Annotated in this window: 68 protein-coding genes and 1 pseudogene (1 of these 69 only partly in view); 59 read left to right on the top strand and 10 right to left on the bottom strand. The window is 70.1% G+C overall.

The genetic code is table 11. The annotated features are described in order from the left end of the window. The 3 genes and pseudogenes from tuf to MTQ10_RS01370 form a co-directional block, all read left to right on the top strand. On the top strand, positions 1-1040 hold the 3' portion of the coding sequence (tuf, locus tag MTQ10_RS01380) for an elongation factor Tu (protein ID WP_247461318.1). 154 nt of this gene lie to the left of the window's left edge; only the last 1040 of its 1194 coding nucleotides appear in the window; the start codon falls outside the window, past its left edge; it ends in the stop codon at positions 1038-1040. A gap of 475 nt (positions 1041-1515) precedes the next feature. After that, positions 1516-1937 (top strand): annotated as a pseudogene (locus MTQ10_RS01375) (glycosyl hydrolase 115 family protein); the annotation flags it as partial. 105 nt (positions 1938-2042) lie between these two features. After that, a complete protein-coding gene (locus MTQ10_RS01370) occupies positions 2043-3140 on the top strand; it encodes an endo-1,4-beta-xylanase (RefSeq protein ID WP_247461316.1) in 1098 nt (365 codons plus the stop codon). A 2-nt stretch (positions 3141-3142) separates the two neighbouring features. On the opposite strand, the gene MTQ10_RS01365 is transcribed toward MTQ10_RS01370, so the two are convergent. The 5 genes from MTQ10_RS01365 to MTQ10_RS01345 form a co-directional block, all read right to left on the bottom strand. After that, the gene (locus tag MTQ10_RS01365; RefSeq protein ID WP_247461315.1) at positions 3143-3823 is read right to left on the bottom strand and encodes a hypothetical protein; all 681 of its coding nucleotides are present in this window, start codon (positions 3821-3823) and stop codon (positions 3143-3145) included. Continuing rightward, positions 3820-5337: a putative T7SS-secreted protein gene (locus MTQ10_RS01360; RefSeq protein ID WP_247461313.1), complete on the bottom strand. Its 1518-nt coding sequence runs from the start codon at positions 5335-5337 to the stop codon at positions 3820-3822. The genes MTQ10_RS01365 and MTQ10_RS01360 overlap by 4 nt, the downstream gene beginning before the upstream one ends. 23 nt (positions 5338-5360) lie before the next feature. Beyond that, positions 5361-6059 (bottom strand): hypothetical protein, encoded by a 699-nt coding sequence (locus MTQ10_RS01355; RefSeq protein ID WP_247461311.1) that lies wholly within the window; start codon positions 6057-6059, stop codon positions 5361-5363. Next, positions 6052-6369: a hypothetical protein gene (locus MTQ10_RS01350; RefSeq protein WP_247461310.1), complete on the bottom strand. Its 318-nt coding sequence runs from the start codon at positions 6367-6369 to the stop codon at positions 6052-6054. Before MTQ10_RS01350 ends, MTQ10_RS01355 begins: the two co-directional genes overlap by 8 nt. Before the next feature lie 116 nt (positions 6370-6485). After that, a complete protein-coding gene (locus tag MTQ10_RS01345; protein WP_247461308.1) occupies positions 6486-6914 on the bottom strand; it encodes an ATP-binding protein in 429 nt (142 codons plus the stop codon). A gap of 154 nt (positions 6915-7068) precedes the next feature. On the opposite strand from MTQ10_RS01345, the gene MTQ10_RS01340 reads away from it, so the two are divergent. The 38 genes from MTQ10_RS01340 (at position 7069) to truA (ending at position 29377) form a co-directional block, all read left to right on the top strand. Then, positions 7069-7944, top strand: coding sequence for a helix-turn-helix domain-containing protein (locus tag MTQ10_RS01340; protein ID WP_247461306.1), 876 nt, complete (start codon positions 7069-7071; stop codon positions 7942-7944). Next, positions 7941-8123 carry a DUF397 domain-containing protein gene (locus MTQ10_RS01335; protein WP_247461304.1) on the top strand — a complete coding sequence of 61 codons (183 nt, stop codon included), beginning with the start codon at positions 7941-7943 and terminating at the stop codon, positions 8121-8123. The genes MTQ10_RS01340 and MTQ10_RS01335 overlap by 4 nt, the downstream gene beginning before the upstream one ends. A 5-nt stretch (positions 8124-8128) precedes the next feature. Continuing rightward, positions 8129-8764, top strand: coding sequence for a serine/arginine repetitive matrix protein 2 (locus tag MTQ10_RS01330; RefSeq protein ID WP_247461302.1), 636 nt, complete (start codon positions 8129-8131; stop codon positions 8762-8764). Between the two features lie 110 nt (positions 8765-8874). Next, a complete protein-coding gene (locus MTQ10_RS01325) occupies positions 8875-9339 on the top strand; it encodes a hypothetical protein (RefSeq protein WP_308404526.1) in 465 nt (154 codons plus the stop codon). A 42-nt stretch (positions 9340-9381) separates the two neighbouring features. After that, positions 9382-10716, top strand: a complete 1335-nt coding sequence (locus MTQ10_RS01320) for a hypothetical protein (protein WP_247461300.1) — start codon at positions 9382-9384, stop codon at positions 10714-10716. A gap of 28 nt (positions 10717-10744) precedes the next feature. Then, the gene (locus MTQ10_RS01315) at positions 10745-11239 is read left to right on the top strand and encodes a hypothetical protein (protein ID WP_247461298.1); all 495 of its coding nucleotides are present in this window, start codon (positions 10745-10747) and stop codon (positions 11237-11239) included. After that, a complete protein-coding gene (locus tag MTQ10_RS01310; protein ID WP_247461296.1) occupies positions 11236-11706 on the top strand; it encodes a hypothetical protein in 471 nt (156 codons plus the stop codon). Before MTQ10_RS01315 ends, MTQ10_RS01310 begins: the two co-directional genes overlap by 4 nt. Before the next feature lie 442 nt (positions 11707-12148). Beyond that, complete coding sequence (gene rpsJ, locus MTQ10_RS01305) at positions 12149-12457, top strand: 30S ribosomal protein S10 (RefSeq protein WP_003948644.1); 309 nt, start codon at positions 12149-12151, stop codon at positions 12455-12457. 16 nt (positions 12458-12473) lie between these two features. Next, positions 12474-13118: a 50S ribosomal protein L3 gene (gene rplC, locus MTQ10_RS01300; RefSeq protein ID WP_247461294.1), complete on the top strand. Its 645-nt coding sequence runs from the start codon at positions 12474-12476 to the stop codon at positions 13116-13118. A gap of 8 nt (positions 13119-13126) precedes the next feature. After that, positions 13127-13783, top strand: coding sequence for a 50S ribosomal protein L4 (rplD, locus tag MTQ10_RS01295; protein WP_247461292.1), 657 nt, complete (start codon positions 13127-13129; stop codon positions 13781-13783). After that, complete coding sequence (gene rplW / locus MTQ10_RS01290) at positions 13783-14202, top strand: 50S ribosomal protein L23 (protein WP_247461290.1); 420 nt, start codon at positions 13783-13785, stop codon at positions 14200-14202. Before rplD ends, rplW begins: the two co-directional genes overlap by 1 nt. Positions 14203-14251: 49 nt before the next feature. Further along, the gene (rplB, locus tag MTQ10_RS01285) at positions 14252-15088 is read left to right on the top strand and encodes a 50S ribosomal protein L2 (RefSeq protein ID WP_110629821.1); all 837 of its coding nucleotides are present in this window, start codon (positions 14252-14254) and stop codon (positions 15086-15088) included. A gap of 12 nt (positions 15089-15100) precedes the next feature. Next, positions 15101-15382: a 30S ribosomal protein S19 gene (gene rpsS / locus MTQ10_RS01280; RefSeq protein ID WP_247461288.1), complete on the top strand. Its 282-nt coding sequence runs from the start codon at positions 15101-15103 to the stop codon at positions 15380-15382. A 43-nt stretch (positions 15383-15425) separates the two neighbouring features. Beyond that, complete coding sequence (rplV, locus tag MTQ10_RS01275) at positions 15426-15773, top strand: 50S ribosomal protein L22 (protein WP_247461286.1); 348 nt, start codon at positions 15426-15428, stop codon at positions 15771-15773. After that, complete coding sequence (rpsC, locus tag MTQ10_RS01270) at positions 15773-16594, top strand: 30S ribosomal protein S3 (RefSeq protein WP_247461284.1); 822 nt, start codon at positions 15773-15775, stop codon at positions 16592-16594. Before rplV ends, rpsC begins: the two co-directional genes overlap by 1 nt. Positions 16595-16599: 5 nt before the next feature. Further along, entirely contained in the window at positions 16600-17019 is a 420-nt protein-coding gene (rplP, locus tag MTQ10_RS01265; RefSeq protein WP_029380975.1) for a 50S ribosomal protein L16, read from the top strand. Next, positions 17019-17243 (top strand): 50S ribosomal protein L29, encoded by a 225-nt coding sequence (gene rpmC / locus MTQ10_RS01260; RefSeq protein WP_007494763.1) that lies wholly within the window; start codon positions 17019-17021, stop codon positions 17241-17243. The genes rplP and rpmC overlap by 1 nt, the downstream gene beginning before the upstream one ends. Next, positions 17243-17527, top strand: coding sequence for a 30S ribosomal protein S17 (rpsQ, locus tag MTQ10_RS01255; protein ID WP_039656223.1), 285 nt, complete (start codon positions 17243-17245; stop codon positions 17525-17527). Before rpmC ends, rpsQ begins: the two co-directional genes overlap by 1 nt. Before the next feature lie 104 nt (positions 17528-17631). After that, positions 17632-18000, top strand: coding sequence for a 50S ribosomal protein L14 (rplN, locus tag MTQ10_RS01250; RefSeq protein WP_003998823.1), 369 nt, complete (start codon positions 17632-17634; stop codon positions 17998-18000). A 2-nt stretch (positions 18001-18002) separates the two neighbouring features. Next, complete coding sequence (rplX, locus tag MTQ10_RS01245; protein WP_247461282.1) at positions 18003-18326, top strand: 50S ribosomal protein L24; 324 nt, start codon at positions 18003-18005, stop codon at positions 18324-18326. Beyond that, on the top strand, positions 18326-18883 hold the full coding sequence (rplE, locus tag MTQ10_RS01240) for a 50S ribosomal protein L5 (protein WP_247461280.1): 558 nt from the start codon (positions 18326-18328) through the stop codon (positions 18881-18883). The genes rplX and rplE overlap by 1 nt, the downstream gene beginning before the upstream one ends. A 5-nt stretch (positions 18884-18888) precedes the next feature. Then, entirely contained in the window at positions 18889-19074 is a 186-nt protein-coding gene (locus MTQ10_RS01235) for a type Z 30S ribosomal protein S14 (protein WP_059127180.1), read from the top strand. A 214-nt stretch (positions 19075-19288) separates the two neighbouring features. Further along, positions 19289-19687: a 30S ribosomal protein S8 gene (rpsH, locus tag MTQ10_RS01230; protein WP_043503329.1), complete on the top strand. Its 399-nt coding sequence runs from the start codon at positions 19289-19291 to the stop codon at positions 19685-19687. A gap of 24 nt (positions 19688-19711) precedes the next feature. Continuing rightward, positions 19712-20251, top strand: a complete 540-nt coding sequence (gene rplF / locus MTQ10_RS01225; RefSeq protein ID WP_247461278.1) for a 50S ribosomal protein L6 — start codon at positions 19712-19714, stop codon at positions 20249-20251. 3 nt (positions 20252-20254) lie between these two features. Beyond that, complete coding sequence (gene rplR / locus MTQ10_RS01220) at positions 20255-20638, top strand: 50S ribosomal protein L18 (RefSeq protein WP_247461276.1); 384 nt, start codon at positions 20255-20257, stop codon at positions 20636-20638. Between the two features lie 41 nt (positions 20639-20679). Continuing rightward, positions 20680-21285 carry a 30S ribosomal protein S5 gene (gene rpsE, locus MTQ10_RS01215; protein ID WP_003992370.1) on the top strand — a complete coding sequence of 202 codons (606 nt, stop codon included), beginning with the start codon at positions 20680-20682 and terminating at the stop codon, positions 21283-21285. 2 nt (positions 21286-21287) lie between these two features. Beyond that, positions 21288-21470, top strand: coding sequence for a 50S ribosomal protein L30 (gene rpmD / locus MTQ10_RS01210; protein ID WP_030174559.1), 183 nt, complete (start codon positions 21288-21290; stop codon positions 21468-21470). Between the two features lie 2 nt (positions 21471-21472). Beyond that, entirely contained in the window at positions 21473-21928 is a 456-nt protein-coding gene (rplO, locus tag MTQ10_RS01205; protein ID WP_110629829.1) for a 50S ribosomal protein L15, read from the top strand. A gap of 173 nt (positions 21929-22101) precedes the next feature. Continuing rightward, positions 22102-23415 carry a preprotein translocase subunit SecY gene (secY, locus tag MTQ10_RS01200; RefSeq protein WP_247461274.1) on the top strand — a complete coding sequence of 438 codons (1314 nt, stop codon included), beginning with the start codon at positions 22102-22104 and terminating at the stop codon, positions 23413-23415. Beyond that, entirely contained in the window at positions 23415-24077 is a 663-nt protein-coding gene (locus MTQ10_RS01195; RefSeq protein WP_247461272.1) for an adenylate kinase, read from the top strand. The genes secY and MTQ10_RS01195 overlap by 1 nt, the downstream gene beginning before the upstream one ends. A gap of 128 nt (positions 24078-24205) precedes the next feature. After that, positions 24206-25042 (top strand): type I methionyl aminopeptidase, encoded by an 837-nt coding sequence (map, locus tag MTQ10_RS01190; protein WP_247461270.1) that lies wholly within the window; start codon positions 24206-24208, stop codon positions 25040-25042. A 151-nt stretch (positions 25043-25193) separates the two neighbouring features. Then, entirely contained in the window at positions 25194-25415 is a 222-nt protein-coding gene (gene infA / locus MTQ10_RS01185) for a translation initiation factor IF-1 (protein WP_003948620.1), read from the top strand. A 29-nt stretch (positions 25416-25444) separates the two neighbouring features. Next, positions 25445-25558: a 50S ribosomal protein L36 gene (gene rpmJ / locus MTQ10_RS01180; protein ID WP_003974245.1), complete on the top strand. Its 114-nt coding sequence runs from the start codon at positions 25445-25447 to the stop codon at positions 25556-25558. Between the two features lie 193 nt (positions 25559-25751). Next, entirely contained in the window at positions 25752-26132 is a 381-nt protein-coding gene (rpsM, locus tag MTQ10_RS01175) for a 30S ribosomal protein S13 (protein ID WP_247461269.1), read from the top strand. Between the two features lie 66 nt (positions 26133-26198). Further along, positions 26199-26603 (top strand): 30S ribosomal protein S11, encoded by a 405-nt coding sequence (gene rpsK / locus MTQ10_RS01170; protein WP_003956432.1) that lies wholly within the window; start codon positions 26199-26201, stop codon positions 26601-26603. A 183-nt stretch (positions 26604-26786) separates the two neighbouring features. Further along, complete coding sequence (locus tag MTQ10_RS01165) at positions 26787-27809, top strand: DNA-directed RNA polymerase subunit alpha (protein WP_031080491.1); 1023 nt, start codon at positions 26787-26789, stop codon at positions 27807-27809. A gap of 134 nt (positions 27810-27943) precedes the next feature. Continuing rightward, positions 27944-28450, top strand: a complete 507-nt coding sequence (gene rplQ, locus MTQ10_RS01160; RefSeq protein WP_247461266.1) for a 50S ribosomal protein L17 — start codon at positions 27944-27946, stop codon at positions 28448-28450. Positions 28451-28522: 72 nt separating this feature from the next. Next, positions 28523-29377, top strand: coding sequence for a tRNA pseudouridine(38-40) synthase TruA (truA, locus tag MTQ10_RS01155; RefSeq protein WP_247461264.1), 855 nt, complete (start codon positions 28523-28525; stop codon positions 29375-29377). Between the two features lie 10 nt (positions 29378-29387). On the opposite strand, the gene MTQ10_RS01150 is transcribed toward truA, so the two are convergent. Continuing rightward, a complete protein-coding gene (locus MTQ10_RS01150; protein ID WP_247461262.1) occupies positions 29388-30257 on the bottom strand; it encodes a hypothetical protein in 870 nt (289 codons plus the stop codon). Positions 30258-30646: 389 nt separating this feature from the next. Here MTQ10_RS01150 and rplM point away from each other — a divergent pair, with 389 nt between their 5' ends. The 3 genes from rplM to glmM all read left to right on the top strand — a co-directional run bounded on the left by rplM (position 30647) and on the right by glmM (position 33168). Continuing rightward, a complete protein-coding gene (rplM, locus tag MTQ10_RS01145; protein WP_240118089.1) occupies positions 30647-31090 on the top strand; it encodes a 50S ribosomal protein L13 in 444 nt (147 codons plus the stop codon). Positions 31091-31132: 42 nt separating this feature from the next. After that, a complete protein-coding gene (rpsI, locus tag MTQ10_RS01140; RefSeq protein WP_166001551.1) occupies positions 31133-31645 on the top strand; it encodes a 30S ribosomal protein S9 in 513 nt (170 codons plus the stop codon). A gap of 164 nt (positions 31646-31809) precedes the next feature. Next, a complete protein-coding gene (gene glmM, locus MTQ10_RS01135) occupies positions 31810-33168 on the top strand; it encodes a phosphoglucosamine mutase (protein WP_247461260.1) in 1359 nt (452 codons plus the stop codon). Positions 33169-33480: 312 nt separating this feature from the next. Here glmM and coaA read toward each other — a convergent pair whose 3' ends face one another. Both coaA and MTQ10_RS01125 read right to left on the bottom strand, forming a co-directional pair. Further along, positions 33481-34470 (bottom strand): type I pantothenate kinase, encoded by a 990-nt coding sequence (coaA, locus tag MTQ10_RS01130; protein WP_247461258.1) that lies wholly within the window; start codon positions 34468-34470, stop codon positions 33481-33483. 89 nt (positions 34471-34559) lie between these two features. Continuing rightward, positions 34560-35360 (bottom strand): hypothetical protein, encoded by an 801-nt coding sequence (locus tag MTQ10_RS01125; protein WP_247461256.1) that lies wholly within the window; start codon positions 35358-35360, stop codon positions 34560-34562. 713 nt (positions 35361-36073) lie between these two features. Between MTQ10_RS01125 and MTQ10_RS01115 the strand changes: the two genes are divergently transcribed. The 8 genes from MTQ10_RS01115 (at position 36074) to MTQ10_RS01080 (ending at position 45351) form a co-directional block, all read left to right on the top strand. Beyond that, positions 36074-37276, top strand: coding sequence for an acyltransferase family protein (locus tag MTQ10_RS01115; protein ID WP_247461254.1), 1203 nt, complete (start codon positions 36074-36076; stop codon positions 37274-37276). 216 nt (positions 37277-37492) lie between these two features. Next, positions 37493-39340: a glutamine--fructose-6-phosphate transaminase (isomerizing) gene (glmS, locus tag MTQ10_RS01110; protein WP_247461252.1), complete on the top strand. Its 1848-nt coding sequence runs from the start codon at positions 37493-37495 to the stop codon at positions 39338-39340. A 569-nt stretch (positions 39341-39909) separates the two neighbouring features. Further along, complete coding sequence (locus tag MTQ10_RS01105) at positions 39910-40281, top strand: holo-ACP synthase (protein ID WP_247461249.1); 372 nt, start codon at positions 39910-39912, stop codon at positions 40279-40281. 16 nt (positions 40282-40297) lie between these two features. Beyond that, a complete protein-coding gene (locus tag MTQ10_RS01100) occupies positions 40298-41740 on the top strand; it encodes an NAD(P)H-hydrate dehydratase (protein ID WP_247461247.1) in 1443 nt (480 codons plus the stop codon). 61 nt (positions 41741-41801) lie between these two features. After that, entirely contained in the window at positions 41802-42989 is a 1188-nt protein-coding gene (alr, locus tag MTQ10_RS01095) for an alanine racemase (protein WP_247461245.1), read from the top strand. A gap of 119 nt (positions 42990-43108) precedes the next feature. After that, positions 43109-44350 carry an alpha/beta fold hydrolase gene (locus MTQ10_RS01090; RefSeq protein ID WP_247461243.1) on the top strand — a complete coding sequence of 414 codons (1242 nt, stop codon included), beginning with the start codon at positions 43109-43111 and terminating at the stop codon, positions 44348-44350. Continuing rightward, positions 44316-44828 (top strand): tRNA (adenosine(37)-N6)-threonylcarbamoyltransferase complex ATPase subunit type 1 TsaE, encoded by a 513-nt coding sequence (tsaE, locus tag MTQ10_RS01085; RefSeq protein WP_247461241.1) that lies wholly within the window; start codon positions 44316-44318, stop codon positions 44826-44828. The genes MTQ10_RS01090 and tsaE overlap by 35 nt, the downstream gene beginning before the upstream one ends. Positions 44829-45129: 301 nt before the next feature. Continuing rightward, positions 45130-45351 (top strand): hypothetical protein, encoded by a 222-nt coding sequence (locus MTQ10_RS01080; RefSeq protein ID WP_247461239.1) that lies wholly within the window; start codon positions 45130-45132, stop codon positions 45349-45351. Positions 45352-45476: 125 nt separating this feature from the next. On the opposite strand, the gene MTQ10_RS01075 is transcribed toward MTQ10_RS01080, so the two are convergent. Next, positions 45477-46025 carry a hypothetical protein gene (locus tag MTQ10_RS01075; protein ID WP_247461237.1) on the bottom strand — a complete coding sequence of 183 codons (549 nt, stop codon included), beginning with the start codon at positions 46023-46025 and terminating at the stop codon, positions 45477-45479. A 155-nt stretch (positions 46026-46180) separates the two neighbouring features. On the opposite strand from MTQ10_RS01075, the gene tsaB reads away from it, so the two are divergent. The 5 genes from tsaB to MTQ10_RS01050 all read left to right on the top strand — a co-directional run bounded on the left by tsaB (position 46181) and on the right by MTQ10_RS01050 (position 50080). Continuing rightward, complete coding sequence (gene tsaB, locus MTQ10_RS01070) at positions 46181-46837, top strand: tRNA (adenosine(37)-N6)-threonylcarbamoyltransferase complex dimerization subunit type 1 TsaB (protein WP_247461235.1); 657 nt, start codon at positions 46181-46183, stop codon at positions 46835-46837. Between the two features lie 20 nt (positions 46838-46857). Continuing rightward, positions 46858-47331, top strand: a complete 474-nt coding sequence (rimI, locus tag MTQ10_RS01065; RefSeq protein ID WP_247461324.1) for a ribosomal protein S18-alanine N-acetyltransferase — start codon at positions 46858-46860, stop codon at positions 47329-47331. Beyond that, positions 47324-48415, top strand: a complete 1092-nt coding sequence (tsaD, locus tag MTQ10_RS01060; RefSeq protein WP_247461234.1) for a tRNA (adenosine(37)-N6)-threonylcarbamoyltransferase complex transferase subunit TsaD — start codon at positions 47324-47326, stop codon at positions 48413-48415. The genes rimI and tsaD overlap by 8 nt, the downstream gene beginning before the upstream one ends. Continuing rightward, positions 48412-48678, top strand: coding sequence for a hypothetical protein (locus tag MTQ10_RS01055; RefSeq protein ID WP_247461232.1), 267 nt, complete (start codon positions 48412-48414; stop codon positions 48676-48678). The genes tsaD and MTQ10_RS01055 overlap by 4 nt, the downstream gene beginning before the upstream one ends. A gap of 346 nt (positions 48679-49024) precedes the next feature. Next, entirely contained in the window at positions 49025-50080 is a 1056-nt protein-coding gene (locus MTQ10_RS01050; protein ID WP_247461230.1) for a LacI family DNA-binding transcriptional regulator, read from the top strand. 155 nt (positions 50081-50235) lie between these two features. Here MTQ10_RS01050 and MTQ10_RS01045 read toward each other — a convergent pair whose 3' ends face one another. Next, positions 50236-51423: a THUMP-like domain-containing protein gene (locus tag MTQ10_RS01045; RefSeq protein WP_247461228.1), complete on the bottom strand. Its 1188-nt coding sequence runs from the start codon at positions 51421-51423 to the stop codon at positions 50236-50238. A 91-nt stretch (positions 51424-51514) separates the two neighbouring features. Between MTQ10_RS01045 and MTQ10_RS01040 the strand changes: the two genes are divergently transcribed. Then, complete coding sequence (locus MTQ10_RS01040; RefSeq protein WP_247461226.1) at positions 51515-52477, top strand: polysaccharide deacetylase family protein; 963 nt, start codon at positions 51515-51517, stop codon at positions 52475-52477. Next, positions 52474-53241 (top strand): polysaccharide deacetylase family protein, encoded by a 768-nt coding sequence (locus MTQ10_RS01035; RefSeq protein ID WP_247461223.1) that lies wholly within the window; start codon positions 52474-52476, stop codon positions 53239-53241. The genes MTQ10_RS01040 and MTQ10_RS01035 overlap by 4 nt, the downstream gene beginning before the upstream one ends. Positions 53242-53871 lie beyond the last annotated feature (630 nt).

Here is a 53871-nt window from a genome sequence, read left to right as displayed (position 1 = left end):
TCGACAAGGCGCCCGAGGAGCGTCAGCGCGGTATCACCATCTCCATCGCGCACGTCGAGTACCAGACCGAGGCGCGTCACTACGCCCACGTCGACTGCCCGGGTCACGCGGACTACATCAAGAACATGATCACGGGTGCGGCGCAGATGGACGGCGCCATCCTCGTGGTCGCCGCCACCGACGGCCCGATGCCGCAGACCAAGGAGCACGTGCTCCTGGCCCGCCAGGTCGGCGTTCCGTACATCGTCGTCGCCCTGAACAAGGCCGACATGGTGGACGACGAGGAGATCCTGGAGCTCGTCGAGCTCGAGGTCCGTGAGCTCCTCTCCGAGTACGAGTTCCCGGGCGACGACGTCCCGGTCGTCAAGGTCTCCGCGCTGAAGGCGCTCGAGGGCGACGCCCAGTGGACCCAGTCCGTCCTCGACCTGATGAAGGCCGTCGACGAGTCCATCCCGGAGCCCGAGCGGGACATCGACAAGCCGTTCCTGATGCCGATCGAGGACGTCTTCACCATCACCGGTCGCGGTACGGTCGTCACCGGCCGTATCGAGCGTGGTGTCCTCAAGGTCAACGAGACCGTCGACATCATCGGCATCAAGCCGGAGAAGACCTCCACCACGGTCACCGGCATCGAGATGTTCCGCAAGCTGCTCGACGAGGGCCAGGCCGGTGAGAACGTCGGTCTGCTGCTCCGCGGCATCAAGCGCGAGGACGTCGAGCGCGGCCAGGTCATCATCAAGCCGGGCTCGGTCACCCCGCACACCGAGTTCGAGGCCCAGGCCTACATCCTGTCGAAGGACGAGGGTGGCCGCCACACCCCGTTCTTCAACAACTACCGCCCGCAGTTCTACTTCCGTACCACGGACGTGACCGGCGTTGTGCACCTCCCCGAGGGCACCGAGATGGTCATGCCGGGCGACAACACCGAGATGCGCGTCGAGCTGATCCAGCCCGTCGCCATGGAGGAGGGCCTGAAGTTCGCCATCCGTGAGGGTGGTCGGACCGTCGGCGCCGGCCAGGTCACCAAGATCGTCAAGTAAGTTCCGCTTGCTTGAGGGTCCTGTGACCCGGTAGCTCCCTCGTGAGCTCCTGAGAGGGGCCCGTACGACTTCGGTCGTACGGGCCCTTTTCGTGTGTACGGGACATCGGTGCCGGTCGCGGACCATGTGTCCATGACATTACTGTGCGTGTCGTCGTCGCAACGTTTCGTTGCCTCTTCGTTGCCGACCGCCCCATTGTTCACTCCGGCCGCCCGCCCCACCATTTGTCATGCCGCTTTCCAAATTAGTGCGTGGCGAGCAGGGAGGGTTCCGTATGGCGCCGGGCCTCAGCAGAAGGACCGCCCTCGGCACGGGCGTGGCCGCGGGGCTCGGGGCGGCGCTGCCGCCGGCTGCGGCCCAGGCCGCACCGGCCGACGGCAAGGGCACGTCCGTGGGTGCGCGGCCGAAGGCCACCGACCCGGGGGCGTACATCACCTTCCGCGCCTTCACGCTGGTCCGTGCCGGCCGTGCGGTCCCCGTCCTCGTCACCGCCCCCGCCCAGACCCCCGGCGGCAACACGCCCCGCCTGGAGTACGACGTCACCCTGCTCACCCCCGGCGAGGTCACCGTCTGGGCGCACCTCTCGCCCCGCAACCCCGCCCTCGGCCGGCCAGGCCTGCGCTACGCCGTCTCCTTCGACGACCAGCCCCCGCAGACCGTCGACGTCATCGCCGCGACCGGCCCGGACGACGGCGCCATGAACCACCGCTGGGAACGCCACACCTCCGACCACGTCAACCGGACCTCCACCCGGCACCCCATCGACAGGCCCGGCGTGCACCGCCTGCGCTTCTGGATGGTAGACCCCACCGTCGTCCTCCAGCGCCTGATCGTCGACACCGGCGGCCTGTGCCCGAGACCTGCCTCGGCCCGCCGGAGAGCCACCGCGTCCGCTGACGCCCGGAACCCCGGGCCGCCGGCCAACACCCCGGCGGCCCGCCAGGAGCCACCCCCGCTGAACGCACCCGCAGCGGCCATCACGAAGGGAAACCGAGAACGACCATGCTCAAGCACCTCCGCACCACCGCCACCGCAGCCGCGCTGGTGGTCAGCGGCACCCTGCTGATCGGCGCCGGCACCGCCGCGGCGCACCCCGGCAAGCCCGGACACGGCAAGCCCGACCCCGGCACGCCGCTGCGCGTGGCCGCCGACCGCGCCCATGTGAAGTTCGGAACCGCCGTCAACACCACCGCCCTCGCCGACGACGCCACCTACCGCCGTATCACCGCACAGCAGTTCAGCTCGGTCACCGCCGAGAACGTCATGAAGTGGGAGACGCTCCAGCCGCAGCGCGGCGTCTACGACTTCACGGAGGCCGACCGGCTCGTCGCCTTCGCCCGCGCCCACGGCCAGTCGGTCCGCGGCCACACCCTGCTGTGGCACAACCAGCTGCCCGCCTGGCTCACCGAGGGCCTCGCCGACGGCTCCATCGACGCCGCCGAACTGCGCGGCATCCTCCGCGACCACATCACCACCGTCGTCCGCCACTTCAAGGGCAAGCTCTACCAGTGGGACGTCGTCAACGAGGTCTTCGAGGAGGACGGCAGCTACCGGAACTCCATCTGGCTGGAGAAGCTCGGCCCCGGCTACATCGCCGACGCCTTCCGCTGGGCCCGCGAGGCCGACCCGAACGTGAAGCTGTTCTTCAACGACTACAACGTGGAGGGCGTGAACGCGAAGTCCACGGCCTACTACGGGCTGGCGAAGCAGCTGAAGGCCCGGGGCGTCCGCGTCGACGGCTTCGGTATCCAGGGCCACCTCAGCACCCAGTACGGCTTCCCGGGCGATGTCGGCGCCAACCTGAAGCGGTTCGCGGACCTCGGCCTGCAGACCGCGTTCACCGAGGTCGACGTCCGTGTCCCGCTCCCCGCGGACCCCGCGAAGCTGGCGACGCAGGCCGACTACTACCGGGGCCTCCTCTCCGCCTGCCTCGGCTCCCGCAGCTGCACGTCCTTCACCGTGTGGGGCTTCGCCGACCAGTACTCGTGGGTGCCCGGCGTCTTCGACGGCGAGGGCGCGGCCTGCCTGTACGACGAGTCGTACCGCACCAAGCCCGCGTTCGACGCGCTGCGCGCGGAGCTGCGGCAGGGCCGGCACTGACCTCAGCGCGACGCGGACCAGGTCCGCAGCACCGCCAGGGCATAGGCCGTGCGGGAGTCCAGGTGACCGGGGTCGTGCCGGCAGGTCTTCCGCCGGCCCCGGTAGTCCAGGACCGTACCCGTGCCGGGGGCCTGCCAGCGGGTGCGGGACGGGCGGCCGAAGGTGAAGTCGTCGGGGCTGCCGTCGAAGGATGAGAAGAGGGTCATGCCCAGGACCCAGAGGAACCAGGCGGGGGAGGTGACCACATAGGCCAGCCACCCCCACCAGGTGCCCTCGCGGCCCGTGACCTGCCCGGACGACCCCGCGGGGTCCGCCGTCCAGCGGACCCTGCGGGGCCACGGCAGGAGGCTGCCGGGGTGGCGCGTGACGCGGGCCAGCGGGGTGCCGTCGGCGGCGTGGACGTCGTAGGTGTCCTGGCCGGCCGGGCGGACGGAGCAGAGCAGGGTGTCGTCCGGGCCGGAGTGGATCCAGAACGGCACGGGTGCCTTTCGGCTCCAGCGCCGGTCCAGGCGTGGGGTGACGACTCGCGCGAGGGGCGGGTCCTCGGGGCGCTGTCCGGTACGGCGGACCGTGGCGGCCGTCTCCGCGTCGGGCGGCAGGTGCGGCGGCACCGGCCCGGACAGCGGGACGGGGTTGTTCGCCGAGATCAGGAACGTGTACGGGGTGTGGTCCACGGTGTTCATCCAAACGGGTTGGCCGTCAGGCGGTCGAAGACGTGGCTCGCCGTCTCCCGCGCCTGGTCGAGCTTCTCGTGGATCTTCTCCGACCCGTACTTCACGTCCTCCGTCACGACGCGCACCCCCTCCTTGTAGAGGTTCTTCGCCCCGGAGACCGCCTCGTAGCCGCGGGCCGTCCAGGACCGCGGGTCGATGTACTTGTCGACGACACGGCCGTTGTCGATGATCGGCCTGACCGAATCCGCGAGCGCGGGGATGCGCTTCAGCGGCGTGTTCTCGATCAGCGCCGGCATCACCTTCTGGAAGCCGATGTCCGACAGCTTCGTGCCCGCCCCGTACAGGTTGCGGTCACCGAACTCCTTCGCGACGGCCACCTTGAACCGGTCCGCCAGCGTGTCTGCCGTGACGTGGATGGCGTGGGCCTTGCTGCCCATCGCGTTCACGTTCCGCATCACCCACTGCTCGGCGTCGTCACCGAGCTTCGCGGTGCCGCCGACGTGGTCGATGATGTTCCGGGCGCGCTTCCAGGAGTCCGCCGCCTTCGCACCGAAGTCCAGCACGTTCATCGGTATCTTCACGCCCTTCAGGGCGCCCTTGCCGACCTTCCCCAGCCGCGCGAGGTCACCGAACGGCACGAAGCCGACCAGGTCCAGGCCGATATCCGTCCAGCTGCCCTTCTTCGCGCCGGCCGCCCAGCCCACACCGTGGAAGACCAGCGCACCGCCGTTGAGCACCATGCCGATGCCCTCGAAGATCACCGCGCCGACGATGGTCTCGGAGAAGACGACGGCGAGGATGTCGCAGGCGGCACTGGCGTACCCGAGCCAGTCACCGATCTTGTAGATCGTGTCGGCGTGCTTCTTGATCCAGTCCCACAGGTCGCCGGCCAGCTCGGCCACCTTGTCGGTGACGGTGGAGAGCAGGTCCTTCAGCTTGTCCAGCAGCGACTCGTCCGGCGCCACGTCGGCGGCCTTGCGGATCGCCTCGGCGGCGGCACGGGCGGCGGCCTCGTGGTCGCCCAGCAGCTCCTTGGCCTTCTTGATGATCGCGTTCAGCTCGTCGGAGGCGTCGTTGACCCGCTTCACCGCGTGGTCCAGCCGCCGCTGCGCGTCCTTCAGCTCCGCGTCCGTGTCGAAGGTGCGCCCCGCGAGCTTCAGGTCCGGGTCGCCCTCCGCGTCCTTCAGCGCCTTGCGGGCGACGGCGGCCTCGTGCTCGTAGCGGCGGGCCAGTGCCTGGAAGCCGGTGAGCCGGGTCTCCCAGGTGCGCAGCGCGTGCGCGGCGTCGAGCAGCGAAGTGTGCCCGTCGGAGAGGTACTTCGGCAGCGAGCCGGTCTTCTTCGCGAAGGCGGACGCCGCCTCGCCCACCCACTGCGCGTCGGGCCTGCCGAGCTTGCTCAGCGTGGCGTGGGCGTCGTGCAGCTGCTTGCTGACACCGGTGAGCGAGCTGACCAGCTCGCGCACGGTGGCCGGCACACCGGGCGCGGGGTCGAAGCCGAGAGCGTCGTACGTCTGTGTGGTCATCGTGCGCGGTCTCCTCGGCGCGGTCAGTAGGAGGCGAGCGGGGAGGGGACTCCGGGGGCCGGAGCCGGGACCGCGTCGCTCTCGGCGTCGCCCTCCCCGAAGGCGACGGTGTCGGCGATGTCGGCGAGGATCGCCTGGTAGCGGTAGAGGTCCTGGACGTCGGGGGTGCTCAGGCAGAGCAGCAGGACGCGGTCCTCGCCGGGGAACGGCAGCCAGACCTCGATCCGCACGAAGTACTGCTCGTGCTCGCCGCCGCCCTCCAGCTCCCACACGGCCCGCGACCCGGCCAGATGTACGACGGCGGGCCCGGCGGGCAGGCTGATCAGCTGGACCTCCCCGCCCGCGGGCCCCTTGTCCAGGGACTCGGCGATCCCGGCCGCCGTGAGCCGCGGATCGGGGTTGTCGATGTCCCGCACGCTGACGGTGAGGCCGGCGCGGCTGACCCGCTCGGGCGGCTCGGAGCCGTCCGCGGTGCCGCCGATGGGGAAGATGCCGACGGCGTTGTAGACGGCACCCCCGGCGACCAGCGTCTCGGCCTGCGCGGAGTACATGGCCCGGGTCAGCCCGCGCAGGTCCTCCAGCTCCTCGCGCCCGCCCCAGTAGCCGAGCGCGAACTGCCGCATCTGCTCGGCGAAGGCGTCCTCGTCGACGCCGAGCCCGAGGGGTACGGCGTGGAACTCCGGCTGGACCCGGAACCGCACCCCGGCGTCGCTGTCAGTCACGCGCGCCACCCGCCGGCACCTTCACCCCGGCCGCCTGCGCCCGCACCTTGTCCTCCAGGTGCCGGAAGAGCCGCCCGGACTCGGCGACCTTCTCGGTGAGCCCGCCCGTGGCCTCGGCGATCAGCTTGATGCCGTAGCCCCACTTGTCCTGGAAGTCGTCACAGGCGTTCTCCAGCTCGTCGGAGCCGGAGCCCTTGGGCCCGATGTCCTTCAGCTTGCGCATCGCGGACTTCATGCCGTCCGCGCACTCGCTGAGATCGGTGACGAGGCGGGCGAGCGCCTCGAATTCGACGTTGTAGTAGCCGGGCATTGGTTGTCGTGCTCCCCGTTGCGTTTCTGGCGGCCGATCTTCGCACGGGGCTCCCGGCGGCCGTCCGGGGGGCCCGGCGCCCTGCCCACGGGCGCCACACAAGCACCACGCGCCCGTCACACACCGCGCCGGTCGGCGGCGGGCCCGGTCGCCGTCTCCGCCCACACGGTCTTGCACGGAGACCGCTCCTCCTGCACGCCCCACCGGTCCGCGAGCGCGTCGACGAGGACCAGCCCCCGTCCGGACTCGGCGGCCCACGTCGGGTGCCGGAGCCGGCGGAGCCGCTCACCACGCGTGTCGGTCACCTCGATACGGAGGGTGCCGGCGACGACGTACAGCCGCAGCCGGAAGTTCCGCCCGGGCACCAGGCCGTGTGTGACGGCGTTGGCCGCCAGCTCGCCGACGAGCTGGCTCGCGGTGTCGGTCGGCAGTCCCCAGCGCCGCAGCTGGGCCTCGCTGAGCAGCCGGGCGAGGCGGGCACCGCGGGGCGTGGCCGACAGCAGCACGCTGAAGTGGGGGAAGTGGTCGGCGATTTCCTCGTTCACGTCACTCACAGTGGCCGCTGCCGCCTACCGTGACGAGTGACGGAGCGGTTGCGTACGGTCACTGTCCGGTGCTTGTCCGGTGCTGTCTTGGCTGTCCGCGCCGTTCCCAGGGGTAGGGCGCCGGGGTACGGCGCGGGACGACGGAGGGGCGCGGATGTCGGTGGACAGCGAGGCGGTACGGCTCCGGAGCGAGGCGGACGAGCCGGGCTGGGAGGTGGACCCGGACGACGAGTGGGGCGTCGCCGTGATCACGACGGTGGGCCGCCAGCTCAAACTCCGCCGTGAGGCGGCGGGCCTGCGCGCCGGGGACTTCGGCAGGGCGGTGGGCTACGGCGAGGACATGGTCTACAAGATCGAGGCGGGGAAGCGGATCCCGAGGCAGGAGTTCCTGACGGCGGCCGATGAAGTCCTGGGCGCGGGTGGGCTGTTGGCGGCGGCCTGGGAGGACGTGAAGAAGGTCCGCTACCCGAAGAAGGTGCGGGAACTGGCCAAGCTGGAGGGGCAGGCGGTGGAGATCGGGGTGTACGAGTGCAACAGCGTCCACGGGTTGTTGCAGACGCCTGATCACGCGAGGGCCCTGTTCGAGGCGGCTCAGCCTCCCTACCCCCAGGACGACGTGGAGCGCATGGTGGCCGCCCGCATGGCCCGGCAGTCGATCTTCGAGGCGGACTCGCCTCCATCCGTCCACTTCGTCCTGGAAGAGGCGCCGCTGCGCCGACCCGTCGGGGGCACAATGGTGTGGCGGCAGCAGCTCGAACATCTGCTGGAGGTGGGGAGGTTGCGCAACGTCACGCTCCAGGTGATGCCCACGCACTCCGATGCCCACCCGGGTGTGGACGGCAAGATCGAGCTGCTGAAGTTCCCGGACGGTACCGCCGTGGGCCGCTCCGACGGCGCGTTCAACGGTCGGCCGATCACCGATCCCAAGCGGCTGCGCATCCTCGAACTGCGGTATGGCACCATCCGGGCTCAGGCGCTCTCGCCGAGGGAGTCGCTGGCCTTCGTCGAACAACTGCTGGGGGAGACATGACCGAGCTGGCGTGGTTCAAGAGCAGCTACAGCAGCGGCACCGACGGGGAGTCCTGCATAGAGATCGCCCACACCCCCGGCACCGTCCACGTCCGCGACTCGAAGAACACCGAGGGCCCCCGCCTCACGCTCACGCCGGAGGCCTGGGCCGAGTTCCTGAGGTACGCGTCGGTACGGTAGCCGACGTGGCCATACAGAACAGGGTCCCGGCGAAGGACCTGAGACCTCGGCGCGTCTGGTACCTGGTGGCCGCTGTGGTGGGGCTCTTGCTGGCCGGTGCCGGGATTGCCCTCGTCGTGGCGGCGGTGAAGGACACGGTCCGGTCGATCGACACGGACCGGAGCTTCTCCGGCGGGGAATCGCGGACGTTCGAGTTCGTCACGGGGGAGACCAAGGCGATCTACGTCTCCCAGTCCGGACAGGGGCACGTCGAGTGCCGGATTCCGGAGATGCGTACCGGCTCCATGACCGAGCCGGACAGCACGTTCACCGTCACCGTGGGGTCCCGCACCTGGGAGCGCGTCTTCGAGGTGAAGCCCGGCAGCAGCGGTGACTACGCGCTCACGTGTACCTCGGAGCTGCCCGCCGAGTTCGCGCTGGGTGACAAGCCCCAGGTGGGCGCCACGATCGGCGGCATCGCCGCGGGGATCGGCTGCTTCGTCGCCGCCGTCCTCGTAGCGGCGGCCATCACCGTCGTCACCGCGGTCCGGCGCGGCCGCCACCGCCGGCGACTGGCAGCGGCGTGGGCTCCTCCCGTGCCGTGGGGCCCGCCGCCGACCGGTCCTGCTCCTGGGCCCGCGTCCGGACCGCCGTCCTGGTAAAGCCGACGCCTTCGGTCGGCCAAAAAGCGTCCTATTCGGTCCCCGAGGCGATCATGAGGGCCTAATCTGGCAGGTGCACGCTCAGTACCAGCTACGGGGGCAGGACGTTCGTGAGTGGCGCAGCAGACGAGCAGTACGTGACCGGAAACCCCACCGCTCAGCCCATCGGCATGCGGCTGAACCACGTGGCCGATCCCGGGGGAGGGGGCGGCCCGGCCGGTGGCGGGCCGAAGCTCGCCTCGTCGCCGGCGGAGAAGAAGGCCGCGGCGAACACCATCGAGCGGGACATCGAGCCCGGCACCCATACGGCAGGTGCCTGGGCGGATCACGAGACGGACGCCGCGGTGAAGGCGTTCGCCGCGAAGGACGGGGACGGCTGGCTGACATCCGGAGCCCTGAAGGCGGCCCACCACACGTGGGGCGAGCAGGTCAAGGGCCTCATGACCATGCTGAGTCAGGACAAGAGCGCGTTGCGGTCCGCCAATGCCACCCTGACCGGAACCGACGTGGGCATCGGCGCGGCAGCGCGCAGGACCTCTGTGCTCGATCAGTACTCCCAGCCGCCGACGAAGTGACCTCTGCCTGATCCCACTCGCGATCGCATTCAACGGGGACCCATGCCGACGTACCACGAGATCATGACGACCGACCTCGCCACGCTCACCACGGCGGCCGACCGCTGGGACGGGCTGGCGAAGAAGTTCCACGACCTGGAGACGGCCTACGGCAAGGACGTGCACGGCATCACCCTGGGCCCGTCATGGCAGGGATTCAGTGGGGACGTCGCCCAGGAACGCCTCGGCTGGACCCTCAAGGAATTCCAGAAGGCACAGATCGAGGCCAAGGCGATCGCGTCGCTCCTCCGGGACGCGCACACCCAGTTCGTGCACGTGCGCAACAAGCTGAGGTCCGCTCGGGCCGACGCCGTGGCGGCGGGCATGAAGGTGTCGGACCAGGGCGTGGTCTCGTACGACACGGAGAAGCTCAGCCAGGGGGACCGGCAGGCGCTCGCACACGACCGCGACTACCAGGAGAGCGTCCGTAAGGCCGTGGCCTCCTGGCAGGCCCTCATCGACCAGTGCGTGAAGAACGCCGGCGAGGCGGACAAGGACGTCGAGTACGCGCTCCGCACGGTGGTGCTCGACACCGACGCCGGTGACGGGACACTCAACGGCTTCAACGGCAACGCAGCGGGCGATCTCGACGCGTACAAGAACGCGCCGGCAGCGGCCGAGACGGACGGGTGGGACTCCGAGGGCAAGGTCAGGCTGACCGGCCTCGACGCCGGCTTCACGGTGACTCCCGACCCGAAGTACGGCAAACAAGGATCGGTCAAGGCATACGCCGATGTCTTCCACGCGACCGCGGAAGGTTCGCTGACCAGGGACGACTGGAAGCTCGCCGGAGTAGCGGACGGCTATGGCGGAGCCAGAGCCACCGCGAACTACGGGTTCAACAACAAGGGCGTCGTGGGCAAGGCCGAGGCGTCCGTCGGGCTGCGGGCTACGGCCGAAGGAAGGGCCGAGTACGGGCCCTACGCCGGCGCCTACGGGCGGCTCGAAGGAGCCGCCGTCGCGGAGGCGGGCGTCAATCTCAAGGTCACCAAGGAAGAGGCCACTGTCGGTGCGAAGGCGTTCGCCGGGGCCAAGGGCACGGTAGCCGGAGGCGGCGAGGTGGCAGGCATCGGGTTCGGAGCGACGGCTGAGGGGTGGTACGGACCGGGCGCCGAGGCCTGGTGGGGCTACAAGAAGGACGAGCAGGGCAAGTACCACCTAGGCGGCAAGGTCGGACTGTCTCCCCTCGTGGGGGGCGCGACCGGATTCGAGATCACCGTTGACCCCGACAAGCTGTCCCACACGGTCAGTGACGCGGCTGACGCACTGGATGATGTGACGGACGTCGTGGGCGACGGATTCGGCTCCGTCAAGGACAACGTCGCCAGCTGGTTCTGAGGCATTTGCGTTGGACGGAGACTTGTACATGCCCGCGACTCTGCCGACACCCATCGAGTTCCGCATGCCGCAGGGCTGGCTCCCGGCTCGTCCCGGAGAGGTCGAGAACGCGCCCGTGGCCTTCGCCGCGGTGCACCCGCATCCGGACAATGGGTTCGCCGCTAACATCACGATCGACGGAGACATGCAGATGGTGACGGTGGCCCTGTCCGATCTCGCGGACGCGGCGGTGGAGCGGTTGCGTGAAGTCGCCGAGTCGGTGACCGTGGTGGGCCGCCGGGACGTCGCGACAGCCGGAGCGCCCTCCCTGATCCAGCGATTGGCCTTCACCGCAGCCGTCCACGGCGTGCGACGCGATCTCGCTCAGACGCAGGTGTACCTCTCGGTGCCGGATGCCCGGGACGCGCGCAGGCGCGCAGTCATCCGGTTGGTACTGACCGCGTCCGCAGCCCAGCACGACGAGGTTCTCGGGGAGTTTCAGGACATCATTCGTTCGATTCGCCTGGATGACGAGGTCGCATGATGGGGGACCTCTGGCGCAAGCTGACCGGGACCGAGCGTCCGGCGGGCGACGCCGTTCCGTTGACGGCGGGGGAGGTCAGGGCCGCGCTGCTGGCGCTCAATGGGCCGGGTGTGCCCTACAGCGTGCGCAACGCTTCCCCGGGTGAGAAGGCCGACCTGGTGGCGGAGTGCAGCATCAGCCGGGTGGGTGTCAGGCTGAGGACGCGTATGCGCCTGATCCCTGACCGGCATGAGGTTCGCGTCCTGCACGAGCGGTGGGAGAACCGGTCGTCCGGCCAGGCCGACCGGCAGTACGGTCGTGGGCACGCGCCGACGGTCTACCGGCAGTGGGGGACACAGCAGGACCCCGAGGGCCGCACGCAGAGGGTCGAGGTCTTCCGCTTCGACACCCGTGAGATGACGGACCCGCTGCGGGACGCCGTCGTCGGCGCCGGATGGACCTGGCGCGGGGTTCTCTTCAAGCTGTGAGCGCGGCCGGCCGGAGCCCCGCGTTTGACCTTCGTCACCCCCGGGGTATTCTCCTCGGCTCGATTGGCCAGGCCCCCGCCCCATATGGCAGACTGTCCGAGTTGCTCGGTCGAGTGTTGATGCTGCGCGCCTCCCGCCGGGAGGACCGGAAGCGAGTCCCACAGTACTCGTCGCCCTAACTGCCACACGGCAGCGCTGGGGCGGACGTACGGGAATCTTCCGGGAAGCGTCGGTGCGGCACCGGCCAGGCGCCCGGTGGGTTCTTCGCCCCCGGCTTGCGGTTCCGGTAGGGCCGTGTTCATTCCGCAGGGATGTTCGAACAAGGGACATCTGTGTCAGCGGGAGCGCGACACGCCCGACCGCGTGGGTCGGAGAAACGAAGAGCCGCACACCAGAAACACCGGGTTCCAGAGCGTTAGAGAGACAGGACTACTGAGTAGCCATGGCGGGACAGAAGATCCGCATCCGGCTCAAGGCCTACGACCACGAGGTCATCGACTCCTCGGCGAAGAAGATCGTCGAGACGGTGACCCGTACCGGTGCGTCGGTCGCGGGCCCGGTGCCGCTGCCCACTGAGAAGAACGTGTACTGCGTCATCAAGTCGCCGCACAAGTACAAGGACTCGCGCGAGCACTTCGAGATGCGCACGCACAAGCGCCTGATCGACATCCTCGACCCGACCCCCAAGACCGTTGACTCTCTGATGCGACTCGACCTGCCGGCCGGTGTCGACATCGAGATCAAGCTCTGAGGCTGGTGGGCTGAGAATGGCTAAGCAGATCAAGGGCATCCTGGGCGAGAAGCTCGGCATGACGCAGGTGTGGGACGAGAACAACCGCGTTGTTCCCGTCACCGTCGTCAAGGCCGGCCCCAACGTCGTCACCCAGGTCCGTACCAACGACGTCGACGGCTACGAGTCGGTCCAGATCGCCTTCGGCGAGATCGACCCGCGCAAGGTGAACAAGCCCCTCAAGGGTCACTTCGCCAAGGCCGACGTCACCCCGCGTCGTCACCTCGTGGAGATCCGCACCGCGGACGCCTCCGAGTACACGCTCGGCCAGGAGATCACCGCCGAGGTGTTCGAGGCCGGCCAGAAGGTCGACGTCACCGGCAAGAGCAAGGGCAAGGGCTTCGCCGGTGTCATGAAGCGTCACAACTTCGGTGGCCTCGGCGCCGGTCACGGCACCCAGCGCAAGCACCGCTCGCCCGGTTCCATCGGTGGCTGCGCCACCCCGGGCCGTGTGTTCAAGGGCCTCCGCATGGCGGGTCGCATGGGCAACGAGCGGGTCACCACCCAGAACCTGACCGTCCACGCCGTTGACGCGGAGAAGGGCCTGCTGCTCATCAAGGGCGCGGTTCCCGGTCCGAACGGCGGCCTCGTCCTGGTCCGCACCGCGGCCAAGGGGGCCTGAGGTAACCGATGAGCACTGTTGACATCCTTTCGCCGGCGGGCGAGAAGGCCGGTTCCGTCGAGCTCCCCGCGGAGATCTTCGGCGTTGAGAAGGTCAGCATCCCGCTGATCCACCAGGTCGTCGTCGCGCAGCTGGCCGCTGCCCGCCAGGGCACGCACAAGACCAAGACCCGCGGCGAAGTCCGCGGCGGTGGCAAGAAGCCGTACCGCCAGAAGGGCACCGGTCGCGCCCGCCAGGGTTCGACCCGCGCGCCGCAGTTCGCCGGTGGTGGCGTCGTGCACGGTCCCGTGCCGCGCGACTACTCGCAGCGCACCCCGAAGAAGATGAAGGCCGCCGCTCTGCGGCACGCCCTCACCGACCGGGCGCGCCACAACCGCATCCACGTCGTCTCCGGCGTCGTCGAGGGCGAGACCCCGTCGACGAAGGCCGCCAAGACGCTGTTCGGCAAGATCTCGGAGCGCAAGAACCTGCTCCTGGTCGCCGACCGCGCCGACGAGGCCACGTGGCTGTCCGCCCGCAACCTGCCCCAGGTGCACATCCTGGAGCCGGGCCAGCTGAACACGTACGACGTTCTCGTCTCGGACGACGTGGTCTTCACCCAGGCCGCGTTCGAGTCCTTCGTGTCTGGCCCCAAGGCCGCCGACACCGAAGGGAGCGAGGCCTGATGGCTGTCCGTCACCCCGCTATCGCCTCGAAGGCGGCCAAGGCCGCCAAGGCCGCGCGCGTCGCCAAGGCGCGCCGCCACGCCACCGAGGGCAAGAACACCGTCGTCACCCCGGCGAGCAAGGCGTACACGGACCCCCGTGACGTCCTGATCAAGCCGGTCGTGTCGGAGAAGAGCTACGCGCTCCTCGACGAGAACAAGTACACGTTCATCGTCGACCCGCGGGCCAACAAGACCCAGATCAAGGAGGCCGTCCAGGCGGTCTTCGACGTCAAGGTCACCGGGGTCAACACGATCAACCGCATCGGCAAGCGCAAGCGGACCCGCACCGGGTTCGGCCAGCGCGCCGCCACCAAGCGCGCCATCGTGACCCTCGCCGAGGGCGACCGTATCGACATCTTCGGCGGTCCGACCGCGTAAGCGGGCGGAACGTCCAGATTTCGGAATATCTTCCGAGGACTGAGAGACAATGGGTATCCGCAAGTACAAGCCGACGACTCCTGGCCGTCGTGGCGCCAGCGTCGCCGACTTCGTCGAGGTCACGCGGTCCACGCCGGAGAAGTCGCTGGTCCGCCCGCTGCACAGCAAGGGCGGCCGTAACAACGCCGGTCGTGTGACCGTCCGCCACCAGGGCGGTGGCCACAAGCGCGCCTACCGCGTGATCGACTTCCGTCGTCACGACAAGGACGGCGTGCCGGCGAAGGTCGCGCACATCGAGTACGACCCGAACCGCACCGCGCGCATCGCTCTCCTGCACTACGCGGACGGCGAGAAGCGCTACATCCTGGCCCCCAAGGGCCTCAACCAGGGCGACCGGATCGAGAACGGCCCCACGGCCGACATCAAGCCCGGCAACAACCTGGCGCTGCGCAACATCCCGGTCGGTACGACGATCCACTCCGTGGAGCTTCGTCCCGGCGGCGGCGCCAAGTTCGCCCGCTCCGCCGGTGCCTCCGTGCAGCTGCTCGCGAAGGAGGGCACCATGGCCCACCTCCGCATGCCGTCCGGTGAGATCCGCCTGGTCGACCAGCGCTGCCGCGCCACGGTCGGCGAGGTCGGCAACGCCGAGCAGAGCAACATCAACTGGGGCAAGGCCGGCCGCAAGCGCTGGCTGGGCGTCCGCCCGACCGTTCGCGGTGTGGCGATGAACCCGGTTGACCACCCCCACGGTGGTGGTGAGGGCAAGACCTCGGGTGGTCGCCACCCGGTCAGCCCCTGGGGTCAGAAGGAAGGTCGTACTCGTTCTCCCAAGAAGGCGAGCAACAAGTACATCGTCCGCCGCCGCAAGACGAACAAGAAGCGCTAAGGACGGGTTGAGATGCCTCGTAGCTTGAAGAAGGGGCCTTTCGTCGACGACCACCTCATGAAGAAGGTGGACGCCCAGAACGAAGCCGGCACCAAGAACGTCATCAAGACCTGGTCCCGCCGCTCCATGATCGTCCCGGCGATGCTGGGCCACACGATCGCGGTGCACAACGGCAAGACCCACGTCCCGGTGTTCGTCACCGAGTCGATGGTCGGTCACAAGCTCGGCGAGTTCTCGCCGACGCGCACCTTCCGGGGTCACGTCAAGGAAGACCGGAAGTCGAAGCGCCGCTGAGGCGCGGATCGCAACAGACACGTAAGTAACTGAAGGGACAACCATGGAAGCCAGGGCCCAGGCGCGGTACATCCGCGTCACGCCCATGAAGGCCCGCCGTGTGGTGGACCTCATCCGTGGCATGGACGCCACGGAGGCCCAGGCCGTCCTGCGATTCGCTCCGCAGGCTGCCTCCGTGCCCGTCGGCAAGGTGCTCGACAGCGCCATCGCCAACGCCGCGCACAACTACGACCACACCGATGTCGACTCTCTGTACGTCTCCGAGGCGTACGTCGACGAGGGCCCGACCCTGAAGCGGTTCCGTCCGCGTGCCCAGGGCCGTGCCTACCGGATCCGCAAGCGGACCAGCCACATCACCGTGGTCGTCGCCAGCAAGGAAGGAACCCGGTAATGGGCCAGAAGGTAAACCCGCACGGGTTCCGGCTCGGTGTCACCACCGACTTCAAGTCGCGCTGGTACGCCGACAAGCTGTACAAGGACTACGTCAAGGAAGACGTCGCCATCCGTCGGATGATGACGTCCGGCATGGAGCGCGCCGGCATCTCCAAGGTCGAGATCGAGCGCACCCGTGACCGCGTCCGCGTGGACATCCACACCGCTCGCCCGGGCATCGTCATCGGCCGCCGCGGCGCCGAGGCCGACCGCATCCGCGGCGACCTGGAGAAGCTGACCGGCAAGCAGGTCCAGCTGAACATCCTCGAGGTCAAGAACCCCGAGACCGACGCTCAGCTGGTGGCCCAGGCCGTCGCCGAGCAGCTGTCCTCCCGCGTCTCCTTCCGCCGCGCCATGCGCAAGAGCATGCAGTCGGCGATGAAGGCGGGCGCCAAGGGCATCAAGATCCAGTGCGGCGGCCGTCTCGGCGGTGCCGAGATGTCCCGCTCGGAGTTCTACCGCGAGGGCCGTGTGCCTCTGCACACGCTCCGCGCGAACGTCGACTACGGCTTCTTCGAGGCCCGCACGACCTTCGGCCGCATCGGTGTGAAGGTCTGGATCTACAAGGGCGACGTGAAGAACATCGCCGAGGTCCGCGCCGAGAACGCCGCCGCCCGTGCGGGCAACCGCCCGGCCCGCGGTGGCTCCGACCGCCCGGCCCGTGGTGGCCGTGGTGGCGAGCGGCGCGGTCGCAAGCCGCAGCAGGCTGCCGGCGCCGAGGCCCCCAAGGCCGAGGCTCCCGCGTCCGCTCCGGCTGAGAGCACCGGAACGGAGGCCTGACCGACATGCTGATCCCCCGTAGGGTCAAGCACCGCAAGCAGCACCACCCCAAGCGCAACGGCATGTCCAAGGGTGGCACGCAGGTTGCGTTCGGCGAGTACGGCATCCAGGCGCTGACCCCGGCGTACGTCACGAACCGCCAGATCGAGGCGGCTCGTATCGCCATGACCCGCCACATCAAGCGTGGCGGCAAGGTCTGGATCAACATCTACCCGGACCGTCCGCTGACGAAGAAGCCCGCCGAGACCCGCATGGGTTCCGGTAAGGGTTCTCCCGAGTGGTGGGTGGCCAACGTCAAGCCCGGACGTGTGATGTTCGAGCTGTCGTACCCCAACGAGAAGATCGCCCGTGAGGCGCTGACGCGTGCGGCCCACAAGCTGCCGATGAAGTGCCGGATCGTCAAGCGCGAGGCAGGTGAAGCGTGATGTCGGCCGGTACCAAGGCGTCCGAGCTGCGCGAGCTGGGCAACGAGGAGCTTCTGGCGAAGCTCCGCGAGGCCAAGGAAGAGCTGTTCAACCTCCGCTTCCAGGCGGCCACGGGTCAGCTCGAGAACCACGGCCGTCTCAAGGCGGTCCGCAAGGACATCGCCCGGATCTACACCCTCATGCGTGAGCGTGAGCTCGGCATCGAGACGGTGGAGAACGCCTGATGAGCGAGAGCAACGTGACTGAGAACAAGGAAGCTCGCGGTTTCCGCAAGACCCGTGAGGGTCTGGTCGTCAGCGACAAGATGGACAAGACCGTCGTCGTCGCCGTCGAGGACCGCGTCAAGCACGCGCTGTACGGCAAGGTCATCCGCCGTACCAACAAGCTCAAGGCACACGACGAGCAGAACGCCGCGGGTGTCGGCGACCGCGTCCTCCTCATGGAGACCCGGCCGCTGTCCGCGACCAAGCGCTGGCGCGTCGTCGAGATCCTCGAGAAGGCCAAGTAATCCCTCCTAGGGGGACCCCCTAGGCATCGTTCCGCCAGGCTCGGGGCGGGTGCCGTGCCCTCACGGCCCCGCCCCGGGAACCGGCAGACAACCAGGAGATAGACGTGATCCAGCAGGAGTCGCGACTGCGTGTCGCCGACAACACTGGTGCGAAGGAGATCCTTTGCATCCGTGTGCTCGGTGGCTCCGGTCGCCGCTACGCGGGCATCGGTGACGTCATTGTCGCCACCGTCAAGGACGCGATCCCCGGTGGCAACGTGAAGAAGGGTGACGTCGTCAAGGCGGTCATCGTTCGCACCGTCAAGGAGCGCCGCCGTCCGGACGGCTCGTACATCCGCTTCGACGAGAACGCCGCCGTCATTCTGAAGAACGACGGCGACCCTCGTGGCACCCGTATCTTCGGCCCCGTGGGCCGTGAGCTGCGCGAGAAGAAGTTCATGAAGATCATCTCCCTCGCGCCGGAGGTGCTGTGAGCATGAAGATCAAGAAGGGCGACCTGGTCCAGGTCATCACCGGCAAGGACAAGGGCAAGCAGGGCAAGGTCATTGCCGCTTTCCCGCGCGAGGAGCGTGTCCTGGTCGAGGGTGTCAACCGGGTCAAGAAGCACACGAAGGCCGGGCCGACCGCCCGCGGCTCGCAGGCCGGCGGCATCGTGACCACCGAGGCCCCCATCCACGTCAGCAACGTCATGCTGGTCGTGGAGAAGGACGGCAAGAAGGTCCCGACCCGCGTCGGTTACCGCTTCGACGACGAGGGCAACAAGATCCGCGTTGCCAAGCGGACGGGTGAGGACATCTGATGACGACCACCGTGACTCCGCGTCTCAAGACGAAGTACCGCGAGGAGATCGTCGGCAAGCTGCGTGACGAGTTCAAGTACGAGAACGTCATGCAGGTTCCCGGCCTCGTCAAGATCGTCGTGAACATGGGTGTCGGCGACGCCGCCCGTGACTCGAAGCTGATCGAGGGCGCGATCCGCGACCTGACCACCATCACCGGTCAGAAGCCGGCCGTGACCAAGGCCCGCAAGTCCATCGCGCAGTTCAAGCTGCGCGAGGGCCAGCCGATCGGCGCCCACGTCACGCTCCGTGGCGACCGCATGTGGGAGTTCCTGGACCGCACCCTGTCGCTCGCGCTGCCGCGCATCCGCGACTTCCGCGGCCTGTCCCCCAAGCAGTTCGACGGCCGTGGCAACTACACCTTCGGTCTCACGGAGCAGGTCATGTTCCACGAGATCGACCAGGACAAGATCGACCGTGTCCGGGGTATGGACATCACCGTGGTCACCACGGCGACCAATGACGAAGAGGGCCGCGCGCTCCTCCGTCACCTCGGCTTCCCGTTCAAGGAGGCGTGAGCGAGATGGCGAAGAAGGCTCTCATCGCGAAGGCTGCTCGCAAGCCCAAGTTCGGTGTGCGTAGCTACACCCGCTGCCAGCGCTGCGGTCGTCCGCACTCCGTGTACCGCAAGTTCGGCCTCTGCCGCGTGTGCCTCCGTGAGATGGCTCACCGTGGCGAGCTGCCGGGCGTGACCAAGAGCTCCTGGTAATCCCCTAGTTAGGGATACCTGGACCTCTCGGTAAGCAACCGGGACGGCAGAGGTGCCGACTCTCATGGCTTAGGCTGGGAGGGTTGGGCCTCTGCCGCCCTGAACGACTTACTACGCCGTAGGTCCCCGCACCGCACCCGTCCCGTCTTCAGAAGTACGGGGAGAGGGATGGCGCATATAGGAAACCCCGGCGAGAAAGGCCACAGGCCAATTCATGACCATGACTGATCCGATCGCAGACATGCTCACGCGTCTGCGGAACGCGAACTCGGCATACCACGACTCCGTGTCGATGCCGCACTCCAAGATCAAGTCGCACATCGCGGAGATCCTCCAGCAGGAGGGCTTCATCACGGGCTGGAAGGTCGAGGACGCCGAGGTCGGCAAGAACCTCGTCCTGGAGCTCAAGTTCGGCCCGAACCGCGAGCGCTCCATCGCGGGCATCAAGCGGATCTCGAAGCCGGGTCTCCGGGTTTACGCGAAGTCCACCAACCTGCCGAAGGTGCTCGGCGGCCTCGGCGTGGCGATCATCTCCACGTCCCACGGTCTGCTCACCGACAAGCAGGCGCAGAAGAAGGGCGTGGGTGGGGAAGTCCTCGCCTACGTCTGGTAACGGAAGGGAACGGAGGAAACAGCTATGTCGCGCATCGGCAAGCTCCCCATCCCGGTTCCCGCCGGCGTGGACGTCACCATCGACGGCCGTACGGTCAAGGTCAAGGGCCCCAAGGGCGAACTGACCCACACCATCGTTGCGCCGATCGACATCGCTAAGGGCGAGGACGGCACCCTCCAGGTGCTCCGCCCCAACGACGAGCGGCAGAGCAAGGCCCTGCACGGCCTGTCCCGCACGCTGGTGGCGAACATGATCACCGGTGTGACCCAGGGATACGTCAAGAAGCTCGAGATCAGCGGTGTGGGTTACCGCGTGACCGCCAAGGGCTCGAACCTGGAGTTCGCCCTCGGTTACAGCCACCCGATCCTGGTCGAGGCCCCTGAGGGCATCACCTTCAAGGTGGAGTCCCCGACCCGTTTCTCGGTCGAGGGCATCGACAAGCAGAAGGTCGGCGAGGTCGCGGCCAACATCCGCAAGCTGCGCAAGCCCGACCCGTACAAGGCCAAGGGCGTCAAGTACGAGGGCGAAGTCATCCGCCGCAAGGTCGGAAAGGCGGGTAAGTAAGCCATGGCATACGGGCAGAAGATCCTCAAGGGCGACGCCTACAAGCGCGCCGCGATCAAGCGCCGCCACATCCGGATCCGCAAGAAGGTCTCCGGTACGGCGGAGCGTCCCCGTCTGGTCGTGACCCGCTCCAACCGCCACATCGTGGCGCAGGTGATCGACGACCTGAAGGGCCACACCCTGGCGTCGGCGTCCAGCCTGGACGCGTCGATCCGCGGTGGCGAGGGCGACAAGTCCGCGCAGGCCAAGCAGGTCGGCGCCCTGGTCGCCGAGCGTGCCAAGGCCGCCGGTGTCGAGGCCGTCGTGTTCGACCGTGGTGGCAACCAGTACGCCGGGCGCATCGCCGCCCTGGCCGACGCCGCCCGCGAGGCCGGGCTCAAGTTCTGAGCCGGTTCCGTAGCTAGCGGAAACAGAGAGAGGTAATTCCAATGGCTGGACCCCAGCGCCGCGGTGGCGGTGCCGGTGGCGGCGAGCGGCGGGACCGGAAGGGCCGTGACGGCGGCGCTGCTGCCGCCGAGAAGACCGCGTACGTCGAGCGCGTCGTCGCGATCAACCGCGTCGCCAAGGTTGTGAAGGGTGGTCGTCGCTTCAGCTTCACCGCGCTGGTCGTGGTGGGCGACGGTGACGGCACCGTGGGTGTCGGTTACGGCAAGGCCAAGGAGGTGCCGGCCGCCATCGCCAAGGGCGTTGAGGAGGCCAAGAAGCACTTCTTCAAGGTCCCCCGGATCCAGGGCACCATCCCGCACCCCATCCAGGGTGAGAAGGCTGCCGGCGTCGTGCTGCTCAAGCCCGCGTCGCCCGGTACCGGTGTTATCGCCGGTGGTCCGGTGCGTGCCGTGCTCGAGTGCGCCGGTATCCACGACGTCCTGTCGAAGTCGCTCGGCTCCGACAACGCCATCAACATCGTGCACGCGACCGTGGCGGCCCTGAAGGGCCTGCAGCGTCCCGAGGAGATCGCGGCCCGCCGCGGTCTGCCGCTGGAGGACGTCGCCCCCGCGGCTCTGCTGCGTGCGCGTGCCGGGGCAGGTGCGTAATCATGGCGCAGCTCAAGATCACGCAGGTCAAGTCCTACATCGGCAGCAAGCAGAACCACCGCGACACCCTGCGTTCCCTGGGCCTCAAGCGCCTGGGTGACGTGGTCGTCAAGGAGGACCGTCCCGAGTTCCGCGGCATGGTGCACACCGTCCGCCACCTCGTGACGGTCGAGGAGGTCGACTGATCATGGCGGAGAACAACCCGCTGAAGATCCACAACCTCCGTCCCGCCCCGGGCGCCAAGACCGCCAAGACCCGTGTCGGTCGTGGTGAGGCGTCGAAGGGTAAGACGGCCGGTCGTGGTACGAAGGGCACGAAGGCCCGCTACCAGGTTCCGGAGCGCTTCGAGGGTGGCCAGATGCCGCTCCACATGCGTCTCCCGAAGCTGAAGGGCTTCAAGAACCCGTTCAAGACCGAGTACCAGGTCGTGAACCTCGACAAGCTGGCCGCGCTCTACCCCGAGGGTGGCGAGGTCACCGTCGAGGGTCTGGTGGCCAAGGGCGCCGTTCGCAAGAACGCGCTCGTCAAGGTCCTCGGCCAGGGCGAGATCTCCGTGGCGCTTCAGGTGACGGTCGACGCCGTCTCCGGCTCCGCCAAGGAGAAGATCACCGCCGCCGGCGGTACGGTCACCGAGCTCGTCTGAGCTTCGATGACGTAGTACGTCAACCGGGGATACCCCACATTTGGGGTATCCCCGGTTGGTCGTTCCAAGGGAGGCAGTGTCGCCGGTAAGGTAGCCTGCACTGCTCTTTTCTGTATTCGTCGAACCTCAAAGACCGCCCTTGACGCAGTTGCGCGGGGGTCGCAGGAGGCACCGTGCTCACCGCGTTCGCCCGGGCGTTCAAGACGCCCGACCTGCGCAAGAAGCTGCTCTTCACGCTCGGCATCATCGTGGTCTACCGGGTCGGTACCCACATCCCGATCCCGGGTGTGAACTACAAGTCCGTCCAGCAGTGCGTGGACGAGGCGTCCGGCAACCAGGGCCTGTTCGGCCTGGTCAACATGTTCAGCGGCGGTGCGCTGCTGCAGATCACCGTCTTCGCGCTGGGCATCATGCCGTACATCACGGCGAGCATCATCCTGCAGCTGCTGACCGTGGTGATCCCGCGCCTGGAGGCCCTGAAGAAGGAGGGCCAGGCCGGCACTGCCAAGATCACGCAGTACACCCGTTATCTGACGGTGGCGCTCGCCATCCTCCAGGGCACCGGCCTGGTGGCCACCGCCCGCAGCGGCAGCCTGTTCTCCGGCTGCACCGTGGCGTCGAGCATCGTGCCGGACCGCGCGATCTTCACCACCATCACGATGGTCATCTGCATGACCGCCGGTACGGCCGTCGTCATGTGGCTGGGTGAGCTGATCACCGACCGCGGCATCGGCAACGGCATGTCGATCCTGATGTTCATCTCGATCGCCGCGACCTTCCCCTCCGGCCTGTGGGCGATCAAGAAGCAGGGCACCCTGGCGGACGGCTGGATCGAGTTCGGCACCGTCGTCCTGGTCGGCCTGGTCATGGTGGGCCTCGTGGTCTTCGTCGAGCAGGCCCAGCGCCGGATCCCGGTGCAGTACGCGAAGCGCATGATCGGCCGCCGCGCCTACGGCGGCACCTCGACCTACATCCCGCTGAAGGTCAACCAGGCGGGTGTGATTCCCGTCATCTTCGCGTCGTCGCTGCTCTACATCCCCGCCCTGATCGTGCAGTTCTCCAACTCGACGGCGGGCTGGGCGAACTGGGTCAGGGCGAACCTGGCGAACACGGCGGCCACGCCGCACATCGTGCTGTACTTCCTGCTGATCGTGTTCTTCGCCTTCTTCTATGTGGCCATCTCCTTCAACCCCGAAGAAGTCGCCGACAACATGAAGAAGTATGGTGGCTTCATCCCGGGCATCCGGGCTGGCCGACCGACCGCTGAGTACCTTTCGTACGTGCTCAACCGGATCACCTGGCCGGGCTCGCTGTACTTGGGCCTGATTGCTCTCGTGCCGACGATGGCGTTGGTTGGTTTCGGGGCGAACCAGAACTTCCCGTTCGGCGGGACCAGCATCCTGATCATCGTGGGTGTCGGTCTCGAGACGGTGAAGCAGATCGAGAGCCAGCTCCAGCAGCGCAATTACGAAGGGTTCCTCCGCTGATGCGAATCGTCCTCGTCGGGCCGCCGGGTGCCGGAAAGGGCACGCAGGCCACGCGTCTTGCCGAGCAGCTGCGCGTACCGCACATCTCCACGGGCGACCTGTTCCGCGCCAACATCAGCCGGCAGACGGAGCTGGGGAAGCTCGCGAAGTCCTACATGGACGCCGGCAACCTCGTCCCCGACGAGGTGACCATCGCGATGGCCAAGGACCGCATGGAGCAGCCCGACGCCGAGGGCGGTTTCCTGCTGGACGGCTTCCCGCGCAATGTTTCGCAGGCGGAGGCGCTGGACGAGCTGCTGACCACCGAGGGCATGAAGCTCGACGCGGTCCTCGACCTGGAGGCCCCCGAGGAAGAGGTCGTCAAGCGGATCGCCGGTCGGCGGATCTGCCGCAACGACTCGGCGCACGTCTTCCACGAGACGTACAAGCAGCCGGCGAAGGCCGGTGTGTGCGATGTGTGCGGCGGCGAGCTGTACCAGCGCGACGACGACTCCGAGGACACCGTCCGCAAGCGGCTGGAGGTCTACCACACGCAGACCGAGCCGATCATCGACTACTACAAGGCCCAGGGCCTTGTCGTGACGATCTCGGCGCTGGGCCCGGTGGACGAGGTCACGAAGCGTGCGCTGGAGGCGCTGAAGCGCGAGGACGACGGCCGATAGGCGCCGTCCCCTCCCGGCCGTGGCGTCCCCCGGGGGCGTCACGGCCGTACTGTTGTGTGTGGCACGTCGCGGCGTGAGCGCGTGCCGGTGACCGGTAGACGCGAGTGACGAAAGAGCGCAGGCTTCCCATGGTGCAGATCAAGACGCCCGAGCAGATCGCCAAGATGCGGGCGGCCGGCCTGGTCGTCGCCGCGATCCACAAGGCCACCCGCGAGGCCGCGGTGCCCGGCGCCACCACGAAGGACCTCGACGAGGTCGCCCGCAAGGTTCTCGCCGAGCACGGCGCGAAGTCGAACTTCCTCGGCTACGGCGGCTTCCCCGCGACGATCTGCACCTCCGTGAACGACGTCGTCGTGCACGGCATCCCGTCCGAGGACGTCGTCCTGAAGGACGGCGACATCATCTCCATCGACTGCGGCGCGGTCGTCGACGGCTGGCACGGCGACGCCGCGTACACGGCGTTCGTCGGCTCCGGTCACGCTCCGGAGCTGATCGAGCTGTCGCGGGTGACCGAGGAGTCGATGTGGGCCGGTATCGCGGCCATGAAGCAGGGCAACCGGCTCGTCGACATCTCCAAGGCCATCGAGCAGTACATCCGCCGCCAGCCCAAGCCGGGCGGCGGCCGGTACGGCATCGTCGAGGACTACGGCGGCCACGGCATCGGCACCGAGATGCACATGGACCCGCATCTGCTGAACTACGTCGACCGGCGCCGCGGCAAGGGCCCCCGCCTGGTCCCCGGCCTCTGCCTGGCGATCGAGCCGATGGTGTCGCTGGGCACGCCGAAGACGCGGGTGCTGGAGGACGAGTGGACGGTCATCACGACCGACGGCACCTGGTCCTCGCACTGGGAGCACTCCGTCGCCCTCACCGAGCAGGGCCCGCTGGTGCTGACCGCGCCCGACGGGGGCAAGGCGAAGCTCGCCGAGTACGGCATCACGGCCGCCCCCGATCCGCTGGCATGACGATCACCACCGTGGGGCAGACTTCCTCGTTTCGCCTTTCCGGGTGTGCTGACGTAGACTGACTCGTCGGCTCTTGTGCACCCGCATGCCTGCATGCTCACCAACGGTGCACGACAGAGTCGATCAAGGTAGTCGATTCGAAGGGCGAAGCGTGGCCAAGAAGCAAGGTGCCATCGAGATCGAGGGCACTGTCGTCGAGTCTCTGCCGAACGCCATGTTCAAGGTCGAGCTCCAGAACGGCCACCAGGTCCTGGCACACATCAGCGGCAAGATGCGTATGCACTACATCCGCATCCTCCCTGACGACCGGGTCGTGGTGGAGCTGTCTCCGTACGACCTGACGCGTGGCCGGATCGTCTACCGCTACAAGTAGATCCCTCTGACTCGGAGAACCTCAATCCCATGAAGGTCAAGCCGAGCGTCAAGAAGATCTGCGACAAGTGCAGGGTGATCCGCCGTCACGGCCGGGTCATGGTCATCTGCGACAACCCGCGCCACAAGCAGCGCCAGGGCTGACGCACGACCGTAACCCTCTGCACCTCCACCGCAGAGATTCGCGCGACGCGAGCTGAATTTGTTCATACGCAGAGCCCGGACGAGCAGTCGTCCGACACCCCCGGTTCGGAGGCCGGGGACCTTGTCCGTACCTGATACGGCGGCTGGGAACCGGTTCTGCGGAAGACCTCCGAAGATCACCAGGAGCCATTGAATGGCACGCGTTTCCGGTGTCGACATCCCGCGCGACAAGCGCGTGGAGGTCGCTCTCACCTATGTGTTCGGCATCGGCCGGACCCTCTCGAAGCAGACGCTGGCCGCCACCGGCGTCGACCCGAACACTCGCGTCCGCGACCTCTCCGAGGAGCAGCTCGTCGCGATCCGTGAGTACGTCGACAACAACATCAAGACCGAGGGTGACCTCCGTCGCGAGATCCAGGCCGACATCCGCCGCAAGGTCGAGATCGGCTGCTACCAGGGTCTGCGGCACCGCCGCGGTCTGCCCGTCCGCGGTCAGCGCACCAGCACCAACGCCCGCACCCGCAAGGGCCCGCGTCGCGCCATCGCCGGCAAGAAGAAGCCCGGCAAGAAGTAGTCCGCAGCGGACACCCTGTCCACGGTCTTCGCTGTAGGACCGACCACCTCCCGTAGGAGTTAGTAGATGCCCCCCAAGGGACGTCAGGGCGCTGCCAAGAAGGTGCGCCGCAAGGAAAAGAAGAACGTCGCTCACGGCCACGCGCACATCAAGAGCACGTTCAACAACACGATCGTCTCCATCACGGACCCGTCCGGCAACGTGATCTCCTGGGCCTCCGCCGGCCACGTCGGCTTCAAGGGCTCCCGGAAGTCCACGCCGTTCGCCGCGCAGATGGCCGCCGAGTCGGCCGCCCGCCGCGCCCAGGAGCACGGCATGCGCAAGGTCGACGTGTTCGTGAAGGGTCCGGGTTCCGGTCGTGAGACCGCGATCCGTTCCCTCCAGGCCACGGGCCTCGAGGTCGGCTCCATCCAGGACGTCACCCCGACCCCGCACAACGGCTGCCGCCCGCCGAAGCGCCGCCGCGTCTGACGCACGGCGTCTCGGCATCCCCGCACCGCCGGTTCCGGCGCGCGGGGCGCCCAGGGCATTCGGGCGGTACGGCTCCTTCGGGTCGTGCCGCCCGTACCCTTGCAGTACCCGCACTTCTCACGGGTGCGGTTTCCGTCGGACGTCATATAGCGGGCGTCCACGAATGAAGGATCTGATCCACACATGCTGATCGCTCAGCGTCCCTCGTTGACCGAAGAGGTCGTCGACGAGTTCCGCTCCCGGTTCGTGATCGAGCCGCTGGAGCCGGGCTTCGGCTACACCCTCGGCAACTCCCTCCGCCGTACCCTCCTCTCCTCGATCCCGGGTGCCGCCGTCACCTCCATCCGGATCGACGGCGTGCTGCACGAGTTCACCACCGTGCCGGGCGTCAAGGAGGACGTGACCGACCTGATCCTCAACATCAAGCAGCTGGTCGTCTCCTCGGAGCACGACGAGCCGGTCGTGATGTACCTGCGCAAGCAGGGCCCGGGTCTGGTCACCGCCGCCGACATCGCGCCCCCGGCCGGTGTCGAGGTGCACAACCCCGACCTCGTCCTCGCCACGCTGAACAGCAAGGGCAAGCTGGAGATGGAGCTGACCGTCGAGCGCGGTCGCGGCTACGTCTCCGCCGTGCAGAACAAGCAGGTGGGCCAGGAGATCGGCCGTATCCCGGTCGACTCCATCTACTCGCCGGTTCTCAAGGTCACCTACAAGGTCGAGGCGACCCGAGTCGAGCAGCGCACCGACTTCGACAAGCTGATCGTCGACGTCGAGACCAAGCAGGCGATGCGTCCCCGTGACGCCATGGCCTCCGCCGGCAAGACCCTGGTCGAGCTGTTCGGCCTCGCCCGTGAGCTGAACATCGACGCCGAGGGCATCGACATGGGTCCGTCCCCGACGGACGCCGCTCTCGCCGCCGACCTGGCGCTGCCGATCGAGGAGCTGGAGCTCACGGTCCGCTCCTACAACTGCCTCAAGCGTGAGGGCATCCACTCCGTGGGTGAGCTGGTCGCGCGCTCCGAGGCCGACCTGCTGGACATCCGCAACTTCGGTGCGAAGTCCATCGACGAGGTCAAGGCGAAGCTGGCCGGCATGGGCCTGGCCCTGAAGGACAGCCCGCCCGGATTCGACCCGACCGCCGCCGCCGACGCCTTCGGCGCCGACGACGACGCGGACGCCGGGTTCGTCGAGACCGAGCAGTACTGACCGCTCGGGACCGACGGTCCCCTTTCCGGAGGCGGCCCCGCGGGGACGCCTCCGGATCTCCGACAGACAACCGTCTGCTCGGATACTGACTCCGGTACCTGACACGGCCGGGGCAGAGACACAGGAGAATCACCATGCCGAAGCCCACCAAGGGTGCCCGTCTGGGCGGCAGCGCCGCGCACGAGAAGCTCCTCCTCGCCAACCTGGCGAAGAGCCTGTTCGAGCACGGCAAGATCACGACCACCGAGGCGAAGGCCCGTCGCCTGCGCCCGTACGCGGAGCGTCTGATCACCAAGGCGAAGAAGGGCGACCTTCACAACCGCCGTCAGGTGCTCCAGGTCATCACGGACAAGAGCGTCGTCCACACGCTCTTCACCGAGATCGGCCCGCGCTACGAGAACCGTCCCGGTGGCTACACCCGCATCACCAAGATCGGCAACCGTCGTGGCGACAACGCGCCCATGGCGGTCATCGAGCTGGTCGAGGCGCTGACGGTGCAGCAGAAGGCCGTGGGCGAGGCCGAGGCCGCCACCAAGCGTGCGGTGAAGGAGGCCGAGGAGGCCAAGGCCGAGGAGACCAAGGCCGAGGACACCCAGGCCGAGGAGACCGAGGCTCCGGCCGAGGAGTCCAAGGACGCCTGAGGCTCCGCCTGACGTGAAGCGGGTCCGCCCTTCGGGGCGGGCCCGCTTTCGCGTACCTGAGAGGATTTCCGTGTGAGTGACGAAGTACAGCCCGGGTACGTCCGTGTCCGCCTCGACCTGTCCTACGACGGCACCGACTTCTCCGGCTGGGCCAAGCAGGCCGGCGGGCGGCGGACCGTGCAGGGGGAGATCGAGGACGCGCTGCGTACGGTGACCCGGTCCCGTGAGACGTACGAGCTGACCGTCGCCGGACGCACCGACGCCGGTGTGCACGCGCGCGGCCAGGTGGCCCATGTGGACCTGCCCGCGGAGGTCTGGCGCGAGCACCACGAGAAGCTGCTGAAGCGGCTCGCGGGCAGGCTGCCGAGGGATGTGCGCGTCTGGGCGCTGAGGGAGGCCCCGGCGGGGTTCGACGCCCGGTTCTCGGCGATCTGGCGCCGCTATGCCTACCGCGTCACCGACAACCCCGGCGGTGTCGATCCGCTGCTGCGGGGCCATGTGCTGTGGCACGACTGGCCGCTGGACGTGGACGCCATGAACGAGGCCGCGCGGGGGCTGCTCGGGGAGCACGACTTCGCCGCGTACTGCAAGAAGCGGGAGGGCGCCACCACCATCCGCACCCTCCAGGAGCTGAGCCTGGAGCGCGGCGCGGACGGGATCATCACCGCGACGGTGCGGGCCGACGCCTTCTGCCACAACATGGTGCGCTCGCTGATCGGGGCGCTGCTGTTCGTGGGGGACGGGCACCGCGGCCCGGAGTGGCCGGCGAAGGTGCTGGCCGCGGGGGTCCGGGACTCGGCCGTGCATGTCGTACGGCCGCACGGGCTGACGCTGGAGGAGGTCGGCTACCCCGCCGACGAGCTGCTCGCCGCCCGCAGCCGTGAGGCGCGGAACAAGCGGACACTGCCGTCGGCGGGATGCTGCTGACCGGCGGGGGCTACTGGTTCGCCGCCGCCGAGGCCTGGACCTCGCCGCGGCGGCGGATCTGCCGGAAGGCGAAGTCGGCGAGGTCGTTGCCGGTGCGCATGACCTCGGTGTCCGTCTTCGTGACGTCCTTGCCGGAGGTGAAGCCGGTGAGGGTGAAGTAGGCGTAGCGGCCGTAGGAGTTGGTGGTCGAGAAGCAGACGGCGCCGTTGCAGAAGTTCTTCACGCCCTTGCCGGTGAGGGCCTTCACGATGCTCTTGTTGTCGGCCTGCTTCTTGGCGGCCTGGGCCTGCGCCTCGGTGTCGAAGACGGCGATGCCGACGGTGGAGGCGATGCCGTCGACGGTGTAGGAGGCGCGCATCACGAGGGTGCAGCCGTTGGCGGTGAGCACCTTCGGCAGGGTGCCGGCGGTGGCCGTCGCGCAGGACTTCTGGGAGTCCGTCGGGCCCTTCTGGTAGACGGTCGAGCCCACGGTGAGACGGGTGCCGGGGAAGAGGCCGTCGGGGGTGAGGGGCGCGGTGTCCTTCTGCTTCGTGGAGACGAAGTCCTTCGGGTCCAGCGGCGGAGGCGCCGTGGTCGGCTCGAAGGAGGGCGCCGTCGGGGTGGGGCTCGGCAGGGTGGCCGACGGCAGGGCGTTCACGTCGTCGTCGCTGCCGTTGGCGGAGACGACCGCCGTCGCGACGGCGGCGCCTATCGCGACGGTGGCCAGTGCGCCGCCCCCGATGAAGAACACCCGGCGCCGCTTGGCGCGCGCCTCCGACGCCTCGGCGAGCGCGGCCCAGTCCGGGGTGTCGGCGGTGCCGCCGGCGTTCCACTGCTGCTCGGATTGCGGTTTCCAGGGATCCCACTGGGGCTGTTGAGGTCCCCCCTGCCCAAAGCTCATGGGGCGCATCTTAGACGGGGACGGGAGTGGTCCAGGGCGGTACCGCTCACCGTCCCCGGCGGTTCCGCTCGGGGTCCGCGGCGGTACCGTGCGTGATGGCCGGGGCGTTCCCGGCGTGATCGTCGGCGGTCCCGCGGGTGATCGGCTCCGGGACTGTGTGTGGTCCGCGCCGGTCCCGTTTTGACCCGTCCGGGCGGCCTGGGTATCCTGCTTGTTCGTTGTGTATTGGCTTGCTCATTCTCACGGGACGGGCCCTTACACCGGTCCACCGGGCCGATGACCAGCGATCCCACGCATGCGGTTTGCGTCGCCGCCGTGGGTACAAGGCTGTCGTGATCGTTTCGGTGACCTTGTCTAGGACCATTCACTCGAAGCGAAGGCTACGAACCGTGCGTACGTACAGCCCCAAGCCCGGCGATGTGACGCGCCAGTGGCACGTCATCGACGCTCAGGACGTTGTCCTGGGTCGTCTCGCCACCACTGCTGCCACGCTCCTCCGGGGCAAGCACAAGCCGATCTACGCGCCGCACGTCGACGCTGGTGACTTCGTCATCATCATCAACGCCGACAAGGTGCACCTCTCCGGCAACAAGCGGACCCAGAAGATGGCGTACCGCCACTCCGGCTACCCGGGTGGTCTGCGCTCCGTCCGTTACGACGAGCTGCTCGAGAAGAACCCCGAGAAGGCCATCGAGAAGGCCGTCAAGGGCATGCTCCCCAAGAACTCCCTGGGCCGTCAGATGCTCTCGAAGCTGAAGGTCTACAAGGGTGACCAGCACCCGCACGCCGCCCAGCAGCCGGTGCCGTTCGAGATCACCCAGGTCGCGCAGTAAGTCCGGCCACCCCCTAAGACTGAAGAGAATCTGAGGAGAATCGTGGCCGAGACCACTGCCGAGCAGCCGCTCGAAGAGCTTGACATCGACAGCTACACCACCGAGTCCGAGGTCCCCGTCGAGGGCGAGTACACCTCGGAGTCCCTGGCCTCCCGCTTCGGCGAGCCCCAGCCGGCCGCCGGCCTGGGCCGCCGCAAGGAGGCCATCGCCCGTGTCCGGATCGTCCCGGGCACCGGCAAGTGGAAGATCAACGGTCGCACCCTCGAGGACTACTTCCCGAACAAGGTGCACCAGCAGGAAGTCAACGAGCCGTTCAAGGTCCTGGAGCTCGAGGGCCGTTACGACGTCATCGCCCGGATCTCCGGCGGCGGCGTCTCCGGCCAGGCCGGTGCCCTCCGCCTCGGCGTGGCCCGCGCGCTGAACGAGGCCGACGTGGACAACAACCGCGGCCCGCTGAAGAAGGCCGGCTTCCTGCGCCGCGACGACCGTGCGGTCGAGCGGAAGAAGGCCGGTCTGAAGAAGGCCCGCAAGGCCCCGCAGTACAGCAAGCGCTAAGCTTCGCTGCCTCTGCACGAACCGCCCCGGCGGCACGCCAAGTGCTGTCGGGGCGTTCGTTTATCACGGGTGTAAGGCGTATAACGGCACAAGACGTTCAAAGGCTTGTGTGATGGGATGCCGCCGCGCCTTTTGTACGACATGACGCTTCCTCAGGAGGACACGTGGGACGACTCTTCGGCACGGACGGCGTGCGCGGTGTCGCCAACGCGGATCTGACGGCCGAGATGGCACTCGGTCTGTCCGTCGCGGCGGCGCACGTACTGGCCGAGGCGGGCACCTTCGCGGGCCACAGGCCGACCGCAGTGGTCGGGCGTGACCCGCGTGCGTCCGGGGAGTTCCTGGAGGCGGCCGTGGTGGCCGGCCTCGCCAGCGCCGGCGTGGACGTGCTGAGGGTCGGCGTGCTGCCGACGCCCGCCGTCGCCTATCTCACCGGCGCGCTCGGCGCGGACCTCGGTGTGATGCTGTCCGCGAGCCACAACGCGATGCCGGACAACGGCATCAAGTTCTTCGCGCGCGGGGGTCACAAGCTCGCCGACGAGCTGGAGGACCGTATCGAGGCGGTCTACGACAGCCACCGGCACGGCGAGCCCTGGGACCGGCCGACCGGTGCGGGCGTGGGCCGGGTCCGCGAGTACAAGGAGGGCTTCGACAAGTACGTCGCCCACCTCGTCGGTGTGCTGCCGAACCGGCTCGACGGGCTGAAGATCGTCCTGGACGAGGCGCACGGCGCCGCCGCCCGGGTCTCCCCGGAGGCGTTCGCGCGGGCCGGCGCCGAGGTGATCACGATCGGCGCGGAGCCCGACGGTCTCAACATCAACGACGGCTGCGGCTCCACCCACCTCGACCTGCTGAAGGCGGCCGTGGTGCAGCACGGCGCCGCGTTCGGCATCGCCCACGACGGCGACGCCGACCGCTGTCTCGCCGTGGACCACACCGGTGAGGAGGTCGACGGCGATCAGATCCTCGCGGTGCTGGCCCTCGCCATGCGGGAGCGGGGCGCGCTGCGCTCCGACACCGTCGTCGCCACCGTCATGTCCAACCTGGGCTTCAAGCTGGCGCTGGAACGGGAGGGTCTGAAGCTCGTCCAGACCTCCGTCGGTGACCGCTATGTACTGGAGTCGATGAAGGAGCACGGCTACGCCCTCGGCGGCGAGCAGTCCGGGCATGTGATCATCCTCGACCATGCGACGACCGGCGACGGCACGCTGACCGGTCTGATGCTCGCGGCGCGGGTCGCGGAGACCGGCAAGTCGCTGCGCGAGCTGGCCTCGGTGATGGACCGGCTGCCGCAGGTGCTGATCAACGTGCCCGACGTGGACAAGTCCCGGGTGCACACCTCCGCCGACGTCACGTCGGCCGTCGCCGACGCCGAGCGCGAGCTGGGGGAGACCGGCCGGGTGCTGCTGCGGCCCTCGGGCACCGAGCCGCTGGTGCGGGTGATGGTCGAGGCGGCCGACATCGAGCAGGCCCGGTCGGTGGCCGGGCGGCTGGCGGACGTGGTGAAGTCCGCGCTCGGCTAGCTCTGCGACACTGCGGGCGGGGCGGAGAGGGCCGAGGCCGTGCGGCGCTCTCCGCCCCGCCCGTCGTCGTGCGCGACCGGGCGTCCATCCGGAGGGACGGGCGGTACAGGGAGTGGCGGCAGCCGGGCTGTCTCGTACGACCCTGTTTTTCGGGTCCATGGACTCATCGAGGAACCTCGCACCCGCCGCCCGCCCCCTGAGCCGCCGCACCACGCTCGCCGGGCTCGTCGCGGGCACCGCGCGGCGCCGCCGCCCTCGCGGGCGCACCGGCCGCTTCCGCCACGCCCGCCGCGTCGCCGACCCCCGGCGGTCTCAGAGTTTGCGCAGCCGCAGCCGCTGCACCTTGTGGTCCGGGCCCTTGCGCAGCACGAGGGTGGCGCGGCCCCGGGTGGGGGCGATGTTCTCGATCAGGTTCGGCTTGTTGATCGTCCGCCACAGCCCGCGCGCGTAGTCGAGGGCCTCCTCCTCGGAGACCTGGGTGTACTTGCGGAAGTACGAGTCGGGGTTCTGGAAGGCGGTCTGGCGCAGCTTCTTGAACCGGTCGAGGTACCAGCGCTCGATGTCCTCGGCGCTCGCGTCGACGTACACGCTGAAGTCGAAGTAGTCGGCGAGGCCGACGCGGGTGCGGCCGTCCTTGCCGGGCAGGGCGGGCTGCAGGACGTTCAGGCCCTCGACGATCAGTATGTCGGGGCGGCGCACGACGAGCTTCTCGCCGGGGACGATGTCGTAGATCAGGTGGGAGTAGACGGGGGCGGTCACCTCGTCCTTGCCGGCCTTGATGTCGGCGACGAACCGGGTCAGGGCGCGGCGGTCGTACGACTCGGGGAAGCCCTTGCGGGACATCAGGCCGCGGGCCTGGAGTTCCTTGGTCGGCAGCAGGAAGCCGTCGGTGGTGACCAGCTCGACGCGGGGGTGTTCGGGCCACCGGGACAGCAGCGCCCGCAGCAGCCGGGCGACGGTGGACTTGCCGACGGCGACCGAGCCGGCGACACCGATCACGAACGGCGTCCCGGACTGGGAGCCCTGCTCGCCGAGGAAGGTGTTCAGCGCGCTGCGCAGTCCGTCGGTGGCGCCGACGTAGAGGTTGAGCAGCCGGGACAGCGGCAGATAGATGTCCCGTACCTCGTCGAGGTCGATGACGTCACCGAGGCCGCGCAGCCGCTCGACCTCTTCCGCGGTGAGCGGCAGCGGCGTCTTGTCGCGCAGCGCGCTCCACTCGGCGCGGGTGAGGTCGACGTAGGGAGTCGCCTCCGGCCGCTGCCGGTGGGCGCTCCGGGATGTCGAGGAGACCGGAGAGATCACATTCCATTGTTAACGGAGTTCGAACGGACGCGGGGGTGGGGTGCGTCACGCCGCCCGTACGCGGGCCGACGGGACGCACCCCGTGCCGGTCAGCCGAGCTTGGCGACCTGGGAGTCGAGGACCGCGGTGGGGAACGTGTAGTCCTTGCCGGAGAGCATGGCGCCCACGTTGATGGTCGGGAAGAAGACCACGGTGGCGCCCTTGCGGACGACGACGTGGTGCGCCGTGCCGGAGACGCCGTCACCGAGGTCGAGGGTGACGTCGACGGCGAGCGCCTCGTCGCCGGCCTTCGGCGCGGTGCCCACGGCCACCTTGGTGACCTTGAGGGGCTCGTCGGTCTCGGTGTGGGTGTAGCCGCCGGCGCACTTCTGCGCGGCCGCGGTGATGTCCTTCAGGACCTGCTCGGCGCCGCCGTCGCTGTAGGAGGCGAGCGTGAACACGGACTCCGCCAGATCGAGGGAGGCGTACATCTGCTCCTCCTCGGTCGCGCCGGCGGCCTTCTTCGGGGCGTCCTCCCACTTGCGCTTCGCGGAGGCGACGGGCTTGCCGACGTAGGTGCCGGCCTGGAGGCGGGCGAGCGGGGTGCAGTCCGCCTTGTCCGACTTGACCTGCTCCGGAGAGACGTCGTCGTCCTTGTCCAGCTTCACGGTGATCTTGCCGCTCTTGACGTCGGCCTGGGTCAACAGGGCCTTCTCCAGCTCGGCGGCGGTCAGCGGCTTCGCGGCGGCCGGGGCGGCGGAGGCCGAGGGGGTGGCCTCGGCGGACTTGGTGGTGCCGGCGCCCTTGGCCTTGTCGTCGCCGTCGGAGTCGCCGCCACAGGCGGTGGCCAGCAGCGCGAGGGTGGCCGCGGAGGCGGCGAGGGCGGTACGGCGGACAGCGGTGCGCTTCACGTGGGTGTTTCTTTCTCTCAGGCCGCGGCTGTGGACAGTTGCCGCGGTGTGCTGGAGCAGCATAGGTGCGCCCTTCGCACTCCAGATCGATCAGTTGCGAGATCGTTGTGCTGAGCACGAAGTCGGCCCAGGGCCGGCGGTGCGGTGATCACGCGTACCGACGCGCGCACGCCGATCCGGGGCGCGAACCGAGGGGATGCCGTCAGTCGGTCGGCGCGGCGCCTGCCGGAGCGATCTGTTCCCAGGAGGTGCCGCAGACGCCGCTGCACGCGCTGGTCTCGGCCGTGCCGGCCACACCTCCGTCGGTCTGAACCACCAGGTCCGTCCGCGCCGGGTGGCCGACCCGGGCGCGGTCTCCGTGATCTCTGCGACGCCGCCGTCGGTCTGCACGACCACCAGCCCGAGGCGCCTGGTAGCGCACGAGCGTCCGCCGTCGGATGGCCGGCCTGATGGAGCGGCTCGACGCGTCGAGCCGGTTCGAGGCGGGGTTCGAGGCGGCCCGGCATGGGTGGCCCTGACGGTCCCGGTCCGCTACGGCGCCCGGTGGAGATGTCGTAGGGATCGTGGACGGTCGTCCGCCCGGTCGTCCTCCGGTCGGGGTGATTTGTCCAAGGCGGACGCTCTCGACGGGCTGGGGGTTCCATTCCCGTCCGATGGTCATGTCATCGTTGTGCCTTACAGTCAAGCCGCAGTCGACACCGAACGGGGGACGCATGACCCAGACCGACGACAGAGGACTGACCGACACTCGCGCTCTGCGCGAGAGTGAGGAGGCGCATGCCGCTGCGATCGCTCAGGTGCCGAAGTCCCGGGAAGGTGCCGGTGGTCATGGTCAGCGACTGGCGGCGCTCGACGGGCTCCGGTTCTTCGCGGCCGTGGCTGTCGTCCTGTTCCACTTCGTCGGGCAGACACCGCAGGTGATGGAGCAGGTCTGGGGGCGCCCGTATCAGGAGGTCTTCCCCGAATGGCACGCCTACTTCGCCTACGGGCGGCTGGGCGTGGAACTGTTCTTCCTGATCAGCGGCTTCGTCATCTGCATGAGTGCCTGGGGGCGCAGCCCGCGGCACTTCTTCATCTCGCGGGTCACCCGGCTCTACCCGATGTACTGGATCGGGATTGCCGTGTCGGCGTGCGTGATCTATCTGGTCGGCAGTCCGTTCGGCCGGCCGAACCCCCGCGTGATCTTCGCGAACCTCACCATGCTGCAGAGGCCCCTCGGGGTGGACAACCTCGACGCGGTGTACTGGACGCTCTGGCCGGAGCTGTGCTTCTACCTCACCTTCGCGGTCGTCGTCTGGAAGGGGCTGACCTACCAGCGCGTGGTGATCTTCTGCGGCGTGTGGACGGTCGCCGCGGTTCTCGCGCCCGCCGCCCACCTGCCCCTGCTGACGGTGCTCGTCAACCCCACCTCGGCCCCCTACTTCATCGCAGGTATGGCCTTCTACCTGATGCACCGGTACCGGTCGACGCCGCTGCTGTGGGGCATCGTCGTCATGTCGTGGCTGCTGGCCCTGCACTTTCTGCTGGCACCCCACGGCGGGCGCAACAACTGGGAGACCTGGGCGCCCTGGCGCGGCTGGCTCGTCCTGGTGATCACCCTCTTCTTCGTGATGATCGCCGCCATCGCGCTCGGCTGGACCAGCCGCATCCGCTGGCGCTGGCTGAGCGTCGCCGGGACGATGACCTTCCCTCTGTACCTGCTGCACGACGTCGTCGGGCTCACCGTCCTGCACCACTACCGCGACACCTCGAACCCGTGGCTCCTGGTCGGCGTCACGGCCGCCTCCCTGGTGGTGTTCTCCTACGTCGTGCACCGGCTCGTCGAGCGCCCGATGGCCACGGCCATGCGACGGTGGCTGAACACGGCCAAGTTCGGCCTGGAGACGCCGGAACTGCGCAGGCGGATCCGCCGCTGACGGCTCCCGGGAGGGCTGCGGGGCGTGGCCGCACGGCAGGGGCGGACCGGGTGTTCCGGTACGAAATGGACGGCTGCCGTCCGCCCTTGTCTGGCCGTCAGGACCCCGCTGGATGCGGTTCGTCTCGTACGGCGGCATTCGTATCGCCGTGGGAATTTCCGAATTCGGGCACGCGAAGGGCTTTTCCGGCGGGCGCCGGGCCGTAGGCTGCCGCGCATGTGCGGAATCGTGGGTTATGTGGGGTCCCAGTCGGCGCTCGAGGTCGTGACGGCCGGGCTGAAGCGGCTGGAGTACCGGGGATACGACTCGGCGGGCGTCGCCGTGCTCGCGGACGGCGGACTGGCCGCCGCGAAGAAGGCCGGCAAGCTCGTCAACCTGGAGAAGGAGCTGACCGAGCGTCCGCTGCCGACGGGCACGACCGGCATCGGACACACCCGGTGGGCCACGCACGGCGGGCCGACCGACGCCAACGCCCATCCGCACCTCGACAACGCCGGGCGCGTGGCCGTCGTGCACAACGGCATCATCGAGAACTTCGCCTCCCTCCGTGCCGAGCTGGCCGAACGCGGGCACGAGCTGGCCTCCGAGACCGACACCGAGGTCGTCGCCCATCTGCTCGCGGAGGAGTTCTCCGCCACCGCCGACCTCGCGGAGGCGATGCGGCTGGTGTGCCGACGGCTGGAGGGCGCGTTCACACTGGTCGCGGTGCATGCCGACGAGCCGGACGTGGTCGTCGGCGCGCGGCGCAACTCGCCGCTGGTGGTGGGCGTCGGCGAGGGCGAGGCCTTCCTCGCCTCGGACGTCGCCGCGTTCATCGCGCACACGCGGTCCGCGATCGAGCTGGGCCAGGACCAGGTGGTGGAGCTGCGCCGGGACGGCGTCACCGTGACCGGGTTCGACGGCAGCCCCGCCGAGGTGCGGTCGTACCACGTCGACTGGGACGCCTCGGCCGCCGAGAAGGGCGGCTACGACTACTTCATGCTCAAGGAGATCGCCGAGCAGCCCAAGGCGGTCGCCGACACCCTGCGCGGCCGGATCGACGCCTCCGGCTCGCTCACCCTCGACGAGGTGCGTATCGCGCCCGAGGTGCTGCGCGAGGTCGACAAGGTCGTCATCGTCGCCTGCGGTACGGCCTTCCACGCCGGGCTGATCGCCAAGTACGCCATCGAGCACTGGACCCGCGTCCCCTGCGAGGTGGAGCTGGCCAGCGAGTTCCGCTACCGCGACCCGATCCTCGACCAGCAGACCCTGGTCATCGCCATCTCGCAGTCCGGCGAGACGATGGACACGCTGATGGCGCTGCGGCACGCCCGCGAGCAGGGCGCGAAGGTGCTGGCGATCTGCAACACCAACGGTTCGACCATCCCGCGCGAGTCCGACGCCGTGCTGTACACGCACGCCGGGCCGGAGGTCGCGGTCGCCTCCACCAAGGCGTTCCTCACCCAGCTCGTCGCCTGCTATCTGGTCGCGCTGTACCTGGGGCAGGTGCGCGGCACCAAGTGGGGCGACGAGATCCGCGCCGTCATCCGGGACCTGGCGCAGATCTCCGGTGAGGTCGAGCAGGTGCTGGAGACCATGGAGCCGGTGCGGGAGCTGGCGCGTTCCCTCGCCGGCAAGAACACCGTGCTCTTTCTCGGCCGCCATGTCGGGTACCCGGTGGCCCTGGAAGGCGCGCTCAAGCTGAAGGAGCTGGCGTACATGCACGCCGAGGGCTTCGCGGCGGGCGAGCTGAAGCACGGGCCGATCGCGCTGATCGAGGAGGATCTGCCGGTGGTGGTCGTGGTGCCGTCGCCGCGCGGGCGTTCCGTCCTGCACGACAAGATCGTCTCCAACATCCAGGAGATCCGGGCTCGCGGCGCGCGCACCATCGTCATCGCCGAGGAGGGCGACGAGGCCGTGGAGCCGTACGCCGACCATCTGATCCGGATTCCCGTCACACCGGTGCTGTTGCAGCCGCTGGTGGCCACCGTGCCCTTGCAGGTGTTCGCCTGCGAGCTGGCGACGGCCCGCGGCAACGAGGTGGACCAGCCGCGGAACCTCGCCAAGTCCGTGACGGTGGAATGAGCCCATGACCGCGTTCTGTTGCGCAGCCGCCCCGCGGTGTCCCGGTACCAGTGCTGGGCGTAGTTGTCCTCGTCACACGTCCACCGCCCGATGACGGCGCCGTTCGAGGTGCTGCCCCGTACGGTGTGAGACACAGGGACTTGTTCGGGGTGTGGATCATCTGTGGGGAAGCGGCCGCGGAAGCGGGGCCGGCCTGAACAAGCGCGAACCTGGCGAAAGCCGCGAGAGCGGCACTGCCAGCCGCTGCGCGGCGAGCCGTTTTTCAAGATCTGCTCCGGTGTGCGTGTCGCTCGATCGGTCGAACAGCCCACCACTGTGTCCGTCCGGAGTTGCTGACGCCCGTCTCGATCTGGTCGTGATCTGTCCTCGGGAAACCCTTTCCTGTGGCGGGTTTGGAGATTCCCTCCGTGCTGGAGAAGAGATGGTCGGGTTGGGTTTGCATGCCACTGTGCTGAAATGCCCGTTCCGGGCGGGCGATCTGCCTTCGCGGCTGTGGGCGTCGGCCGGTGGGTTTCGAGCACTGTCGGCCGACGGCCGCGTCCGGCCGTGCAGACCATAGGGTGCTCGCCATGAGCATCATCGGCGTCGGGATCGACGTGGCCGAGATCTCCCGGTTCGGGGAGTCGCTGGAGCGGACGCCGCAGCTGGCGCGGCGGCTGTTCGTGGAGCGCGAGTTGCTGCTGCCCAGCGGCGAGCGGCGCGGCATCGCCTCGCTCGCCGCACGGTTCGCCGCGAAGGAGGCGCTCGCCAAGGCACTCGGCGCGCCCGGCGGGCTGCACTGGACCGACGCCGAGGTGTACGTCGAGGACAGCGGGCGGCCCCGGCTGCGGGTCACCGGCACGGTCGCCGCGCGGGCCGCCGAACTCGGCGTGCGGTCCTGGCACGTGTCGCTCAGTCATGACGCCGGGGTCGCCTCGGCGGTGGTGATCGCCGAGGGCTGACGGCAGACTCGACGGCATGCGTACCGCATACACCGTCGAGACGGTCAGGACAGCCGAACGGGAACTGATGGCGCGGCTCCCCGAGGGCGCGCTGATGCAACGGGCCGCCGCCGGGCTCGCCGCCGCCTGCGCCGGACTGCTCGGCCGGGTCTACGGCAGCCGGATCGTGCTGCTCGTCGGCAGCGGCGACAACGGCGGCGACGCCCTGTACGCCGGGGCCCGGCTCGCGCGGCGCGGCGCCGGAGTGACGGCCGTTCTGCTGAACCCGGACCGGGCCCACGCGGGCGGCCTCGCGGCGCTGCGGCGGGCCGGCGGGACCGTCACCGACGCCGGGCAGGGGGAGGCCGCCGTCGAGCGGGCCGACCTCGTCGTCGACGGGATCGTCGGCATCGGCGGCAAGGGCGGGCTGCGCGCCGAGGCCGTGCCGCTGGCCGCCGCCGCGCGGCGGGCACGGGCCGCCGTCGTCGCCGTGGACCTGCCCAGCGGCGTCGACGCGGACACCGGCGAGGTGCGGGGCGCGGCCGTGCGCGCCGACCTCACCGTCACGTTCGGCACGCACAAACCGGCGCTGCTCGTCGACCCGGCGCGGGAGTTCGCCGGGACGGTACGGCTCGTCGACATCGGGCTGGCGCTGCGGCACAGGACACCCGAACTGGAGGCGCCGCAGCACGCGGACGTGGCGCGGCTGCTGCCGGCGCCGGGTGCGGAGTGCGACAAGTACCGGCGGGGCGTCGTCGGCATCGCCGCCGGGTCCGCGCGCTACCCCGGCGCGGCCGTCCTCGCCGTGTCGGGGGCGCTGCGCGGCGGGGCGGGGGCCGTGCGGTACGTCGGCCCCGCCAAGGACGCGGTGATCGCCCGCTACCCGGAGACGCTGGTGAGCGACCGCGGGCCGCGGAAGGCGGGGCGTGTGCAGGCCTGGGTGACCGGGCCCGGCGCCGGGGACGACGCGGCGACCGTGGCGGAGGTCGTACGCGAGGAGGTGCCCGTGCTGATCGACGCCGACGGGCTGCGGCTCGCGGAACCGGCGGCGGTACGCGCGCGTACGGCGCCGACACTGCTGACGCCGCACGCGGGGGAGGCGGCGGCGCTGCTCGGGGTGGACCGCGAGGAGGTCGAGTCGGCGCGGCTCACGGCGGTGCGGGAACTCGCGGCGCGGTACGGGGCCGCGGTGCTGCTGAAGGGCTCGACGACGCTGGTCGCCCCCGCCGGGGGGCGGGGAGCGGTGCGGGTCAACGCCACCGGGACGCCGTGGCTGGCCACCGCCGGGAGCGGCGACGTGCTGTCCGGGCTCGCCGGGTCCCTGCTCGCGGCGGGGCTGACCGCGGTGGACGCGGGGAGCTGCGCGGCCTACCTCCACGGCCTCGCCGGCCGGCTCACGGCCCACGGCGCGCCGGTGTCGGCCCAGAACGTGGCCGACGGGATTCCGCAGGCGTGGCGGGACGTGAGCCGGGCGGGCTGACGGCACGAGAGGCGGGCGTCACGGCGGTAAGGGCGGGGGCCTCTGAGAGACTGGGGGCGCGATGAGTGAGACAGCAAGCCGGCCGACCGCCCCGCTGCGGGCCCGCGCCGAGATCGACCTGGCCGCCCTCCGGGCCAACGTGCGCACCCTGCGCGCCCGTACGCCCGGCGCGGCCTTCATGGCCGTCGTGAAGGCCGACGCATACGGTCACGGCGCGCTCCCGTGCGCCCGCGCCGCGATCGAGGCCGGCGCCGGCTGGGTCGGCACCGCCACCCCCGAGGAGGCCCTCGCGGTACGGGCGGACGCGGGCGTCCCCGACGACGTACGCGTCATGTGCTGGCTGTGGACACCGGGCGGCCCCTGGCGCGAGGCCATCGACGCCGGCATCGACATCTCCGTCAGCGGCCTGTGGGCGCTGCGCGAGCTGACCGCCGCCGCCCGTGGCGCCGCCCGCCCCGCGCGCGTGCAGCTGAAGGCCGACACCGGTCTCGGCCGCAACGGCTGCCAGCCCGGCGACTGGTCCGACCTCGTCGCCGAGGCCCTGCGCGCCCAGGAGGAGGGGCTGCTCACCGTCACCGGAGTGTGGTCGCACTTCGCGTGCGCCGACGAGCCCGGGCACCCCTCGATCGCCGCCCAGCTCGCCGTCTTCCGCGAGATGACGGCGTACGCCGAGCAGCAGGGCGTGCGCCCCGAGGTGCGGCACATCGCCAACTCGCCGGCCGCGCTGACCCTGCCCGAGACCCACTTCGACCTGGTCCGCCCCGGCATCGCCATGTACGGCCTGTCGCCCAGCCCCGACCTCGGCACCCCCGCCGACTTCGGGCTGCGCCCGGTGATGACGCTGTCCGCGTCCCTCGCCCTGGTCAAGCATGTGCCCGGCGGCCACGGCGTCTCGTACGGCCACCACTACGTCACCGCCGGCGAGACCACCCTCGGCCTCGTCCCCGTCGGCTACGGCGACGGCGTCCCGCGGCACGCCTCCGGCACGGCGCCCGTCCTCGTCGACGGCAAGTGGCGTACCGTCGCCGGGCGGATCGCCATGGACCAGTTCGTGGTGGACCTCGGCGGCGACGAACCCGGGCCGGGCACGCAGGCCGTGCTGTTCGGGCCGGGTGACCGAGGGGAGCCCACCGCCGAGGACTGGGCGCAGGCCGCGGGCACCATCGCGTACGAGATCGTCACGCGCATCGGATCGCGCGTCCCCCGCGTCTATACCGACAACGGCGAGGACGGACCGCGGGCCGGGTGACCCCGTGACCCCGTGACCCCGCGGCCCGTTGCCCCGCGGCCCGTTGGATGAAGCACGAACGAATCGGGTAACCGCATTCGGGGCGGTACGGCCGGCAGGACGTCGAAGAGGAGCGGTACGTGAGCGAGAGCAGTGCGGAGGCCGTCACGGCCGCGGCCGTCGCCTCCGTCGCGGCGGCGCCCGGCGGCTGGCGCAGGGCGACGGGGCTCGCCGGTGCCGCCATAGGCGTGATAGCGGCGGGCGCCGCGGCCGGTGTCGCCATCGAGCGGATGACGGTGGGCCGCGGCATGCGCCGCAAGGCCCGGCTCGCCCTGGACTCCGCCGGACCGTACGGCGCGCTGCGCGGCACCCCCGGACGGGCGTACGCCGACGACGGCACCGAGCTGTACTACGAGGTCGACGACGTCGAGCCGGAGGGCGGGACCGCGCCCCGCAGACGCCGCTTGTTCGGCCGCAAGGCGCCGCTGCCCGTCACCGTCGTCTTCAGCCACGGCTACTGCCTCAACCAGGACTCCTGGCACTTCCAGCGCGCCGCTCTGCGCGGCGTCGTCCGCACCGTGTACTGGGACCAGCGCAGCCACGGCCGCTCCGGGCGCGGTGTCGCCCAGGTGCAGGACCGGGCGCCGGTCTCCATCGACCAGCTCGGCCGCGACCTGAAGGCCGTCATCGACGCGGCCGTGCCGGAGGGCCCGATCGTCCTGGTCGGGCACTCCATGGGCGGGATGACGGTGATGGCGCTGGCCGCCGAGCATCCCGAGCTGATCCGTGACCGGGTCGTCGCCACCGCCTTCGTCGGTACGTCCTCCGGGCGGCTCGGCGAGGTCGACTTCGGCCTGCCCGTCGCCGGTGTCAACGCCGTCCGCCGCATCCTGCCGGGCGTGCTCAGCGCGCTGGGCCGGCAGGCCGAGCTGGTGGAGAAGGGGCGCCGCGCCACCGCCGACCTGTTCGCCGGGATCATCAAGCGGTACTCGTTCGCTCAGCGGGACGTCGACCCGGCCGTCGCCCGGTTCGCGGAGCGGATGATCGAGGGCACGCCCATCGACGTGGTCGCCGAGTTCTACCCGGCCTTCACCGACCACGACAAGACGGAGGCGCTGGCCTGCTTCCGGGACATGCCGGTCCTGGTCCTCGCCGGGGTCGGCGACCTCGTCACCCCCAGCGAGCACAGCGAGGCCATCGCCGATCTGCTGCCGGACGCCGAACTCGTCCTCGTCCCGGACGCCGGCCACCTCGTCATGCTGGAACACCCGGAGGTCGTCACCGACCGCCTCGCCGACCTGCTCACCCGCGCGGGAGCCGTCCCCTCAGGGGCTACGGTGGGTGGCTATGGAAGCACCAGCAGCACCGCACCCCGAGGCTGAGATCCAGCTCACCGTCACCTCGCCCGACCAGATGCGGGAGCTGGGCCGCAGACTCGCCGGGCTGCTGCGCGCCGGCGACCTGGTGATGCTCAGCGGGGAACTCGGCGCCGGCAAGACCACCCTCACCCGTGGCCTCGGCGAAGGCCTCGGTGTACGGGGCGCGGTCACCTCCCCGACGTTCGTCATCGCGCGCGTCCACCCGTCCCTGAACGACGGGCCGCCCCTCGTCCACGTCGACGCCTACCGGCTGTCCGGCGGGCTGGACGAGATGGAGGACCTGGACCTGGACGTGTCGCTGCCGGAGTCCGTGGTGGTCGTGGAGTGGGGCGAGGGCAAGGTCGAGGAGCTGACCGAGGACCGGCTCCAGGTCGTCATCCACCGCGCCGTCGGCGACACCACCGACGAGGTGCGCCAGGTCACCCTGACCGGCCTGGGGGAGAGGTGGGCGGCGGCGGGACTGTCGGCGCTGTCGGCCTGAGGGACGCCTCGCTGGGGAGCGGGGCCGGGCCCGGATGTCGTACGGCGGGACGGGCTCCCCTGCGCGGGGCTCGGGCGTCGTACGGCGGGACGGGCTGCCGCGTCGGGCCGTTCCGCGCCGGGGCGGCCCGGCGGATCGTCCCGGCGGCCTGCCTCCGGTTCATCCCGTCCGCCTCGACACCGGCGTTCCGACAGGCTGTCGGGAAAATATTGCGCCCGGCATGTCCGGCGTGGTCACATGGAGGTGCGCTCGTAGTTAGGTCTACCTAAGTACGTCCGCCCCCGAGTCTCAGGAGGCGTCCATGCCGGTCACCGACCAGCCCCAGCCGCACCGCCCGTACGCGCTCACCGGTGTGTCCATGCGGGACCTGCTGGCCTCGTGCGCGGCGGCGGACGCCGTATCGCTGCCGCCCCGGACCCCCGACCCGGGCACCGGCCCGCACCTCACCGGCGCACCGCGCACCGACACCGCCCGCCGCCCCGGCACCCCCCACGGCCGCACAGGGCACCCGAGGGCTGCCTGAGCGCACACCGCACCGCACATGCTGTCGGCCGGTGAGGCACGCGACCGGCGGATGACGGCGGCCTCGCGGCCGAGGTGCGGGCCGCTCAGCGATGACGGCAGCCGTTCGGGCGGCGCGCCGCCCGCTCAGCGGATCACGACGACTTTCCGTCCGATCGTCGCGAACTGCCACATCGCGTCGCCGTCCTCCCGCGACTCACGGATACCGCCCGTACGCGGTGCCGCCTGCGTCTGCGGGGGCGCGGACCCGACGGCCACGCTGAAACCGATGGCCACGCCCTCGACGTTCGCGAACCGTACGACGTGCTCGACGGGGGCGCCGTCGCTGCCGGTGACCTGGTTGGAGCGGGACGTGACGTGATACTCGCCGGGCCACGGATCCACCGTGCCGGGCGTCACCCGGAAGGTGCGCCGCACTTTGTCGCCCTCGCCGACCAGCCAGACCCGGTCGTCGTCCACCGAGTACACCACCCGCTCCCCGCTGCCCGAACCGGCCGGCAGCGCCGTCGGGTTGTTCCGGTCGCGGGGTGCCTTGGACGCGGCGGAGGCGCTCGGCACCGGCTTGCCCGCCAGCTCCGCGGGCACGTTCGTACCGGCCTGCCAGGCGAGGACACCGACCGTGACGAGGGCCGCCGCGGTGAGCCCGGCCACGATCCCGGAGCTGCTGCTTGCCACCGTTGCCCACCTCTGGCTTCGCGTCGTACGTCGTGCCGGGCCCGGCCGTCGCGGCGCGCCCGGCCACGGCGACGGGTCCCGCGCCGACCGTAGCAGCCGGGACCCCCGTGACCGGCCCGTCCGACACGGACCCCGCGGCGCCGTAGGCTGTTTGCGTGCTCTTGCTCGCTCTGGATACCGCCACCCCCGCCGTCACCGTCGCCCTGCACGACGGCACGGACGTCATCGCCTCCACGAGCCAGGTGGACGCCCGCCGGCACGGCGAGCTGCTGCTGCCGGCCGTGGACCGCGTGCTCGCCGAGGCCGGCCTGAGACTGGACGCCGTCACCGCCGTCGTCGTCGGCACCGGACCCGGCCCCTACACCGGGCTGCGGGTCGGCCTGATGACCGCCGACACCTTCGGCCTCGCCCTCGGCGTCCCCGTGTACGGCGTGTGCACCCTGGACGCCCTCGCCTACGCCGCCGACATCGAGCGGGGCCCGTTCGTCGTGGCGACCGACGCCCGCCGCAAAGAGGTCTACTGGGCGACGTATGCCGACTCCCGAACCCGCCTGAACGGCCCCTCCGTGGACCGGCCCGCCGACATCGCCGAGCAGGTCGCGGGCCTGCCCGCCGTCGGCGCGGGCGCGCTGCTCTACCCGGACACCTTCCCGCAGGCCCACGAGCCCGAGCACGTCTCCGCCGCCGCCCTCGCCCGGCTGGCCGCCGAGCGGCTCGCCGCCGGCGAGGAACTGCCCGCGCCCAGGCCGCTGTACCTGCGCCGGCCCGACGCCCAGGTCCCCAAGAACTACAAGGTGGTCACCCCGAAGTGACCGGCACCGTGCTGCGCGAGATGCGCTGGTGGGACATCGACCCCGTCCTGGAACTCGAACGCGAACTGTTCCCCGAGGACGCCTGGTCGCGCGGGATGTTCTGGTCCGAACTGGCGCACTCCCGAGGCCCCGACGCGACCCGCCGCTACGTCGTTGCCGAACACGGCGACCGCATCGTCGGCTACGCGGGCCTCGCCTCCTCCGGCGACCAGGCCGACGTACAGACCATCGCCGTCGCCCGCGACCACTGGGGCACCGGCCTCGGCGCCCGGCTCCTCACCGACCTGCTGAAGGCGGCGACCGCCTTCGAATGCTCCGAAGTGCTCCTCGAATGCCGCGTCGACAACACCCGCGCGCAGAAGCTGTACGAGCGTTTCGGCTTCGAAGTCATCGGCGTCCGGCGCGGCTACTACCAGCCCGGCAACGTGGACGCCCTGGTGATGCGCCTGACCGACCCCTCGACCTCCGTACAAGGAACCGACATCAATGGCTGACGAACCCCTCGTCCTCGGAATCGAGACCTCCTGCGACGAGACCGGCGTCGGCATCGTCCGCGGCACCACCCTGCTCGCCGACGCCGTCGCCTCCAGCGTCGACGAGCACGCCCGCTTCGGCGGCGTCGTCCCCGAAGTCGCCTCCCGCGCCCACCTGGAGGCGATGGTCCCGACCATCGACCGCGCGCTGAAGGAAGCCGGGGTCAGCGCCAAGGACCTCGACGGCATCGCCGTCACCGCCGGGCCCGGCCTCGCGGGCGCCCTCCTCGTCGGCGTGTCGGCGGCCAAGGCGTACGCGTACGCGCTCGGCAAGCCCCTGTACGGCGTCAACCACCTCGCCTCCCACATCTGCGTCGACCAGCTCGAACACGGGCCCCTGCCCGAGCCGACCATGGCGCTGCTGGTCTCCGGCGGCCACTCCTCGCTGCTGCTGTCCGCCGACATCACCTCCGACGTCCGACCCATGGGCGCCACCATCGACGACGCGGCCGGCGAGGCCTTCGACAAGATCGCCCGCGTGCTGAACCTGGGCTTCCCCGGCGGTCCCGTCATCGACCGGTACGCACGTGAGGGCGACCCCGAGGCGATCGCCTTCCCGCGCGGTCTGACCGGCCCGCGCGACCCGGCGTACGACTTCTCCTTCTCCGGACTGAAGACCGCCGTCGCCCGCTGGATCGAGGCCAAGCGCGCCGCCGGCGAGGAGGTCCCGGTGCGCGACGTCGCCGCCTCCTTCCAGGAGGCCGTCGTGGACGTGCTCACCCGCAAGGCCGTCCGCGCCTGCAAGGACGAAGGCGTCGACCACCTGATGATCGGCGGCGGCGTCGCCGCCAACTCGCGGCTGCGCGCCCTCGCGGAGGAACGCTGCGAGAAGGCCGGCATCCGGCTGCGCGTCCCCCGGCCCAAGCTGTGCACCGACAACGGCGCGATGGTCGCCGCGCTCGGCGCGGAGATGGTCGCCCGCAACCGGGCCGCCTCCGGCTGGGACCTGTCCGCAGACTCCTCCCTGCCCGTGACGGACACCCACGTCCCCGGGCACGACCACGACCATGTGCACGAGATCAGCAAGGAGAACCTGTACTCGTGACGGTCGCGCTGATGTGGGAGGCACGGGCCGCCGAGGGCCGGGGCGCCGAACTGCTGGAATGGGCGCGGGCGCGGCAGTTGGCGGCCGAGCCGCTGCGCCGGGAGACCTTCCGCGCCCCGCAGGACCGGGTCCTCGTCATCACCTGGTGGGACGCCCCGTACGACGCCGAACTCCCCGAACTGCCCGACCCCGAACCGGAACTGGTGACACGGGCGGTGCACCGGTGGCGGTTCGAATCGGTGGAGACGGCGGAGCCGGCCTAGCAGCCCACACGGGCGCGGACGCCGCATCCCGGGCGTCGGGGTGGAAGGGGCTTCCTGGGCGGAAAGTGCCGGGGCGGACGGCGTCGCGGCTGACGCGGCTTCCGGGCGTGCGGTGCCGGGGCGGACCCCGTCGCCGGAGTCGGGCCGTCGTAGCGGGGAGGGCCGTCGGATCGGGGAGGGCCGTCGGCGTCGGGCGGGCCCGGCTGCGGGGGCCTACGACTCCGGGCGAGCCGACCCATTTCGAGGTGCGTAAGTCGAATATTTCGGCCACCCTGCCGAATCTTCCGGCACCTCGATGCGTTCCAGGGGGTGGGAGCGGCGGCGAGCCGAGGATACGATCGCCGCCATGACAGCTCCGGACTCCGCCGAAACCCCGCACCGGGGGCGGTCCAGCCAGACCGCCACCCTCGCCGAGATCGCCCGTGAGGCAGGCGTATCGGCCCCGACTGTTTCGAAGGTCCTCAACGGCCGTGCCGATGTCGCCCCGTCCACCCGCAGCCGTGTCGAAGAGCTGCTGCGGGCCCACGGCTACCGGCGCCGCCGCGCCGAGGCCAGCCGCTCCCCGCTGATCGACCTCGTCTTCCACGAACTGGAGAGCGCCTGGGCGATGGAGGTCATCCGGGGCGTGGAGAACGTGGCCCGCGACGCCGGCCTCAGCGTCGTCCTCAGCGAGAGCGCGGGCCGGCTCACCCCCGGCCGCACCTGGGCCGACCAGGTCGCCGCGCGCCGCCCGCACGGCGTCATCCTCGTCCTGTCCGACCTCGACGAGTCCCAGCGGGCGCTGCTGACCAGTCGCTCCATCCCGTTCGTGGTGATGGACCCGGCCGGCGACCCCGGAGCCGACGTGCCGTCCATCGGCGCCACCAACTGGCAGGGCGGACTCGCCGCCACCCGGCACCTCGTCGACCTCGGCCATCGCAGGATCGCCGCGATCAGCGGCCCGCAGCGGATGCTGTGCAGCCGGGCCCGCGTCGACGGCTACCGCGCCGCCCTGGAGACCGCCGGCCTGCCCGTCGACCCCGACCTGCTGCGCACCGGCGACTTCCACCACGACGCCGGCTACCGCCTCGGCAAGGAACTGCTGAGCCTGCCCGACCGGCCCACCGCCGTCTTCGCCGGCAACGACCTCCAGGCACTCGGCCTGTACGAGGCCGCACGCGAACTGGGGCTGCGCATCCCCGAGGACCTCAGCGTCGTCGGCTTCGACGATCTGCCGGTGGCCCGCTGGGTGGGCCCGCCGCTGACGACCGTACGGCAGCCGCTGACCGAGATGGCCGAGGCCGCGGCACGACTCGTCCTCGAACTGGGCCGCGCCGACGACACACCGGTGGCGACACGGGTGGAGCTGGCCACCAGCCTGGTGGTGCGCGCCAGCACGGCGGAGCCCGCGAAGACGGACTGACCCGCCGCGCCGGGCAGGGCCGGGACGCCGGAGAAACCCCGGAAAAAAGTCCGGCGCCCGTGTCGATCCAGCCGCTCCCCGAGCGGGAACGGAACCTGCTGCTGCGCAGGGCACGCGGCGGCCGCTGAGCCCACGGCCGCCTGCCCCAAGGCGGCTCAGTCCGCGACCGGGTGACCGAGGAGCATCGTCGGGGCGCCGTCCACGCGCGTGAGGAACACCGTCACCGCGTGCGGGCCGTGCTGCTTCGGCAGCACCTTGCGGCGCAGCTCCTCCGGTTCGACGGCCGACCCCCGCTTCTTCACGGTGAGGACGCCCACCTCCCGCTCCCGCAGCAGCGCCTTCAGCTTCTTCACGTTGAACGGCAGCCGGTCGGTGATCTCGTACGCGTGCGCGTACGGCGTCGGACGCAGGGCGTCCGAGGTGACGTACGCGATGGTCGCGTCCAGCAGCCCGCCGTCCACCCGCTCGGCCACCTCGGCGACCAGATGGGCGCGGATGACGGCACCGTCCGGCTCGTACAGATAGCGGCCCACCGGGCGCACCGGCGGGTCGGGCAGCCCGCGCCCGGCCAGGGTGTGCGGGCCGGGCAGCAGCGTGGCGCGCACGCGCGTGTGCCCGTCGCGGGCGCCGGCCGTGCCGAACCACAGCACCGCCTCCTTCACGTCCCCGCCGTCCGAGATCCATTCGGCCTCCGCGTCGTCGGGCAGCACCTCGTGCGGGATGCCCGGCGCCACCTTGAGCGCGGCGTACGGGCGCTGCCGGGCCGCCTCCACCGCCCAGGACAGCGGCGGCGAGTACGCCTCCGGGTCGAAGATGCGGCCACGTCCGCCGCGCCGGGCGGGATCGGCGAACACGGCGTCGTACGCGGACGTGTCGACCTGAGTGACGTCCGCCTCCCGGACCTCGACGAGGTCCGCCAGGTCCAGGGCCTCGACGTTGGCGCGGGCCGCCGCCGCGGTCACCGGGTCCCGGTCGACGGCCAGGACCCGGATGCCGGCGCGGGCCAGCGCGATCGCGTCCCCGCCGATGCCGCAGCACAGGTCGGCGACCGAGGTCACGCCGAGCGCCTTGAACCGACCGGCACGGTACGCGGCGACGCTCGCCCGCGTCGCCTGCTCGACGCCGTTCGGCGTGAAGAACATCCGCGCCGCGTCCCGCGCCCCGAACTTCGCCACCGCCCGCTGCCGCAGCCGGGCCTGGCCGAGCGCCGCCGACACCAGCTCGGCCGGGTGCGTGCGGCGCAGCCGGGTCGCCACGGCGAGTTCGTCGGCGGGGTCGGTGTCGCGGACCTCGTCGAGGAGGTCGCGGCCTTCGGGGGAGAGAAGCAGACGGAGGTCGTTCACCGGGTCATTGTGGGCCAGTCGGTGGATGGTGCGCCGTCCCGCGGCGCGGCCGGGGCGGGACGGGGGCGTCGGGCTGCGAGGATCCGGCGCCATGCGAGCAGTCGTACAAAACGATGAAAATCGGGTGGTTTTCGCCGGGCGTGCACGGGGCCTGCGAGGCGGACTGGCCCTGCTGGTCGCGGCCGCGCTGGCCTCCGGCTGCGCACAGGGCGGTGGGACCGCCTCCGGACGGCCGGGCGCGACATCGGCGCCACCGGCCGCGGGAGCGGGCGTACAGGCCGCGAAGGGCGCGCAGGAGAAGGCGGAGGCGCAGAAGGGGGCGCAGGCCGAGAAGGCCGCGCGGGCCGCGGCGGCCAAGCGCTGGGGCCTGGACAAGGTGCCGCTCGTCGCACCGCCGCCGCCCGCGAAGAAGCCGCGCATCCGCACCCGGGACGGCTTCGAGGTCGACGACCACGAGGAACTCGGCCTGCCGCCCGTCTTCACCACCGTCCCCACCGACCAGAAGGTCGTCTTCCTCACCATCGACGACGGCGCGGAGAAGGACCCGGCGTTCATCCGGATGATGAGCGACCTGAAGATCCCCTACACGGCGTTCCTCAGCAACTACCTCGTCAAGGACGACTACGGCTACTTCCGCACCATGCAGAAGGCCGGCGTCTCCCTCAACAACCACACCCTCCACCACCCCTACCTCCCCGGCCTGTCCTACGCCGAGCAGAAGCACGAGATCTGCGACATGCAGGACATCATCGAGAAGCAGTACGGCAAACGGCCCGTGCTCTTCCGGCCGCCGTACGGCAACTACAACCAGGACACGCTGCGCGCCGCGAAGAGCTGCGGCATCAAGTACGCGCCACTCTGGGACGAAGAGGTCTACGTCGACCACTGGGAGTACCGCGAGGACGACCAGGACCTCCACCCCGGCGACATCGTCCTCACCCACTTCCGGGGACGGGACGACTGGAAGGGCACCATGCCCGACATGATCCGCCGGTTCCTGAAGAAGGTGACCGACAAGGGGTACGCGGTGGCACGCCTGGAGGACTACCTGTGAGAGCGCGGGGGCTGACGGCCGCTCTGGCGGCGGCCGTCGCGCTGATGCCGCTGACGGGCTGCGGGCAGCCACTCGACCCGATCGAGAGACTGGGCAGGAAAGCGGCGGAACGGGTGGGACCGGAGGGGGCCCAGGAAGGAGGCAAGGGCGGGGCACCGCCGGCGCGGGTACCGGTCCTGGACCGGGTGCCGACCCGGGACCGGGTCGTCTTCCTCACCTACGACGACGGGGTGGAACGCGACCCGCGGTTCGTGGACATGGTCCGCCGGCAGCGCCTGCCCGTCGTCCTCTTCCTCACCGACAGCGTGCTCGGGCCGGGGTACGGCCACTTCGCGCGGCTGCGGGCGGTCGGGGCGACGCTGGAGAACCACACCCTCGACCACACCGCCCTGCGCGGGCTGCCGTACGCCGGGCAACGCGCCGAGATCTGCGGCCAGCAGGAGAAACTCCACGCCCGCTTCGGCGTCCGGCCCCGGCTGTTCCGCCCGCCCTACGGCACGTACGACGCGACGACGCTGCGGGCGGCGGGGGACTGCGGCATCAGCGCGCTGATCCTGTGGCGGGTGTCCGTGGACGACACGGGCGCGCTGCGCTACGCGCACGGCGAGAGGGCGCTGCGGCCGGGTGACATCGTCACGATCGACACCGACGAGACGACGGGCCTCCCTCTCCGTGAGCGCACGGCACGCCTGCTGCGCGACGTGGAGGCCGCAGGCCTCAAACCGGCCCGCTTGCAGCGCTACGTGTCCCCACCGCGCCGGTGACGCCCTTGTGCGCAGTTCCCCGCGCCCCTCTGCCACCGGCGCGCCGGTGACGCCGCCCTGCGCAGTTCCCCGCGGCCCTTTGTTCGGCGGGGCCATCCTTTCCACCTGCGGGCCGGTGGGGGCGTTCGCGCAGTTCCCCGCGGCCCCTTTCACCGGGGTGCCGGTGACGCCGCTCTGCGCAGTTCCCCGCGCCCCTTTGTTTGGCGGGGCCATCGTTTTCACCTGCGGGCCGGTGGGGGCTGGTCGCGCAGTTCCCCGCGCCCCTTTCGGGGTGCGTGCGGTTTCGTTGTTCACCGCGGCCCGGTGGGGGCTTGGCGCGCAGTTCCCCGCGCCCCTGTGGGGGTGCCTGGGGTTTCGTTGTTCACCGCGGGCCGGTGGGGGCTGGTCGCGCAGTTCCCCGCGCCCCTTGTGTGTGCCTGCGGCATCGTTTCCACCTGCGGGCCGGTGGGGGTGTTCGCGCAGTTCCCCGCGCCCCTGATGCCTGCGGCGGCCCGTTTCGGTGGGTGGGTGGCTGGTGTAGCGCCAGCCGTTCGGTGGTGGGGTCGGGGCCGCGCCGGGGGGTGTCCGTCCTCGGTGCGACGCCCTGTCCCTCAGATCCTTGCCCTGCGTTTTCGCCGCACGCTGCGGGCG

The sequence above is a fragment of the Streptomyces sp. XM83C genome, assembly GCF_023072675.1.
Classification (GTDB): Bacteria; Actinomycetota; Actinomycetes; order Streptomycetales; family Streptomycetaceae; genus Streptomyces; species Streptomyces thermocoprophilus.
This window is presented reverse-complemented; position numbering and strand designations above follow the sequence as displayed.

Coding starts and splice junctions, on each gene's coding strand:
- MTQ10_RS01370 (WP_247461316.1), top strand. CDS start 2,043: ATGCTCAAGCACCTCCGCACCACCGCCACCGCAGCCGCGCTGGTGGTC.
- MTQ10_RS01365 (WP_247461315.1), bottom strand. CDS start 3,823: ATGAACACCGTGGACCACACCCCGTACACGTTCCTGATCTCGGCGAAC.
- MTQ10_RS01360 (WP_247461313.1), bottom strand. CDS start 5,337: ATGACCACACAGACGTACGACGCTCTCGGCTTCGACCCCGCGCCCGGT.
- MTQ10_RS01350 (WP_247461310.1), bottom strand. CDS start 6,369: ATGCCCGGCTACTACAACGTCGAATTCGAGGCGCTCGCCCGCCTCGTC.
- MTQ10_RS01340 (WP_247461306.1), top strand. CDS start 7,069: ATGTCGGTGGACAGCGAGGCGGTACGGCTCCGGAGCGAGGCGGACGAG.
- MTQ10_RS01335 (WP_247461304.1), top strand. CDS start 7,941: ATGACCGAGCTGGCGTGGTTCAAGAGCAGCTACAGCAGCGGCACCGAC.
- MTQ10_RS01320 (WP_247461300.1), top strand. CDS start 9,382: ATGCCGACGTACCACGAGATCATGACGACCGACCTCGCCACGCTCACC.
- MTQ10_RS01315 (WP_247461298.1), top strand. CDS start 10,745: ATGCCCGCGACTCTGCCGACACCCATCGAGTTCCGCATGCCGCAGGGC.
- MTQ10_RS01310 (WP_247461296.1), top strand. CDS start 11,236: ATGATGGGGGACCTCTGGCGCAAGCTGACCGGGACCGAGCGTCCGGCG.
- rpsJ (WP_003948644.1), top strand. CDS start 12,149: ATGGCGGGACAGAAGATCCGCATCCGGCTCAAGGCCTACGACCACGAG.
- rplC (WP_247461294.1), top strand. CDS start 12,474: ATGGCTAAGCAGATCAAGGGCATCCTGGGCGAGAAGCTCGGCATGACG.
- rplD (WP_247461292.1), top strand. CDS start 13,127: ATGAGCACTGTTGACATCCTTTCGCCGGCGGGCGAGAAGGCCGGTTCC.
- rplW (WP_247461290.1), top strand. CDS start 13,783: ATGGCTGTCCGTCACCCCGCTATCGCCTCGAAGGCGGCCAAGGCCGCC.
- rplB (WP_110629821.1), top strand. CDS start 14,252: ATGGGTATCCGCAAGTACAAGCCGACGACTCCTGGCCGTCGTGGCGCC.
- rpsS (WP_247461288.1), top strand. CDS start 15,101: ATGCCTCGTAGCTTGAAGAAGGGGCCTTTCGTCGACGACCACCTCATG.
- rplV (WP_247461286.1), top strand. CDS start 15,426: ATGGAAGCCAGGGCCCAGGCGCGGTACATCCGCGTCACGCCCATGAAG.
- rpsC (WP_247461284.1), top strand. CDS start 15,773: ATGGGCCAGAAGGTAAACCCGCACGGGTTCCGGCTCGGTGTCACCACC.
- rplP (WP_029380975.1), top strand. CDS start 16,600: ATGCTGATCCCCCGTAGGGTCAAGCACCGCAAGCAGCACCACCCCAAG.
- rpmC (WP_007494763.1), top strand. CDS start 17,019: ATGTCGGCCGGTACCAAGGCGTCCGAGCTGCGCGAGCTGGGCAACGAG.
- rpsQ (WP_039656223.1), top strand. CDS start 17,243: ATGAGCGAGAGCAACGTGACTGAGAACAAGGAAGCTCGCGGTTTCCGC.
- rplX (WP_247461282.1), top strand. CDS start 18,003: ATGAAGATCAAGAAGGGCGACCTGGTCCAGGTCATCACCGGCAAGGAC.
- rplE (WP_247461280.1), top strand. CDS start 18,326: ATGACGACCACCGTGACTCCGCGTCTCAAGACGAAGTACCGCGAGGAG.
- MTQ10_RS01235 (WP_059127180.1), top strand. CDS start 18,889: ATGGCGAAGAAGGCTCTCATCGCGAAGGCTGCTCGCAAGCCCAAGTTC.
- rpsH (WP_043503329.1), top strand. CDS start 19,289: ATGACCATGACTGATCCGATCGCAGACATGCTCACGCGTCTGCGGAAC.
- rplF (WP_247461278.1), top strand. CDS start 19,712: ATGTCGCGCATCGGCAAGCTCCCCATCCCGGTTCCCGCCGGCGTGGAC.
- rplR (WP_247461276.1), top strand. CDS start 20,255: ATGGCATACGGGCAGAAGATCCTCAAGGGCGACGCCTACAAGCGCGCC.
- rpsE (WP_003992370.1), top strand. CDS start 20,680: ATGGCTGGACCCCAGCGCCGCGGTGGCGGTGCCGGTGGCGGCGAGCGG.
- rpmD (WP_030174559.1), top strand. CDS start 21,288: ATGGCGCAGCTCAAGATCACGCAGGTCAAGTCCTACATCGGCAGCAAG.
- rplO (WP_110629829.1), top strand. CDS start 21,473: ATGGCGGAGAACAACCCGCTGAAGATCCACAACCTCCGTCCCGCCCCG.
- MTQ10_RS01195 (WP_247461272.1), top strand. CDS start 23,415: ATGCGAATCGTCCTCGTCGGGCCGCCGGGTGCCGGAAAGGGCACGCAG.
- map (WP_247461270.1), top strand. CDS start 24,206: ATGGTGCAGATCAAGACGCCCGAGCAGATCGCCAAGATGCGGGCGGCC.
- rpmJ (WP_003974245.1), top strand. CDS start 25,445: ATGAAGGTCAAGCCGAGCGTCAAGAAGATCTGCGACAAGTGCAGGGTG.
- rpsM (WP_247461269.1), top strand. CDS start 25,752: ATGGCACGCGTTTCCGGTGTCGACATCCCGCGCGACAAGCGCGTGGAG.
- rpsK (WP_003956432.1), top strand. CDS start 26,199: ATGCCCCCCAAGGGACGTCAGGGCGCTGCCAAGAAGGTGCGCCGCAAG.
- MTQ10_RS01165 (WP_031080491.1), top strand. CDS start 26,787: ATGCTGATCGCTCAGCGTCCCTCGTTGACCGAAGAGGTCGTCGACGAG.
- rplQ (WP_247461266.1), top strand. CDS start 27,944: ATGCCGAAGCCCACCAAGGGTGCCCGTCTGGGCGGCAGCGCCGCGCAC.
- MTQ10_RS01150 (WP_247461262.1), bottom strand. CDS start 30,257: ATGAGCTTTGGGCAGGGGGGACCTCAACAGCCCCAGTGGGATCCCTGG.
- MTQ10_RS01115 (WP_247461254.1), top strand. CDS start 36,074: ATGACCCAGACCGACGACAGAGGACTGACCGACACTCGCGCTCTGCGC.
- glmS (WP_247461252.1), top strand. CDS start 37,493: ATGTGCGGAATCGTGGGTTATGTGGGGTCCCAGTCGGCGCTCGAGGTC.
- MTQ10_RS01105 (WP_247461249.1), top strand. CDS start 39,910: ATGAGCATCATCGGCGTCGGGATCGACGTGGCCGAGATCTCCCGGTTC.
- MTQ10_RS01100 (WP_247461247.1), top strand. CDS start 40,298: ATGCGTACCGCATACACCGTCGAGACGGTCAGGACAGCCGAACGGGAA.
- alr (WP_247461245.1), top strand. CDS start 41,802: ATGAGTGAGACAGCAAGCCGGCCGACCGCCCCGCTGCGGGCCCGCGCC.
- tsaE (WP_247461241.1), top strand. CDS start 44,316: ATGGAAGCACCAGCAGCACCGCACCCCGAGGCTGAGATCCAGCTCACC.
- MTQ10_RS01080 (WP_247461239.1), top strand. CDS start 45,130: ATGCCGGTCACCGACCAGCCCCAGCCGCACCGCCCGTACGCGCTCACC.
- rimI (WP_247461324.1), top strand. CDS start 46,858: ATGCGCTGGTGGGACATCGACCCCGTCCTGGAACTCGAACGCGAACTG.
- tsaD (WP_247461234.1), top strand. CDS start 47,324: ATGGCTGACGAACCCCTCGTCCTCGGAATCGAGACCTCCTGCGACGAG.
- MTQ10_RS01050 (WP_247461230.1), top strand. CDS start 49,025: ATGACAGCTCCGGACTCCGCCGAAACCCCGCACCGGGGGCGGTCCAGC.
- MTQ10_RS01040 (WP_247461226.1), top strand. CDS start 51,515: ATGCGAGCAGTCGTACAAAACGATGAAAATCGGGTGGTTTTCGCCGGG.